The organism is Bacillus sp. m3-13, from assembly GCF_000175075.1.
Taxonomy (GTDB): domain Bacteria; phylum Bacillota; class Bacilli; order Bacillales; family Bacillaceae_I; genus Sutcliffiella_A; species Sutcliffiella_A horikoshii_C.
Window position 1 is genome coordinate 230,686 of record NZ_ACPC01000009.1, and the last position, 57,671, is coordinate 288,356.

52 protein-coding genes (2 of these 52 only partly in view) are annotated in these 57,671 nt (G+C 38.7%); 42 read left to right on the forward strand and 10 right to left on the reverse strand.

The genetic code is table 11. The annotated features are described in order from the left end of the window. Nucleotides 1-95 carry the final stretch of an acyltransferase family protein gene (locus tag M313_RS0103370; protein WP_010192456.1) on the forward strand. 895 nt of this gene lie to the left of the window's left edge, so only the last 95 of its 990 coding nucleotides appear in the window; the start codon falls outside the window, past its left edge; the stop codon is at nt 93-95. Nucleotides 96-912: 817 nt separating this feature from the next. Here the strand turns inward: M313_RS0103370 and M313_RS0103385 are convergent. Together M313_RS0103385 and M313_RS0103390 are read right to left on the reverse strand one after the other, a co-directional pair. Next, entirely contained in the window at nt 913-1,368 is a 456-nt protein-coding gene (locus M313_RS0103385) for a VOC family protein (protein WP_010192461.1), read from the reverse strand. A gap of 143 nt (nt 1,369-1,511) precedes the next feature. Beyond that, on the reverse strand, nt 1,512-1,793 hold the full coding sequence (locus M313_RS0103390; protein ID WP_010192462.1) for a hypothetical protein: 282 nt from the start codon (nt 1,791-1,793) through the stop codon (nt 1,512-1,514). Between the two features lie 96 nt (nt 1,794-1,889). Between M313_RS0103390 and M313_RS0103395 the strand changes: the two genes are divergently transcribed. Further along, nucleotides 1,890-2,339, forward strand: a complete 450-nt coding sequence (locus M313_RS0103395) for an NUDIX hydrolase (protein WP_010192465.1) — start codon at nt 1,890-1,892, stop codon at nt 2,337-2,339. A gap of 367 nt (nt 2,340-2,706) precedes the next feature. Beyond that, nucleotides 2,707-4,431: a ribosomal protection-like ABC-F family protein gene (gene abc-f / locus M313_RS0103400; RefSeq protein WP_010192467.1), complete on the forward strand. Its 1,725-nt coding sequence runs from the start codon at nt 2,707-2,709 to the stop codon at nt 4,429-4,431. A gap of 61 nt (nt 4,432-4,492) precedes the next feature. Here the strand turns inward: abc-f and M313_RS0103405 are convergent, their stop codons facing one another. The 4 genes from M313_RS0103405 to M313_RS0103420 form a co-directional block, all read right to left on the reverse strand. Beyond that, nucleotides 4,493-5,008, reverse strand: coding sequence for an LURP-one-related family protein (locus tag M313_RS0103405; RefSeq protein ID WP_010192469.1), 516 nt, complete (start codon nt 5,006-5,008; stop codon nt 4,493-4,495). 55 nt (nt 5,009-5,063) lie between these two features. Next, on the reverse strand, nt 5,064-5,738 hold the full coding sequence (locus M313_RS24465) for a LysM peptidoglycan-binding domain-containing protein (protein WP_010192472.1): 675 nt from the start codon (nt 5,736-5,738) through the stop codon (nt 5,064-5,066). A 162-nt stretch (nt 5,739-5,900) separates the two neighbouring features. Beyond that, nucleotides 5,901-6,932 (reverse strand): SDR family oxidoreductase, encoded by a 1,032-nt coding sequence (locus M313_RS0103415; protein ID WP_010192474.1) that lies wholly within the window; start codon nt 6,930-6,932, stop codon nt 5,901-5,903. Nucleotides 6,933-7,004: 72 nt separating this feature from the next. After that, a complete protein-coding gene (locus M313_RS0103420) occupies nt 7,005-8,069 on the reverse strand; it encodes an AbrB family transcriptional regulator (RefSeq protein ID WP_029326314.1) in 1,065 nt (354 codons plus the stop codon). Nucleotides 8,070-8,274: 205 nt separating this feature from the next. Between M313_RS0103420 and M313_RS0103425 the strand changes: the two genes are divergently transcribed. Both M313_RS0103425 and rsgA read left to right on the forward strand, forming a co-directional pair. Continuing rightward, nucleotides 8,275-9,471, forward strand: a complete 1,197-nt coding sequence (locus M313_RS0103425; RefSeq protein ID WP_010192479.1) for an MFS transporter — start codon at nt 8,275-8,277, stop codon at nt 9,469-9,471. Nucleotides 9,472-9,793: 322 nt separating this feature from the next. Further along, complete coding sequence (gene rsgA, locus M313_RS0103430; RefSeq protein ID WP_010192482.1) at nt 9,794-10,855, forward strand: ribosome small subunit-dependent GTPase A; 1,062 nt, start codon at nt 9,794-9,796, stop codon at nt 10,853-10,855. A gap of 83 nt (nt 10,856-10,938) precedes the next feature. On the opposite strand, the gene M313_RS0103435 is transcribed toward rsgA, so the two are convergent. Then, nucleotides 10,939-11,727 carry an alpha/beta fold hydrolase gene (locus tag M313_RS0103435; protein ID WP_010192483.1) on the reverse strand — a complete coding sequence of 263 codons (789 nt, stop codon included), beginning with the start codon at nt 11,725-11,727 and terminating at the stop codon, nt 10,939-10,941. Between the two features lie 300 nt (nt 11,728-12,027). Here M313_RS0103435 and M313_RS0103440 point away from each other — a divergent pair, with 300 nt between their 5' ends. The 6 genes from M313_RS0103440 (at nt 12,028) to M313_RS0103470 (ending at nt 15,951) form a co-directional block, all read left to right on the forward strand. Continuing rightward, on the forward strand, nt 12,028-13,011 hold the full coding sequence (locus M313_RS0103440; RefSeq protein WP_029326316.1) for a S66 family peptidase: 984 nt from the start codon (nt 12,028-12,030) through the stop codon (nt 13,009-13,011). A 62-nt stretch (nt 13,012-13,073) separates the two neighbouring features. Next, nucleotides 13,074-13,364: a hypothetical protein gene (locus tag M313_RS22570; RefSeq protein WP_010192487.1), complete on the forward strand. Its 291-nt coding sequence runs from the start codon at nt 13,074-13,076 to the stop codon at nt 13,362-13,364. A 69-nt stretch (nt 13,365-13,433) separates the two neighbouring features. Beyond that, nucleotides 13,434-14,138, forward strand: a complete 705-nt coding sequence (locus tag M313_RS0103450; protein WP_029326317.1) for a YwaF family protein — start codon at nt 13,434-13,436, stop codon at nt 14,136-14,138. Nucleotides 14,139-14,471: 333 nt separating this feature from the next. Beyond that, on the forward strand, nt 14,472-14,723 hold the full coding sequence (locus M313_RS0103460; RefSeq protein WP_010192496.1) for a hypothetical protein: 252 nt from the start codon (nt 14,472-14,474) through the stop codon (nt 14,721-14,723). A 146-nt stretch (nt 14,724-14,869) separates the two neighbouring features. Further along, on the forward strand, nt 14,870-15,196 hold the full coding sequence (locus M313_RS0103465; protein ID WP_010192497.1) for a cyclic-phosphate processing receiver domain-containing protein: 327 nt from the start codon (nt 14,870-14,872) through the stop codon (nt 15,194-15,196). A 227-nt stretch (nt 15,197-15,423) separates the two neighbouring features. Continuing rightward, nucleotides 15,424-15,951, forward strand: a complete 528-nt coding sequence (locus tag M313_RS0103470; RefSeq protein ID WP_010192499.1) for a mismatch-specific DNA-glycosylase — start codon at nt 15,424-15,426, stop codon at nt 15,949-15,951. Between the two features lie 49 nt (nt 15,952-16,000). On the opposite strand, the gene M313_RS0103475 is transcribed toward M313_RS0103470, so the two are convergent. The 3 genes from M313_RS0103475 to M313_RS0103485 form a co-directional block, all read right to left on the reverse strand. Beyond that, a complete protein-coding gene (locus M313_RS0103475; RefSeq protein WP_010192503.1) occupies nt 16,001-16,261 on the reverse strand; it encodes a hypothetical protein in 261 nt (86 codons plus the stop codon). A gap of 160 nt (nt 16,262-16,421) precedes the next feature. Further along, nucleotides 16,422-17,267, reverse strand: coding sequence for an STAS domain-containing protein (locus tag M313_RS0103480; protein ID WP_010192504.1), 846 nt, complete (start codon nt 17,265-17,267; stop codon nt 16,422-16,424). A 60-nt stretch (nt 17,268-17,327) separates the two neighbouring features. After that, complete coding sequence (locus M313_RS0103485) at nt 17,328-18,290, reverse strand: D-2-hydroxyacid dehydrogenase (protein WP_010192506.1); 963 nt, start codon at nt 18,288-18,290, stop codon at nt 17,328-17,330. A 298-nt stretch (nt 18,291-18,588) separates the two neighbouring features. Here M313_RS0103485 and M313_RS22575 point away from each other — a divergent pair, with 298 nt between their 5' ends. From M313_RS22575 to M313_RS0103640, 31 genes are all read left to right on the forward strand, one after another. After that, nucleotides 18,589-19,110: a sigma-70 family RNA polymerase sigma factor gene (locus M313_RS22575; RefSeq protein ID WP_010192508.1), complete on the forward strand. Its 522-nt coding sequence runs from the start codon at nt 18,589-18,591 to the stop codon at nt 19,108-19,110. Then, entirely contained in the window at nt 19,103-20,434 is a 1,332-nt protein-coding gene (locus M313_RS0103495; protein ID WP_010192510.1) for a DUF4179 domain-containing protein, read from the forward strand. Before M313_RS22575 ends, M313_RS0103495 begins: the two co-directional genes overlap by 8 nt. A 177-nt stretch (nt 20,435-20,611) precedes the next feature. Beyond that, the gene (locus tag M313_RS0103500; protein WP_010192511.1) at nt 20,612-21,379 is read left to right on the forward strand and encodes a 3-hydroxyacyl-CoA dehydrogenase; all 768 of its coding nucleotides are present in this window, start codon (nt 20,612-20,614) and stop codon (nt 21,377-21,379) included. A 593-nt stretch (nt 21,380-21,972) separates the two neighbouring features. Then, a complete protein-coding gene (locus tag M313_RS0103505) occupies nt 21,973-22,626 on the forward strand; it encodes a YvcA-related protein (RefSeq protein WP_157182407.1) in 654 nt (217 codons plus the stop codon). Between the two features lie 5 nt (nt 22,627-22,631). Beyond that, nucleotides 22,632-24,665, forward strand: a complete 2,034-nt coding sequence (locus M313_RS24470; protein WP_010192513.1) for a DUF6792 domain-containing protein — start codon at nt 22,632-22,634, stop codon at nt 24,663-24,665. 5 nt (nt 24,666-24,670) lie between these two features. Beyond that, a complete protein-coding gene (locus M313_RS0103515) occupies nt 24,671-25,009 on the forward strand; it encodes a hypothetical protein (protein ID WP_010192514.1) in 339 nt (112 codons plus the stop codon). A gap of 192 nt (nt 25,010-25,201) precedes the next feature. Next, nucleotides 25,202-25,495: a WXG100 family type VII secretion target gene (locus tag M313_RS0103520; protein WP_010192515.1), complete on the forward strand. Its 294-nt coding sequence runs from the start codon at nt 25,202-25,204 to the stop codon at nt 25,493-25,495. Between the two features lie 108 nt (nt 25,496-25,603). After that, nucleotides 25,604-25,843, forward strand: a complete 240-nt coding sequence (yukD, locus tag M313_RS0103525) for an ESX secretion system protein YukD (RefSeq protein WP_010192519.1) — start codon at nt 25,604-25,606, stop codon at nt 25,841-25,843. A 14-nt stretch (nt 25,844-25,857) separates the two neighbouring features. Further along, nucleotides 25,858-27,042: a type VII secretion protein EssB gene (essB, locus tag M313_RS0103530; RefSeq protein WP_010192520.1), complete on the forward strand. Its 1,185-nt coding sequence runs from the start codon at nt 25,858-25,860 to the stop codon at nt 27,040-27,042. 26 nt (nt 27,043-27,068) lie between these two features. Next, entirely contained in the window at nt 27,069-31,499 is a 4,431-nt protein-coding gene (essC, locus tag M313_RS0103535) for a type VII secretion protein EssC (RefSeq protein ID WP_010192521.1), read from the forward strand. Further along, entirely contained in the window at nt 31,496-34,357 is a 2,862-nt protein-coding gene (gene esaA / locus M313_RS0103540; RefSeq protein ID WP_010192522.1) for a type VII secretion protein EsaA, read from the forward strand. The genes essC and esaA overlap by 4 nt, the downstream gene beginning before the upstream one ends. Then, on the forward strand, nt 34,347-34,862 hold the full coding sequence (essA, locus tag M313_RS0103545; RefSeq protein ID WP_010192523.1) for a type VII secretion protein EssA: 516 nt from the start codon (nt 34,347-34,349) through the stop codon (nt 34,860-34,862). The genes esaA and essA overlap by 11 nt, the downstream gene beginning before the upstream one ends. 95 nt (nt 34,863-34,957) lie before the next feature. Further along, entirely contained in the window at nt 34,958-36,706 is a 1,749-nt protein-coding gene (locus M313_RS0103550; protein WP_010192524.1) for a sigma-54-dependent Fis family transcriptional regulator, read from the forward strand. Between the two features lie 239 nt (nt 36,707-36,945). Continuing rightward, entirely contained in the window at nt 36,946-38,469 is a 1,524-nt protein-coding gene (locus M313_RS0103555) for a class I adenylate-forming enzyme family protein (protein ID WP_010192527.1), read from the forward strand. Nucleotides 38,470-38,481: 12 nt separating this feature from the next. Continuing rightward, the gene (locus M313_RS0103560) at nt 38,482-39,657 is read left to right on the forward strand and encodes an acyl-CoA dehydrogenase family protein (RefSeq protein WP_010192529.1); all 1,176 of its coding nucleotides are present in this window, start codon (nt 38,482-38,484) and stop codon (nt 39,655-39,657) included. An 18-nt stretch (nt 39,658-39,675) separates the two neighbouring features. After that, nucleotides 39,676-40,827, forward strand: coding sequence for a thiolase family protein (locus M313_RS0103565; protein WP_010192530.1), 1,152 nt, complete (start codon nt 39,676-39,678; stop codon nt 40,825-40,827). Between the two features lie 28 nt (nt 40,828-40,855). Further along, the gene (locus M313_RS0103570; protein ID WP_010192531.1) at nt 40,856-42,430 is read left to right on the forward strand and encodes a fatty acid--CoA ligase; all 1,575 of its coding nucleotides are present in this window, start codon (nt 40,856-40,858) and stop codon (nt 42,428-42,430) included. Next, on the forward strand, nt 42,427-43,524 hold the full coding sequence (locus M313_RS0103575) for a CaiB/BaiF CoA transferase family protein (protein ID WP_010192532.1): 1,098 nt from the start codon (nt 42,427-42,429) through the stop codon (nt 43,522-43,524). Before M313_RS0103570 ends, M313_RS0103575 begins: the two co-directional genes overlap by 4 nt. A 39-nt stretch (nt 43,525-43,563) precedes the next feature. Beyond that, entirely contained in the window at nt 43,564-45,186 is a 1,623-nt protein-coding gene (locus tag M313_RS0103580) for a long-chain fatty acid--CoA ligase (RefSeq protein ID WP_010192533.1), read from the forward strand. 814 nt (nt 45,187-46,000) lie between these two features. After that, entirely contained in the window at nt 46,001-46,693 is a 693-nt protein-coding gene (locus M313_RS0103590; RefSeq protein ID WP_010192535.1) for a response regulator transcription factor, read from the forward strand. A 116-nt stretch (nt 46,694-46,809) separates the two neighbouring features. Next, nucleotides 46,810-47,733 carry an ABC transporter ATP-binding protein gene (locus M313_RS0103595; RefSeq protein ID WP_010170153.1) on the forward strand — a complete coding sequence of 308 codons (924 nt, stop codon included), beginning with the start codon at nt 46,810-46,812 and terminating at the stop codon, nt 47,731-47,733. Next, the gene (locus M313_RS0103600; protein ID WP_010192537.1) at nt 47,726-48,475 is read left to right on the forward strand and encodes an ABC transporter permease; all 750 of its coding nucleotides are present in this window, start codon (nt 47,726-47,728) and stop codon (nt 48,473-48,475) included. Before M313_RS0103595 ends, M313_RS0103600 begins: the two co-directional genes overlap by 8 nt. A 21-nt stretch (nt 48,476-48,496) precedes the next feature. Next, the gene (locus tag M313_RS0103605; RefSeq protein WP_010192539.1) at nt 48,497-49,402 is read left to right on the forward strand and encodes a sensor histidine kinase; all 906 of its coding nucleotides are present in this window, start codon (nt 48,497-48,499) and stop codon (nt 49,400-49,402) included. A gap of 833 nt (nt 49,403-50,235) precedes the next feature. Further along, entirely contained in the window at nt 50,236-52,038 is a 1,803-nt protein-coding gene (gene ltrA / locus M313_RS0103610; protein WP_010192540.1) for a group II intron reverse transcriptase/maturase, read from the forward strand. Nucleotides 52,039-52,596: 558 nt separating this feature from the next. Next, nucleotides 52,597-53,304: an MBL fold metallo-hydrolase gene (locus M313_RS0103615; protein WP_010192541.1), complete on the forward strand. Its 708-nt coding sequence runs from the start codon at nt 52,597-52,599 to the stop codon at nt 53,302-53,304. Between the two features lie 299 nt (nt 53,305-53,603). Further along, nucleotides 53,604-53,825 (forward strand): RNA polymerase sigma factor, encoded by a 222-nt coding sequence (locus M313_RS26745; RefSeq protein WP_326929581.1) that lies wholly within the window; start codon nt 53,604-53,606, stop codon nt 53,823-53,825. A gap of 103 nt (nt 53,826-53,928) precedes the next feature. Beyond that, the gene (locus M313_RS26750) at nt 53,929-54,144 is read left to right on the forward strand and encodes an RNA polymerase sigma factor (RefSeq protein ID WP_326929582.1); all 216 of its coding nucleotides are present in this window, start codon (nt 53,929-53,931) and stop codon (nt 54,142-54,144) included. Continuing rightward, nucleotides 54,134-55,042 (forward strand): stage II sporulation protein P, encoded by a 909-nt coding sequence (spoIIP, locus tag M313_RS0103625; protein WP_010192542.1) that lies wholly within the window; start codon nt 54,134-54,136, stop codon nt 55,040-55,042. Before M313_RS26750 ends, spoIIP begins: the two co-directional genes overlap by 11 nt. A gap of 323 nt (nt 55,043-55,365) precedes the next feature. Next, entirely contained in the window at nt 55,366-56,043 is a 678-nt protein-coding gene (locus tag M313_RS0103630; protein WP_010192544.1) for a response regulator transcription factor, read from the forward strand. Then, a complete protein-coding gene (locus M313_RS0103635; RefSeq protein WP_010192546.1) occupies nt 56,036-57,391 on the forward strand; it encodes a sensor histidine kinase in 1,356 nt (451 codons plus the stop codon). Before M313_RS0103630 ends, M313_RS0103635 begins: the two co-directional genes overlap by 8 nt. 113 nt (nt 57,392-57,504) lie before the next feature. Beyond that, a protein-coding gene (locus tag M313_RS0103640) for an efflux RND transporter permease subunit (RefSeq protein ID WP_010192548.1) crosses the window boundary here: on the forward strand, nt 57,505-57,671 show its 5' portion. 2,902 nt of this gene lie beyond the right edge of the window; 167 of the gene's 3,069 nt are visible here — the first part of the coding sequence; it begins with the start codon at nt 57,505-57,507; its stop codon lies off the right edge, out of view.

Below are 57,671 nucleotides of genomic sequence, written 5' to 3' on the forward strand. Positions count from 1 at the left end.
TGGTAACGGTGGTAACAGGTAATAAATACGTGGTAAAAGCTATTCAGACACCTTTTGGGTATTTGAAGGAAAGCTTGTCGTTGAAAAATGGATAATTATTAATAGCCGCTCCAGTAACCTTTATGGTTGTCGGGGCGTTTTTTTGGTTTTCTGGGGGAAGTTGTAAAATAAGCGAATTGTGGAATAGTCTCATGCTTGTTGTTCATGGTCGTGATGAAGACCTCTGTGACGAGGAAAAAGGAGGAGCGAAGTGCTCATGGTGGATATGAAGACCTCGGTGACGAGGAAATAGGGGGAGAGAAGTCTTCATGGTTGTGATGAAGACATGAGTGACGAGGAAAAAGGGGGAGAGAAGTCTTCATGGTTGTGATGAAGACATGAGTGACAAGGAAAAAGGAATAGAGGAGTCCTCATGGTTGTGATGAAGACATGAGTGACGAGGAAAAAGGAGTAGGGAGGTCCTCATGGTTGTGATGAAGACATGAGTAACGAGGAAAAAGGAATAGAGGAGTCCTCATGGTTGTGATGAAGACATGAGTGATGAGTAAAAAGGAAGAGAGAGGTCCTCATCGCCGGTATGAAGAAAGAACTTAAAGAATACAGCCACTTTTTAAGTGTAGAAAAATGGTTCGGTCAAAATTCTCCTTGCTTCGGACATTTAAACCTTGAAAAACTGGAAGGTTCGGTCAATTCACTGTGATGTTCGGTCAACTTTTACCGGGGGTTCGGTCATTTCAATTTTTGGTTCGGTCAATTATCGGAAAACTTCGGTCAACTCTTCAAAAACTTCGGTCAACTCTGCAAAACTTTGGTCAACTTTCAAAAATCTTCGGACATTTGCTATGGACAGCTCCAAAATAACAAGCAAAATAACCTCAGTATCCTGCGCTGCCCAGTAGCAATAAATCCTTATTACTGAAAAGTCTTTTCCCATTCGCTCAGATGTAACACGCCTAATTCAGGTTTGGGTTCCTGATCAATTAGAGCAAGATACTCCAAGCTATTGCCGTCAGGATCTGAGAAATAATAGCATGCAGCGGGCATCCATGCGTGGACAACAGGTTCGCATGCGTCCAATCCAAAGCTTGGGGAGAGCGCAATACCTTTTGCATGTAAAAATTCTGGAACGCTTCTCAACTGTTCGAGCGAAACCTTAAATGCAAAATGGGAGCGAACAAACTCATGCTCATTTACTTCCCAAACTCCCAGCATCTGTTGTTTCTTTTCTGAATCCCCTAAAAAGAAAAATGCTACTCTCCGCTCCTCTAAAAAGTAAGCAAGCTCCAATCCCAGGCTTTTGTAGAATGATACCGCTGCATCTAAATTAACCGTTTTCACATGGGTTTCATATAATTCTGCATTTTTCATGGAAGTTACCTCCTGTTATTTACTAACTACATTTATTGTAGAAGGAGTCACTCAACTATACCTCAGGAATAAGTGCGAAAAACTAATACAACTTTAGACGTAAAAACACACAACCCTAAGGTTATGTGCTTTATCAAATTATTTTATGGAGTTTGCTTATTTAAATCTTTCGGAGCCATTTTGATACTACGATAGTTGTTCACAACCCAAATCCCTAACAGCGAGAGAACGGTTGACATTGTAATGATGGCAGGTAACCAATCGGTGATTCTTGCAATCAGACTATATAAAATTCCAAAACTGACCATGGTGAGAATCACACTGACAAAATGAACTTTTTCGTTGAGGAAGGCCATTAAACCTCCACCTGAAAAAACAAGCATACCTAACAAGAATAGCGCAATCATTGGAAAAAGATATTCCATGTCTTGCATAACCTCCGTTATGATGGTTTCTGTTTCTTTATGTATAGTATATCATAAAAATGAGAAAAGATTCAGATAACGGAGAGGAGGACGCTTATGAACATAAGACAAGCGGTAGGAGCGATTGTAACAATAGGCAATGAATACATATTAATACTAAAAACAAAAATAAATACGGCAGAAGGCAAAAAAGAAATCCAGGGTGAATGGGATTTTATCAAGGGAGGGGTAGAGAAAACGGATTCCTCTCTTTATGAAGCTGTTCTTAGAGAACTAAAGGAAGAAACCGGAAAGAACACCTTTTCTGTTATAAAAGAATTTGAAGAAAAAATAAGCTTTAAATTTCCTCAAGAAGTAGCGGACAGGATAGGATATCATTCCCAAGAAACAACCATGTTTCTTGTTGAGTATACAGGTGAGAACAAAGACTGGCTGCCACAAGATGACGAGATCAGTGAGATTAGTTTTTTCAAAAAAGAAGAAGTGCTAAAAAAGCTAGCTCACGACCAAACCAGGGAATTTTTCAAAACCCATTGTTTGAATTAGGATTGACAATAGGTAAAAGGGAAAATATACTAAAAGTGTAAGACTATACGAGAAAAGGAAGGTACAAGGTGCGATGTGGAATTAATCTATTTCTTAGGAGTGAACTCATGTGATTAGTAAAATGAGAAACCTGGAGAATTGGATTAGTCTGCCCATTTTTACCTGCCATAAGTATCGGAGTCTAGTTGCTTCACTATCCATAAATGGATTAGTGTTATTTTGTGATACTTACTTGTAGAATAGGCGTTGTTTGCATAGGCAATCGACTTTTCATTTAAACCTCTCCAGGATTATGGGGAGGTTTTTTGTGATGATTGATACTGTGGCTGCTCATTTATAAACAAAAACAATAATGAGGTGCATATGTATGACAGTGATACTACAAGTGAAACAAGTGAATAAAAGTTTTGGGGAAAGGGATATTTTGAAGGATATCTCTTTTGATATAAGAAATGGTGAAAAGATAGGTTTGGTCGGTTGGAATGGTGCGGGGAAGACCACGTTGATGAAGTTATTGATGGGTTCGATCCAACCGGATTCTGGAAGTATTACTAAATTTCAAGATTCATTAAAAATCGGATATCTGCCGCAAAGCACCGATTATACCGTCCATACTGATCAAGAAATGATGGAGGAGGCAAAAGACTTCTTACGTACAACAAGTGAGTTGGGTTTGGTTAAATCCATTACAAAAGAGGGAGCATCCTCGGATACCTTGAGCGGTGGGGAGAAACTTAAACTAGCTTTGGCAAAAATATGGTCGCAAACACCACAGCTTCTTTGTCTGGATGAGCCGACAAACCATATGGATATGAAAGGTGTAACCTGGTTAGTATCAGAACTAAGTAAGTTTGCTGGTGCAGCAATCATCATCTCTCATGACAGATACTTCTTAGATATGACTGTTTCTAAAATATACGAAATAGAAGACTGTAATCTATTGGAGTATGAAGGGAATTACACAGCCTATCGCCAAGAGAAACAGCGTCGTCTCGACCAGCAAACTCGTGACTATGGGAAGCAACAACGAAAAATAAAAATGATTGAAGATCAAGTTGCAAATTTGAAACAGTGGTCGGAAAAGGCGCATAGAGAAGCGGGGAAGAGGGATAACCCTGGAGAACGGAAGCAGATGGGGTTAAAAGAATTTGAACGTGTAAAAGCGAAGAAAAAAGATAATCAAATTAAATCAAAGACAAAAAGGCTGGAGCTTGAACTGTCCAAACATAAAGTGGAAAAGCCAAAGGAAGAAGTACAGGTCAAATTTGAATTTGAAGCGGATGGTAAAAGAGGCAAAAGAATTCTGGAGGCGAAAGGGCTAACCAAGCAATTTGATGATCGACTCCTATTTGAAAAAAGTCATTTTTATGTGAAGCACGGGGAGAGAATTGGGTTAGTTGGTGAAAATGGGGCAGGGAAAACCACTTTTATCAAAATGCTGTTGGATCAGGAAGCTATCTCAAGAGGTTCCTTATGGAAAAGTTCTTCTTTGAAAATTGCCTATTTGAGCCAGGAAGTCAGTGATTTACCTTCCAATAAAACCGCAATGGAATATTTAGACCTAATTGGGTGGGAAAGTGTTTCCAAGGCACGCACCATATTTGCAAATATGGGAATGCAAGAAGAAAAGCTTACCAAACCACTTAATACCTTGAGCCTTGGTGAAAAGACGAGGGTCAAGTTGGTTCACATGATTATGCAGAAATATGATGTCTTAATCCTGGACGAACCGACCAATCATCTGGACTTACCAAGCAGAGAACAGATGGAGGCTACTTTGTCTACGTTCATTGGCACGCTCATCGTTATCTCTCATGACCGCTATTTTATTGAGAAGCTATGTGACAAACTGCTAGTAATTGAAAATAATAGAATCAAACGGGTGGAAACAGGCATAAAAGAGTATGAAGAGAGTAAAGGGGTGCAGGCGTCATCTTCTGAAAAAGAAACCAGAGAAAAGCTTGCGATTCTGGAGGCCAGGATTACCGAATTATTGGGGAAAATCAGCATGGTAAGTAAGGATAGCGAAGAATATTGCCATATTGATACTGAGTTACTCCAGTTAATGCAATTAAAAAAAGAATTGGCGTAATAAGTGAGGAGGCTGACATTAGGAACAATAATAGCTTAATGTCAGCCTTTATCATTTATCATCATGTAGCTGGGGGAGCAGAGCTGTGTTGTGAACTTCTTCTTTTCTGAATGGCGTTCATTCCCATTACAACTGCTACTAATTCTTCTGTCTCTAAGTCGGTTGTGTAGTCGGATAATTCAAATGCCGCTGCTTCAAATAAGCTATCTGTTCTCTTGAATTCTGCAGCCAACTCATCGTTTTCATCAAAAAGTGTATATTCCCTTGAAAATGCAGGGCTTTCCAAGCGATAAATTCCACGACCGTGGGCTTTGTATTCATAAATGGATTTGAAGAATGCAAAACGTTCGCGAAGTTCTCCTAACTCTTTTTCTTCATAATCCTTTATATACCACTTGTTCGAGAAAAAACCGAAACTTCCGCTTAAAATAATTTTCCCGTCAGGAGCTTTGATATCTACAGCAGCAGAAAAAGCACTCCTTAAATCTAACTTTCCAATAATTTTTTGACCCTCATTAAATATCTCCGTTTCTCCAGAAGAGAAGAAGTTATCTGAAAAATAGACTGTCTTTTTCATTCGCTGTTCCTCCTTTATTTTATATCTATTTATACGAATAAGAATTCCGAAAGTTTCAGTTTAGTCTCAATTTCTGTCCAGAATATATGGTGTTGGAGGAAAGCTCATTAAGTTCTTTTAAGGCAGCAACGGTTGTTCCGTATTTTTTAGATAACGAATACAAAGTGTCCCCTTTTTTTACTGTGATGGTGAAGCTTTCAGGAGAAGGGGAAAGGTAGAGTTGTTGGCCGATCTTTATGGTGTCAGAAGTTAAGTTGTTCCAGGCTTTCAATTGTTCTACCGAATTATTGGACTTTTTGGCTAAAGAGTAAAGGGTATCCCCTTTTTTGACTTCCATGATGACAGGAGCTTTCACCAAAAGTTTTTGCCCGATATAAATATTGTTATAGGTTAACAGGTTCCATTCTTTTAACTTCTTTACGGTAGTTCCGTGAGTTTTTGCAAGAGAGTAGAGGGTGTCCCCCTTTTTCACCATGATGTCTGTTGCTTCTTTTATAATGAGTTTCTCACCAGCAATAATCTTGGAACTTGTGAGATCATTCATCTTTTTGAGTTCATCGATCGTGACATCGTATTTCTTTGAAAGACTGTACAGTGTATCCCCTTTTTTAATGGTGATTATTTCATCAGTACTTGAAGCAAAAGCAGGTTCATAAGATGAGAACCCAAGTGCACCCGATAGACCAAGGGTAATGGCTAATGCAAGAATGACTTTTTGATGTTTTTTCATGTTGAACACTCCATTTTAAAATTTTGATTACACTTACTTTGACGTAGTTGGTTGAAATTTGTCGCTTGTACATGAAAAATAGTTAAGCCCATTTTTAAGAGGTGGGTAAAAAACAAGAAGAAGCCTGCGATGACAAACATCGCAGGCTTTCTAATGCATGGGTTAAGTTCTTGTTTTCCAAGCATTCAACACATTTTGTTCTTTTTCTTTATGAATTCCAGCTTTTCGCTCTTCGTCTTCTTTGGATGTCATCCAATCTCGGACATCTTTTACTGTTTCTTCTACGGAACGCACTTCCAATCTGTGTTGCAGAGCTTTTTCAATACTTATGGAGCTAGCGCCACGCCAAGGTTCACTGCCTTCTACTAGTGGATGCTCTTCTGGTATCCAAAGTGGCATTTCTGTCCACGGTGCAACTTGTTGTTCCAATAAGAAGCTTTCATCTGCCCAGACAAATTCAGCATCTGAACCTGATACCCGTTTACATGTGGTAAGGAAATGCTCCATTGTGAGTGGTGTTGTCGGTCCAGTTACGTTAAAAGTACCTGTTATTTTTTCATCTGCCATTTTAAGGATCCACAGTGCCATATCTCTAGCATCAATATATTGGATTTCTCTTTCCTTTCTGCCTGGTGCCAACACTTCGCCACCTTCAGCTACGCGGTTAACCCAATAGGAGAAGCGATCAGAATAGTCATGTGGACCAACCAGCAGTCCAGATCGGACATGTAAAACCTTATTGGGCATATTCTCCTCTGCGGCGCGTTCACTCTCTGCTTTCAAAGCACCATAATGGGCATTGATTTCCTCTTGTGTTCCGTAACCGATCTCTTCTATTTGTTTTTCTGTGAGAGATTGAACGGGATAATCCTCTTCAATGTTAGATGGAATCCAATCTTTGTAAACCGAAATGCTCGAAATGAAAGTATAATGGTCGACTTTATCCGCGAGCACCCTCGTTGATTCTGCTAAAGCTTTTGGGGTAAAGCCGCATGTATCTATTGCAACATCCCATTTTCCAGTTTCAAGAAGTGATAGGTCTTTATTGCGATCTCCTACAATACATTCAACCTGCGGAAACAAATCTACATGATTACCACGATTGAACATCGTCACTTCATGACCTTGCTTTAACGCTTCTTCTACGATAAATCTACCTAAAAACCGCGTACCGCCAATCACTAAAATTTTCATATGTAGGCCTCCAAGAATAGGTTATAGTAAGCTAATTCTCTATAACAGACAAAAAATCCTTTTTTTGTACTTTTACGCAATCTTTTCTTTAGGAATTCTCCTGAAATACCACTTAAGAAGAGGCGGGACAACAATAATAATGAATAACAGACGTATTAATTGCAAAGAGCTGACAACAGCAGGATCTCCCCCTACAGATGTTGCCGTTAACACCATTTCAATGAGCCCACCTGGTGCTACACTCAAGATGGCGGTTGGCAAATTTAAGCTCGTCATCGCTGCGAGAAGCGTTCCAAGTCCAAAAGAGACCAAGATTAACGTTACTGTCAAACCAAAATAAACAACGCAATATTTGCCCCCAAGTTTTAAATCTGCAAATGCTATTCCTTTTCCCATTCCAATCCCTACAGTAACCTGCGCAAGTATTAATAACACAGGAGGAAGAGTGGCCATTTCTATCAGGGTTATGTTAAAAAGGGCAGTCAAGGCAAGTGGAATGATAACAATGCCTGCTGGAACTTTATTTTTGAGAAGTACCCCACCCATTATTGCTGGAAGGAACCAAAGATAGTGCCATCCCCCAAATTCATACGTGCTTCCTATAGTGGCCGTAACATCCTGACCGATCCCATTAGACGAAAAAGTATGAACGACAATAAAAGGAACCAAGAACAACACTGTAAGCAACCGTACTGTCTGGAAAATGACGACCAAGGAACTTTTCGCATTCAATGATTCACTTGCAACCACCATTTCGGAAAGACCCCCAGGAATCGAACCGAATACACTCGTAATTTTATCTACAGATATCCATCTTGTAACTAGAATACTGTTCATTATACTCACAGCAACCAAAGCAATGGTGGATAACACATAAGGAAGTATGTAAGGTGCCACCGTCAATAGAGTGTCTTTTGTAAAATAAAGGCCGAAAAACAATCCAAGAACAAGAAACCCACTCTGTTTTAAAGGATCCGGACAGTATACCTTCCGCCTTGAAAAACCTTGATAAAGCATGATGAAAGACAATGCCCCGAGAACCCACGGCAGAGGCAAGTTAGCAAGGTAAAATAGATATCCTCCAAGGCCGCCTATTATATATGCTTCTATTAATCTTAGTATAGGTATATTTCGCATAGCTAAAGACCCCTTTATTTGAATAAAGCAATTGTAACATATTTTAGGTGTCTGATGATGAAGTGGACATCCTTCAATCGCCAGATCCATAATTTTTGGTGAATCCGGGAAAACTTCTTCCATTGACACCGGCCTCCAAAAGTCATAAAATACTAAAGTTGATTTAGTAAGAGGCACGAAATAAATAATAGGAAGAAGTGACATTATGGCACCTGAACAACGTAAAAAAATGATTATTTTGATGATAAATATGTTTATTGCAGTGGGAAGTTTTGGAATAATTATTCCTATTCTCCCAGCATACCTGGATTCCATCGGGGAAGGGGGATTGGCTGCGGGGTTAATGATTGCCATCTTTGCAGGTGCTCAGTTTCTCATGTCACCATTGGCTGGAAAATGGGCGGATCAATACGGCCGACGAATTATGATTATACTCGGTTTAGCCGGTTTGACCTTGTCCATGTTTGTATTTTATGGATTTGATTCTGTATGGATGCTTTACTTCTCACGTGTTATTGGTGGAATAGGAGCAGCGTTGTTAATACCTGCCCTATTTGCTTATGTAGCTGATATCACTACAATGGATCAGCGTGCAAAAGGAAACAGTTACATTTCCGCTGCCATGTCGCTTGGTATCGTGATTGGACCTGGAATTGGCGGGTTCTTGGCTGATTTCGGATTAAAAACTCCATTGTTGGTATCTGCTTTGATCTCACTAGTGGCAACTGTTTTCTCTATTCTTGTGTTAAAAGAAAGCAGAGAGAAAGAGACGGTTATGGCACAGGAGGAAAATCCAGAGCCAATGATCAAAAAGCTGGCACTTTCTGTTAACAAACCGTATTTTATACCGCTAATTATAACGCTTGTGATGAGTTTTGGATTGATGGCATATGAGTCTGTTCTTGGGTTATTCATAGATAATCAGTTTGGCGCAACACCGCAGGAAATTGCCGTAATGATTACAGCTACGGGTATAATCAGTGTAATTGTGCAACTCTTTGTAGTAGATCGAATTGTACGTGCGATAGGAGAAGGCAATGTATTAAATATCTTCTTATGCGTTGCCGCAATCGGTTTCTTGGTATCGTTATTTGCTTCAAGCTACGGTGTATTCTTTGGAATCACCTTGATTATTTTCTTGGCAACTTCTATTTTAAGACCTGTCATCAATACCTTGATTTCGAAATTGGCGGGAAATGAGCAGGGATTTGCGATGGGGATGAATAACGCGTACATGAGTATTGGAAATGTATTAGGACCCACACTTGCAGGGTTATTATATGATGTAAATATCATTTACCCATTTGTACTCGGACTATTAGTTTTAAGTGTAACAATACTTGTATCTTTTACATGGCAATCAAAACAAAAGAAAAGATTGGCTCAAGTGGAAGCGAATTAATTTCAATTAAGGAAATTCAGACTGCCTATTTACTTTTAGATAAAAATACCATATTATAAATATTGTAATAAAAAACGAATGGAAGCGAGGGATGTTTTATGAAGAAGTTAATTGTATTAAATGTTATTCAATTAAATAATGAAGCACAGCCCTTGCATAGAAATCGTTAAACTAATCTGTTCTTTTTCTGATGAGATAGTAGATTTCCATGGGGCTGTGACGTAACGTCTCATGGTTTATAAATGTTTTTGCAAAAGACCGTGCGAGCGGTCTTTTTATTTTGCCAAAAAAATTATCTACTTTCCATTAGGAGGAAAACACATTGAAAAGAAATCAATTAGGTTGGAATGAATTTTTAAATAATGCTTTTATTGAATATGAAGAGCAAGGATACACAGTGGGCAGAGTGATGCTCGAACATAAAAGATTGTACAGAGTGGAAACGGACCACGGTGAGTCCCTGGCGGAAGTGTCGGGAAAATACCGGTTTGAAGCGGTAACTCGAGAGGATTACCCGGCTGTAGGGGATTGGGTTGTATTAAGTGAACGTCAGGAAGAAGGCAAAGCTACGATCCATGCTTTGTTACCAAGGTTCAGTAAATTCTCAAGAAAAGCAGCTGGATTAACGACGGAAGAACAGATTGTAGCAGCAAATGTGGATACTGTATTTCTAGTGCAATCCTTAAACTATGATTTTAATCCAAGACGATTGGAAAGATATCTAGTAATGGCATGGGAAAGTGGCTCTAATCCTGTGGTGGTCTTAACGAAGTCAGATTTGTGTGAAGATATTCCCGATAAAATTGCCGAGATGGAAGCTGTTGCCTTTGGTGTTCCAATTCATGCGGTAAGTGTGAAGGAAGAAACGGGATTAGAGGAACTGGCAACATATTTTGGTGAGGGGAAAACAGTTGCCTTACTTGGTTCATCAGGAGCAGGGAAGTCCACATTGACGAATTATCTACTTGGGGAAGAGAAGCAACTTATTCAAGAAGTTCGAAGTGATGATGATAAAGGAAAACATACGACAACATACCGAGAATTGTACATGTTGCCCACTGGTGGCCTTGTGTTGGATACTCCTGGTATGAGGGAGCTTCAATTATGGGAAGCAGATGGCGCAATCAGTCATAGTTTCCAAGATATCGAAGAACTGGCAGAGCAGTGCTATTTCCGGGATTGTAAGCATGCTAATGAGCCAAAGTGTGCGGTTCAAGGTGCTATAGAAGAAGGTACTTTGGCTGCTGGTAGATACCAGAGCTATGTAAAGTTGCAGCGTGAACTTGCATTCTTGGAAAGAAAAAATGATAAACGTGCTCAACTTGCAGAAAAAGAGAAGTGGAAGAAAATCACCTCTGGAGTACGCGGCGGGAAAAAGAAATAGGGAGGAAGCCACAAGGTGGGAGTTTGGTGCCTTGTGGTTTTTTAACATACAAAAAAACCAGAGAGTAGTCACCCTCCAGCTTTTTAAGCAGTAATTCTAATCTTATCGACACGTTTCATAAAAGAAACGGCAAGATCATTAAACTTATCACTTTCCTCAATGTTACATACATGGCCACATTTCTCAATGAATTCTAATGTGGAGTTTTCTTCCTGTTTGACATATTCCTTCGTATTGCTTAAAAACATATGATCTTCAGAACCGGAAATATATAGCTTCGGAATTTTGTTCTTTATTGCTTTCAACCGATCGTAAGTGGTATAACCGTTCAGACCAGAGAGGACCCATCCTAAATAGGTTTCTTTGGAAAGTTTATAGGCCTCTTTAATGAAAGCTTTTCTTGAATCTGAGTGATTCTTCTTAGGTAGCAGTACCCGTGCAAAGATACGATAAGGTACCATGTGGGGCAATATTTTTCTCAGAGGGTAGAATACGGACATTCGGCAAAGAAACTCGCCCCATTTTTTCAGTTTTGGAGTTGCGCCGCCAAGTACCATCGATTTAATGACAGAAGGCTTACGGAGCGCAATTTCCTGCATGATAATGGTTCCAAGTGAAATACCAACAAAGTGAGCGGATTCAATTTTTAATTTGTTCATAATCCCAATCGTCTGTTCAGAGGAATACTCAAATAGATCTACGCCACTTGGATATGGAGACTTTCCGTGACCAGGCAGATCTAATAAAAGAATATTATATTCAGCGCGGAAAGCTTTAAGCTGCTTATAAAAAATGGAAGAATTCCCCCCAAACCCATGAAACAGCACAATCCACTCTTTCGATGAAGAATGAGTAAGCGTTTTATAATACATAATAGTCCTCACTTATTTTGCATATTTCAAATCAACAATCAATACCCAAAAAACCAAATAAAAAAACTTGTAATACCAAGTATACACATACCACACCAAGATTCTCAACCTGCAAATTCTTACTATTTTGTGAAGAATGAAAAAAGGGGTCTGACCCCTTTTATTCATTTTTTGCATAAATATTCTTATTCTAGTAAAGTTTTTGTTTTTGTGGTGGTTTTCTGGAAAGTTATAGAAGTTTTGTGGGTTTGTTTGGTAGAATAGTAGGTAAATTGGTTTTAGATGGAGGTTGGGATAATGATAATACCAGCAAAACTAAAAATTGGAGATGAAGTTAGGGTTATTGCACCGTCCACTTCTCATTCTATTCTTTCAAAGGAAAATATTGAGTTGTCGACACATAGACTAGAACAATTGGGACTAAAAGTGACGTTTGGTAAGCATATCAATGAATGTAACAGTTTGATGACATCATCCATAGAATCTCGAATTGAGGATCTTCACGACGCGTTTAAAGATAATAATGTAAAAGCCATATTAACTTCAATCGGAGGGTACCAGGCAAATCAACTATTATCCTATATTGATTTTGATTTGATTAGAGATAATCCAAAGATCTTTTGTGGGTACTCTGATATTACCGCGTTGGGCAATGCCATTTATGCCAAAGCAGGACTAGTCACATACTCCGGAGTTCACTTTTCTTCATTTGGCATGATGAACGGCTTTGAATATTCTCTTGAATACTTTAAGAAGATGTTACTTGAAGATGCTGGTTCTTCGTTTGAGGTAGAAAAGTCTTCTGAATGGAGTAATGATGCGTGGTATATGGATCAGGAGAATAGAAAGTTTTACTCTAATGAAGGATATCTTGTTATTAATGAAGGAGAATGCGAAGGCACAATAATTGGCGGTAATCTATGTACGTTGAATCTTCTTCAAGGAACCGAATTTATGCCAAACCTTAAAGGTTCTGTACTCTTTCTTGAGGATGATAAATTAACGTGCCCGAAAACGTTTGACCGTGATTTGCAATCCCTCATCCACCAAACTGGCTTTAATGATGTAAAAGGAATTGTGATAGGCCGTTTTGAGAAAGTGTCCAATGTTACAAATGAATTGATTAAAACAATCATTCAAACAAAAGAGGAGCTTTCACATATTCCAGTTGTTGCAAATGCAGATTTCGGCCACACCAGTCCGATGTTCACTTTTCCGATAGGAGGGAATGTAAAACTACAAGTGAAGAAAAACGACGTGAAAATTACATTGCATACGATATAAATGAAACACTTTACTAAGAACATACGTAAACAAAACATCTACATAAAAAGGAGATGATATTTTTGGACTTATGGTTAGCGGTTACCATTATTGCCTGTGCATATTTTTTATTTGAGGCAATCAAAGGATTTTCACCACAATCCAACAGCAGAAATCCGATAGATAAAATATTTGATGAGGAAGAAAATCTTTTAGTGAAAGAGCAGGATTTGCATTCACATATTGGTTTAACGAAAGAAGAAACGAGGGCGCTCCTTTACCAATACCCAGAAATCCCTAAACTTGATATTAGCGGAAGATACTATTATTCTCCTGAACAAGTAAAAGGCTGGATTAAGAAGCAAATTTCATAAGCTGATAATGTAGATTATAAAGGAGGGCCTGTGCAGATGTTTAGTACTTATACCGATCCGGAAGCTTATATGGATGGATCACTCCTTTTTTCAGCTTCCCACATAATCAGTTTATGCGTAACTTTAGCACTCCTTCTTTTTCTGTTTTTATTTAGAAATAAACCATGGATGAAGCGGGTAGGCAGGTGGTTGATCATCTTGGGCCTGGCTGGCTCTGAGATATGGCTGAACTATTGGTATTTTTCCACTAACATGTGGGATATCCGATACACATTACCCTTCCAGTTATGTTCTATAAGTTCATACCTTTGTGTATGGATGCTTCTGATGAAGCAGAAATGGGTATTTGAAGTGGTATATTTTCTCGGTGTCGGCGGAGCGCTACAAGCTTTGCTTACTCCAGAGTTGTTTTATGACTTTCCTCATTTTCGATTCTTACATTTTTTTATAGCACATATATCTATCATTCTAGCTGTATTTTATATGCTATGGGTTGAAAAATTCCAAGTGAAGTTCAAGTCCGTTTGGAAAGCTTTTGGTGCTTTGAATGTTATTGCATTAGTGGTGTTTTTGGTGAACAGGTTTACGGGTGGGAATTACATGTTCCTCGCAATGAAGCCTACTAATGCTAGCCTCATCGACTTCTTGGGTCCTTACCCTTGGTATATTCTTACACTCGAACTGGTCGTACTGATAATCTTTTTACTTTTATATGCTCCATTTTTGATTAAAGAAAAAACGAAATCAAAGAGGCGTGTAAATGCCAAACTTTAATACAAAAACCGCCCCCAATCAAACTATGGGAGCGGTTCTTTTAATATTTCCTAATCGTTTTCATCACATATTTATATACGCCAAAAAAGATAAGAGAAAATGCAGCAACAATTATTATATCAATTAAAATTCCCACTTAAGCAATAACCTCCGACAAAAGCACTTTTACCACCATTCTATCCACAACTCCTTCAAGTTGCAAACCATAATGTTACAGGATGATTATTTGTAATTTGTTATTTGTAATAGTCCTGTCACATTGCCGTTTTTCGTCATACTATGTAGAAAAACGAAGGGAAGATACAGATGGGAAGTATAAAGAGATTTTTATTAATGTACGTCGTAATCTTGGGTTTATTTTATGGAATGTTTTCAATTTTAACCTATAACAGCATTCAAATTAAAATAGAGAAACTTGAAGTATTGGAAGAGCAATATCTTGAAAAAGATGCGCAAGGGGAGGTTCCGTATTCATTTAAGCAACAGTTTGCAAAGGAATATCATGAATATGATCGCCTACAAAATAGACTTCAATCCTTTTGGATGAAGTGGGTATTTGACTTTCCTGAATTTAAAAAACCTTAAGAGTTAAAAATGGTACATTATTCCTATCTTTCCACTGTGAGACCTGCTATGAAAGAGTTTAGGGGTAAGCTTGTAACCATCTAGGAAAAAATTAGTAACAGATGTGTGTTACAATGTAGCTAAGTCGAATATTTGGAGGTGTCATCTTGAAAATCAACGTATTTCTAGATGATAGTCGATCATGTCCTAATGGGTATATACTCGCAGAAGACATAGACCAATGCCTCACCTTGTTAGAGAGCCATGCAATTGGGCATCTCTCTTTGGACCATGACTTGTTGAACAGACATCGAAATGGTCTGCTTCTCGTTCATAAGATGGTGGAGAACGAGCTGTATGCGGATAGAATTACTATTCATTCTGCAAACTCGGTTGGCAGTAAGGCAATGTATCGATATCTCAAACAAGCGCAAGAAGATATGAAAATGCCGCCAAACATAAAAGTATTATTAAGACCTCTTCCGCTTTTTTAAGCGTTGCCCCTACATCTACGTGACACTCAATTTCATCAAACCGCAAAAGGGTTCGTACTTCTTCACATAAATCGGATCTCTCAACTAGAGTAATAAAACGGATAATCAAAAGCAAACAGTAACATTATCCGCTTATTAATAGATTAAGGAATAGACTAGGCGGAAAGCTTCCGTTTGGTCTTTTTCGTTATTGTTGATAGAATAAAAAGAAAAAAGAGGTGAGGAGAATGGAGGAGATATATGACCATATCGACCATGATTTACATATTCTTTTTGTCGGCTACAATCCTAGTATCCGCTCTGGTGAAACGGGCCATCATTATGCAAACCCAACCAACAGGTTTTGGAGCATTCTTTTTGAATCAGGCATCACTCCCAGAAAATATGCACCAACAGAGGATTTTAAGTTAGTGGAACTTCAATATGGTTTGACCAACATTGTATCAAGGCCTACCATTGGAGCGGCAGATATAACCAAAGAGGAATACCAAAAAGGTAGAGAAGAGTTGAAAGAGAAAATAGAATTCTTTCAACCAAAAATCGTCTGTTTTGTTGGTAAAGGAGTGTATCAGGAATATAGCGGAATCCGTCAAGTTGAGTGGGGAAAACAGGATAAGAACCTAGTAGAAGGGACCGTAGATTTTGTAGCTCCATCGTCTAGTGGGCTTGTCAGAATGAAAAAAGAGGAGATCTTAGCCATCTACCGGAATCTAAATACATTAAAGAATAGTATTGTAGCCCAAAAAGTAAATTAAAAAACACTTCCTCCATCACCGAGCGAAGTGTTTTTTGTGTTCAGAATAATTACTTTGGAATAACAGACGTCTTTTGTTCTTGTTCTATTGACCTTAACGCATTTCTTATTTCTAACATATTTTCAATTTGGAGAGTGAGTGTGTGTTTAATTAATGTATTTTTCTCTTGCTGCCCATCCTTCAAATTGGTAACATCTTTTTTCAAAACAGCACTATTATGCTTTAGCGCTTCTTGTTCTTTTAAAAGGGATAATTGGGCTGCTTTTATTTCTTTTAATTCAACTAGTATTTCATTTAGTACCTTCTCCATCTTTTTCACTCCTTTTATAAGAAGGAATATCTTCTTATTTTTTCATATACCCTACATACTTAGATATATATAGTTTAAATACTCTTTCTGGAAAGACTTTAAACACAATGAGGCAAACTTGAACAATTAAAAAATGAGGGGAAAGAAAAAACCCGACAAATTAACGTCGGGTATCTGATGAATGAGGTAAAGTCAGTGCGCCAGCCAAAGTAGGCTTTATAGAGATATTATTAAAAGATATTCCAAGTTGTACGGTTGTTTGCGCAATTTCAGGTCTTATTCCAGATAGTGTTGTTTTTACCCCAATCAGGTTCAACGCTTTAATTAAATTGAAAATTTGGTCGGCAACAAGGGTATCAATAATCACCACGCCTGAGAGGTCAATATATAAATGATTGATTCCCTTTTGCCCGCATTGCTCCAAGGTATTCTCAAGTATGAATTTTGCCCTGCTTGTATCAATATCTCCAACCAATGGCAAGAGGGCCCGATTATTATCAAGGGCAATGACTGGTGAACTTAATTCTTTGATCATGTCCTGCTGGGCTTGCAGTCGTTCTTCTGAATACATTTGGTTTTCTTCGACGAATTTAAGCACCACATTATCAAAAGCTTTCGTTATCATATGATTCCACAATAACTGATTCTCTTTTTCTTCTTGGTGCAGAGTGACAAATTCGTCAATGAAATTTAAATACTGGCCACGCACTCTGAAGAATTCTTGCAAAATATGATGGATTGGTGTTTGTAGATGTTGCTCATCCTGTGCAATAGACAAGATCCAACTTTCAAAGTCTTTGAAAAATTTATCTTCTTCTTCAATAAAAATTTTGCATAATTGAAGGTGGAAATCGAAATTCTGCTTTTTTAAAGTAGCGACCACCTCAGGATTTGTCGAAGCATACACTCCTTTGGAATTTGTTTTATCCAAGGATTGGTACCATTCTTCTGTTAAAACTTTAGCTTTTTCTAATAAAAATGTATGTAATTCACTATTTCGGTGCATGTTCAGTTCCCCCCTAACCCTCTCCGTATTTACCCTTTTTACTAGCTGGTTAAACCGTTTTTAATAGCCTTTTTTGTAATCAACCAAATTTTTTAAAGGCTTCTCATTCTTTAGATAGTGTTTCAGGTTAGGAATAAAAATATCTTCTATTACACGTTTCGTATAATGCTCTGTGGAACCTGAAGTGTGAGGGGTAACAATGACATTGTCCATATCCCATAAAGGGCTACTTTTTTCTAAGGGCTCTTTTGCAAAGACATCAAGACCGGCACCGGCTATGACGTTTTCCTGTAAAGCGTTTATCAGCTCATCCTCTACAAGAACTTCCCCGCGCCCTATATTAATGAGGAAAGCGGTCTTTTTCATACGTTTGAATTCTTCTAAGCCGAACATTCCATCCGTTTCATCTGTCAAAGGAAGTGTAATCACCACATAGTCACATTTTGGTAGTACTTCATGCAGCCTGTCAGGAGTGAACATTTCATCTACATTATCAGCAGCAATACCTGAATGCCGAACGCCTATAACATTCATACGAAAAGCTTTAGCAATCCTAGCGGTTTCTTTTCCGATCTCTCCTACTCCAATAATACCTATAGTCTTTTCGTGAATTTCAAGATTCATCTGTGCATGATGCCACGCTTTCTGCTGTTGTTGCTTCACATAGGTATGTACCTTTCTGGTCAAACCGAGCATGAGGGCGAAAATTGTCTCGGAAATCGGATAGGCATGAACACCGTTCGCACTTGTTAAAAGAATTCCATTCTCAGTAAATGTTTGTAGAGGCATATTGTTGACACCTGCACTCCATGATTGTATCCAACGAAGATTAGAACCTTCGATTAATGACAGTTTCTCCAGATCCTTTTTCCATCCAACAACTATTTCGGCCTCTTTTGCAAAAGGCGCCCATATTTCTTTATCTTTTCCTACAATAATTTCAAAGTCTGGGGCAAGTTCTTTAATTTGTTGCGTATAAGCTTCTCCGATATTTTGTGTGATAAGCATAAGTCGTTTAGACATTTGTATGGACTCCTTCAATTGTGGTCTTTATTTTATTTTAACAGATAATAGATAATTATTAGAAATTTAAAGGGTTTTTTCAGAGGTTTTGGGGTGAAATGTCGAATAATAGTAGTAGAGTGCTGAAAAAGTATATAATGAATGAAGGAAAAATTCTAGAACGGTTTGGGCACAAATGATTGGCAACACACCTGTTACGAATACGGCAGGTGCTTTTTTTAATTTGTTAAAACTTTTCGCAGGATCAATGTGTCTAATAAGTATAAAACAGCAAAAGAGCTTTTAGGAGCGTGAGATTTTGGAGAAGAAATGGTTGGTGCAGAAAGCGAAAAAGGGAGATGAAGAGGCGTTCTTTGCCCTAATTTCGTCACATAAGGATCAACTCTATAGAATTGCCTATTCCTACTTGAAAAATGAAGCGGATACTCTCGAGGCCATTCAAGAGGTGACATATCGAGCATTTAAGGGGATAAAAAAACTGAAACAGGCGGACTATTTTTCGACCTGGCTTGTAAGGATCATGATCAATTACTGCAGGGATGAATGGAAGAAGAAAAAACGGGAGCCTAACATGCAAATAAATATGGAAGAACCATATACAGAAGATAATGATCTTCAGTTGGAAGTTCAAGAGGCTATTTCTTTGTTAGGTGATCCATACCAGACTGTCATTCAACTCCGTTACATGGAGGACTTTATGATTAAAGATATCGCAAAGGTAATGGATTCTTCAGAGAATACCGTGAAAACATGGCTGAGAAAAGGCTTGGAGAAATTGCGTCAGTATTGGGATGAGAAGGGAGGAAGCAAGCATGTTTGAGAAAGAAGAAAAGAAGCTGCATGAGTTAAAAAAGGAGTACGCTAATGTAGAAATCCCTAAGGAAATTGATGATTACATTAGAAGTGGAATTAGAAAAGGTAAAAAGTCTACACCGCAGCCTTTCTGGAGAATCGGCATGGTTGCTGCAAGCATCCTCCTAATCATTTTCCTTACCACCATTAGGATATCCCCTGGCTTCGCAAATTACGTCAGCACTATTCCTGGGATGGAGAGGATAGTGGAGCTAATTCGTCATAATAAAGGAATTATGTCGGCTGTAGAAAACGACTACCTTCAGGAAGTGGGAATCACAAAAGAGGAAGACGGGGTGTCACTGACGATAGATGCCATCATAATGGATGAAGCGCAGATGTTAATTTTTTATACCATTGAAAGTGATCATAACTATCCCACTATTAATCTTAGTAATATTAAATTGAAGTCACAGACAGGTGAAGAGCTTGATGTGGATGGATTGTCTTATGGAAGCCATGGGGAAGTAATGAAAGGCGAAAAGGTTTCTGGCCAAATAAAAATCATTTATTCAGACAAAGAGGTCATTCCTGAAAAATTCAATTTTGAAACTGGCGTTAATATTAATGAAGTAGAAATTATTAAGGGGTTGAATTTTCCTATCGAAGTGGATACACAGAAATTCTCAGCAATTACAAATGAGATAGCAATTGATAAGTCCGTAGAAGCTGGTGAACAGTCTATCTACTTTGAAAAGATGGAAATCCATCCGACTCGAATTGCGTTATTCTTAGAGTATGACGAGTCTAATACACACGAAATATTCCGTTTTGATGATATAGCGCTTGAAGATGAGAAAGGGAATAGATGGATTTCAGACGGTAGCTCTTCAATGGAGGATAATAAAATAGTAATATACTTTGAGAGCAATTACTTTTCTGAACCTCAGCAGCTTGATCTTGTCTTCTCTTCGTTTACGGCTCTCCCTAAAGATGAACTGGAAGTTGTTGTTGATCTTGAAAAAGAGAGTATTATCAAAGCTCCAAGTGATAAGCGTTTAAAAAAAGTTTGGTTGGATGATGGAGAAAAAGATAGGAAAGGAATATATTTTCAGATTGAGGTCGATCCAAAAGACCATAATTACTTCTTTAGTCTTTTCAATAACAACATTATCGACGCTAATGGAACTGTTCACGAATATACTACAAGAACCTATTCAAATATTGATGGAACAAATTTGTATGAACAAGGATTGATAGTAGATACAGATAAAATAGTAAGCCCTATTACATTGAAAATTGCAGAATACCCTGCAAGAATTAAAGAAAAAGTCAAAGTGAAAATAAAATGACTCTAGTAAAAGGACACAGCTTAGAAAGTGATGTGTCCTTTTGCTTTTATAGTAGTTCTTCCAGTTATCATACAGTTTGTATGGATTCTGTACACTTTTAATTAATAATACTATCCGCTCTATTGGCATGCTTTTTGCATTAAATAATAGTGATACATAAAAAGGAGGTAGTCCACTTTGAATATTCAAAACTGTGTAGCCCTAGTGACAGGAGGAGCATCTGGACTTGGTGAGGCAACCGTTAGAAATATAGTTTCTAAAGGGGGGAAGGCAGTAGTTGCAGATCTATCAGAAGAAAGAGGTGGAAATCTGAAAAAAGAGCTAGGGGATTCTATTCTATTTGTAAAAACAGATGTTACAAAGGAAGAAGATGTTCGCAAAGCCTTGGATAATGGCATGGAAACTTTCGGGTACATAAATACAGTGGTGAATTGTGCGGGAATTGGAGTGGCACAAAAAGTATTAAACCGAAAAGGGCCTCATTCGCTTGAAGACTTTTCCAAAGTTATCTCTATTAACCTTATAGGTTCATTTAATGTAATCCGTTTGGCTGCTGAGCGTATGAAGGAAAATGAACCGAACGCAGAAGGGGAACGAGGTGTTGTGGTAAACACAGCATCGGTTGCAGCCTTTGATGGTCAAATTGGCCAGGCAGCCTATTCTGCTTCAAAAGGCGGAATAGTCGGGATGACCTTGCCGATTGCCCGGGAATTCGCATCGTTTGGAATCAGGGTTATGACCATTGCACCCGGGCTCTTCCACACCCCAATGTTTGATTCGTTACCAGCAGAAGCAAGAGACTCCCTTGGCAAGATGGTACCATTTCCATCCAGGTTAGGGTATCCTGAGGAATATGCCCAACTCGTTCAAAGCATCATCGAAAATCCCATGTTAAATGGGGATACCATAAGGCTGGATGGAGCAATTAGGATGCAGCCGAAATAAAATGTATTTGATAGAGCTTAAAACGGATTTCATTTCATTGATGAGATCCGTTTTTTTTGCATGTAAATGCACTTTAAGAAATCTCAAGTCCTTAATTTGTTAAAGAATATGTTAAACGGTAACAGAGATACCATCTCAAAGCCCGAACCAAGAAGATTAATTTTACAACTAAATAAAATTTGTAGTTGGTTTTATATATACAATGGTTAGTTGTATAAAGATAGTGAAAATGATTCAAAAGACCCGACTATTTGTTTTTTGAAGTAAATTCAATAAATTTTAATTTGAAAAAGTACATTAATAAACAATTAATCCTTCTAATGAACTATTAAATACTTAAGAGAAAAATTCCTAGTTAGGGCCTAACTAACAGACAGGATTCGACAATCGTTTCAGTCAAATTGACTACTTTGAAATCACATGGTAATTATTATATAGCAATAAAAAAGGCCTCATTAAAATTTTGTAAAATTATAAATCAATTTCTATAATTTTTTATATAAAAAGGGATTATTTGTATAACGCATAGGGAATAAGTCTTTTAGAAAATACATATTATGCCACGTTGATGGCTTTGCCTAGGGGGAAGGGCTATGAAGAAATCAATGCTTCTAGGATTAATAAGTTCGGTACTTTTGATAGGAGGTTGCGGAATGAAACTGGATACTAATGGGAGTCGAGATGTAGAAGGTGAGCCAAAATCAGTTGCATTCAATGATGAGTTTACTAAAGACTTTCTGGAATCATCTGATGAAGTTGAAAAAGGACACTACCTCTTTAAATCTCAAACGGAAGGGTATACAGTTCACTTTCCTAAAAATGCTACCATTGACAAAGCAGTTTATGAAAGAGCTGGAAATGAGTTTGAAGCGGTAGGTTTTGTAGAAAATGACGAAAAAGAAAACCTATCTTTCTATTACAACATAACCTATGATGATCAACCGAGAGCAAACGATATAGAATTTAAATTAGATATGTTTGATACTTATGTAAACTATACAGGGGATTTTGAAAAGTATACTAAAGGCTCAACTACTTACTATTATGCTGAGAATATTTTTGAATATGAGGGAAAGAAAAGTTATAGATATTTTGCCTACATAAAACCCGAAATAGAAGATACGGGCATAAATTTTATTGGAAGAGTTACATGTATTGACTATGATAAACCTTGTTCACAAGATAGTAACGAAGCTAAAGAAAAAGTTTTAAATATCTTGCATTCAATTGAATTTAAATCAAGGTGACCTGCATGGATAATACAGGGGTTTTAAATTCAAAGATACTAAAAGCAAGAATTGCCGAATTGGAATACAAGGATTTAACAATTGAGAATATTAGAAGAATTTATATCGAGGAAACAGGAGAAGAACCACCAGGGGAAATTACATTGTATCATTCAGATGAACTACCAAAGTCAGTTAAAGAGTACGATTCTGGTTTTGATGGAACGGTTATTCACTTTATGGATTTAGAGACAGGTCTAAATGAATCCTACACTATTACTAGAGGTAGCGAAATGGGTGAAGATAGTGGAAAAGGACCCCATAGTGATTGGTTTTATAATCTCTTTGGGATATTTGGAGGAAAAGTACAAAATCAATATCAAGATGCTAAACATTTTGATAAGTATGTAAATAAAGAGATAAATAACGTTATTGCAACTGAAGTCGACTATTTGAAAAAACAAGGTAAAGAAATAGATACTCAACTAACTAAATACGGAATAGGGCACTCTCTTGGCGGTAATCTAATTCAAATGCTACAAATTACGGATCAGCCCTTTGAAAGTATATTAGCTATAAATGATGCTCCTCCTAGTATGTATCAACTTGCAATGCTCGACTTTGACTTTCAAGAATCTATTTTCCTTAAATTCAATATAAACAGTAAAAACTTTGATGATATATATAAGATAGATCCAGAAAAACTAAAAGAATTCGCAGAAGAATACTACCAAGCTCAAGGGCAGAGTATCCATCACTTAACAATAAAAGAAGAAATTTTATACTCGGTCATAGGGTTCAGAGGGTTTTTAGATCTTGGTTCTCGTGAAGTTCTAACTACCTACCCCCACACAGACGGTATCGCCAAATACATGAATAGAGTTTCAGATGAGAACCTTTACATCATTCAACAATTCGTCGCAAAACACGCCCCAGCCTACGAAAAATCAGGAGTCGACGGGCTAAACAGAAGCATGTTCGGTATCGACCAGGAACTCTTCACTCTAATTGATGATATCAAACAGGATTGGAAAAAAATCTTCGAACCTCCGAAGTGGAAGCGTGGTGCGGTTCCTATGACGATTGGTGTTATTGGATTTGGAAGCTTTACAGTGGATATGCCGTTTGCGTATCCAGTTAAAGAATTTCCAAGTGATTTTTTTTCTAATCAACAAGAGTTTATTTCAAGAGCGTTGGAGATTAAAGCTAAGTTGCAAGATTTGACAGAAGTTCTGCCTTCCTTACTTGCCTTGGTTGGAGAGATCAGTGAGGATCTGTTGAAGATAATCCAGGTTCATGTAGAGGAAATGCTGGGTAGCATACAGCGTATGATTGAGGCGATTGGCAGTGCTGCTTTAGATGTTGGGAAGAACCTGGTTAAAGGGTCCTTTACTAATAACTTGTCCCAACATGAGAATATCTTGACGGTAATAGAACTTGCAGTAACGATCGAACAGGAAAGCAGTAATATCCAAAACAGTTACCAAGCAATTATAGACGACACGAATGATTTTGTTGGCGAGTTTGGGGATGCCGCTCATGCACATGGGATGGAGCATGTAGTTAACTCATTAAATCAGGTAGAAGGAAGACGTTACGAAGGATCTGATTTAATTCGTTATAAAAATGCCACAGATGGCAGGACAATTGAGGTCAATCTATCTTCTGCAGTGAGGATTTATCAACTTGGTCTAGATAAATGCATGGAAAAGGAAGAAGCACTCACTTCCTGGAGGAGACTGTATTACACAGAATACGTTGATGATCTGGAATTCAGGAAACAGCGGGTGATGAATGCCATTCACCAAATGGAAGCAAATCCGAGGAATTACAGCCATCTTCTTCCAGTTTCAAGTAGTGATGTGAAAGTAACCAAGATTAATGTTCACGAGTTTATCAGACCGTTAGATCCCATGTTTCAGGATTCTTTTGAGGGAATGTATCATTACCTTCGGGAGGAAATTGAAAAAGCAAAAGCCATGATCAGTCGAGTTAGAAAGTCTATTGAAGAATTGTTTGAAGAAGATCAAAGTATTTCGAAATTGTTTGAATTACGGTAAAGGGGGTGGTAGGAATAGGACAGTATAAAACTTCGTATGCCTTTGCACCATATGAAGATTTACGGTTTAAGTATCTTATTTTCAATGCGGAGCTTGGGAGAGTCCGTGAGATCAGTGATGAGTTGGCAAGTATCATCAACGCGGAACTCGAACTGAGTAAAGGTAAAGTTATTGAACAATCATTACTGGAATTTAATAAGAATCATCGACTGTTTACGATTATCACCAACGATCAGTCAAGACTGATGACAACCCTTTCCAACAAATACCACGAACATGTTGATGAAATGAATAGGCAAGAGTTGACAATCTTCTATGAGGAGGTCAATGAAACATTTAGTTGATTTAGTCGAAATACCTAGAAATATATCAATCTGTGAAAAAAATACTATATTTTGAGGTTTCAGAAATTGGGAATGTGGGTATTTGTGGGTATATATTACTCATTTTCCTAAAATTCCTACTTTAGAATTGACCTCTTAGTTGTGTATTTTTTACAATAAAAGTAACTTATTAAAGAAATGGAGAGATGTGAAATGTCAGGAATTATTCGCGTTACCCCTGCAGAGTTAGTAGGAATGTCCACTCGTTACAGAAGTGAAAGCAGCCAGGTTGGAGATCAAATCAACCGTTTAGACAACATGATTCGTGAGCTTGAAAGTGTTTGGGAAGGTGAATCAAGCCGTGCATTCAGTGATCAATACCAATCTTTGAAGCCTTCTATCATTCAAATGCAACAATTGCTAGAGGATATCTCCGTTCAGCTTAGCAACACTGCTAGAGCACTTGAAGATGCCGATACTCAAATTGCAAGCCAGATTCGCGGGTAATTTGTTCTTACAGAAATAGCTCCCTTCTATAGGGCAGCCAAAAAAAAAAAGAAGGAGCGCCATTCTTTAACAGTTGAATGCGTTCCTTCTTTTATGAGGTGAAAAACAGTGTACATAGAAATAACAATCGATCTAAAGAACTACCAAAGGGAATCTTTTGACCTTCGACTATCTAACTATCATACAGTAAAAAAAGTTGTTGATATCGTTTGGCAGGCCGCCTCCCCTGCAACACCTCCAAGGGACGGGGAATGGGTAAAGGTTGTGAACAAACACTTGATACTATCAGGTTCAGACAAGCTTGTAGACCATGGCATTACGTCTGGTGACCGTCTGGAAATTTTATAAAGGAGCAATCTATCATGGCAGATCAAAGTCGAACATATCTGGAAGAAGAAATAGGGGCAACACTTTCCAAAGAAGGTGAAACGATTAAGCTTGTCTTTCAAAAAGAAAAAATCAAATTGGAAGATGCTGCTGAAATTCGGATGCTTAAAGAAATTAACCCAGCCATACATAAAAAAATTAAAGAAACAGAAGACGAGTTAACACTCATCTATCATCCCCCTCCTGCATTTTCATCTTTCGCTAAAATGAAAAGAAAAGATGAGAAAAGCAGATGGATCTTTGCCTCTCAATTAATAAAGAGTGTCAAGAATCACTCTCTTTCAAGACTACATCTTCTTATATGTCCCGAAAATATGGTGGTGGATGAAAGTTTGACCCCCTATTTTCTTCATTATGGCGTGATGGAAAGTCTACCACCCTATGAAAAAGAATCAGAAAAGCTATGGCGGGAAACAAAAGCAGTCATTGCAGCTGCCATTGACGGGAAATACACCTTCAAAGAGTATCTCAAACTTTATCAAACTTTAGACCTATCACCAGCTGCCAAAACCATAATGAATGCCAAGGATGAAGAGGAACTATTAACGTTCATTCGTAACGGGATAAAGGGGCTTGAAGAAAAAGAAAAACACTTTATCCGACTTCCAGAAAAACGATGGAAAATCACCAAATATGTCACCATAGGTCTCACCGTTCTTTTGTTACCAGCACTCGTATTAGCGATTTATTCCTTTCTTTTCGTTCAACCAAAACAGGCAGCATATGTACAAAGTTCCGAACACTTTCTTAAAAGTGAATACAGTCAGGTGGTTACTACATTAAATGGATATGAAGCAAAAGAGATGCCAAGAGTGGTGCAATATAAATTGGCAACTTCCTATATCATCAATGAATCTTTGAATGAAGACCAAAAAGATGCCTTGCAGAACCGCATAACCTTGCAATCCGATCCACAGTACTATCAATATTGGATACACATTGGCCGCGGAGAAGCACAAGAGGCGCTTGATATTGCTAGATCATTGGAGGATTCAGAGATAATTCTGTACGCCTTATTGAAATACAAGGAACAAATTAGAGCACAGGACGACCTCTCTGGTGAAGAGAAACAAAACCAACTAGAAGAAGTTCAAGATGAAATTGACGAATATGCAGAAGCAATTGAAGCGTTAGATGAAGAGCAAGATGATGCAAACTAACTGCAAGGTTGAAATGAGGTGAGTGTATGAATAATTTCTGGTTGTTCTATCAAAACAACTACCAAAAGATATCTATAGAAAAAGGTACTGTTACTGTAAGTTCTGAAGTAGAGGATCAGCTTACTGTCCGTAATTTTCCATTTACGGATGGGTCTTTGCTTGTCGATATCCAAAATGACCAATTCACAGTTAAACAACAGTCCGGTGTAATAGGAAGCGGTACATACAGCCAACCCTTTGAGTGGAAAGACGATAAGAAAGAGTTAAAAATGGTGCTTACGCCAAGTCCCTCGCAATCCCAGACCTATTATATAGGTAGCAGAGAGCAAGTAGTTTTTTCTAAAAAAGCTGGCGATCAAGGGAAAACGATTACGTTCATCAGAAACTTTTCAAGAAAATGGGTTGTAAATATTTCTGATGAAAATGGTTATTTGAATGGGCACAAAATAGATGATGGTACCGTCCTAGAAGTTGGAGATTTGCTACTTTGGTCCTTTATGGAGATCCGGTTGATTGAAGAGGATGTCTTCGAGGTTGCAAGCCATACAGAATATGAGACAGACCTTTCTGACATACAGCGACCTCAGTCAGAAATGAAGAAGAAATATCCAAGCTATCGTAGGACACCAAGGATGGTTTATGAGCTTCCTGATGAAAAGGTGTCTCTACAATTTCCTACGCAGGAATCAGATGACAATAATAAAGGTCTGTGGCTCATTATCATGCCTCCACTTATTATGTTGATAGTCATGGGAGTGGTAGCGCTCGTTGCACCGAGGGGAATATTCATCATTATTTCAATGGTTATGTTTATGACCACACTTATTACGTCAACCGTTCAATTCTTTAAAGAAAAAGCAAACCGAAAAAGAAGCGAAGAACGGAGAAGAAGAGTTTATTCGCTTTATCTTGAAAATAAGCGAAAAGAGCTGCAAGAATTAGCAGAAAAGCAGAGTAATGTACTCACGTTTCACTTCCCTTCTTTTGAGCGGATGAAATATCTGACAGGAGAGATTTCCGATCGAATATGGGAAAGGTCATTGGAGAGTCATGATTTCTTGCAATTCCGTTTAGGACGAGGAAAAGTCCCTTCCAGTTATGAAATATCCATTAACTCTGGGGATATGGCCAATAGGGAGATTGATGATCTTCTTGAAAAGTCGCAGCATTTGGAAAAAGTATATAGAGAAATCGATAATGTTCCGGTTGTAGCGGATTTATCTAAAGGCGCCATCGGTTTAATCGGGAAAGAATCAGTTATGAAAAATGAAATTCATCAGATAATAGGTCAGCTATCCTTTTTCCACAGCTATCACGATCTTCGATTTGTGTTTATTTTTAATGAGAAAGAATATGAACAATGGGAATGGGTGAAGTGGCTACCACATTTCCAGATACCGCAATCATTTGCTAAGGGTCTCATCTATAATGACCAAACAAGAGATCAATTGCTTTCTTCCATTTATGAAATGCTCAGAGAAAGAGACTTAATGGAAGATAAAGAGAAGGTTTCGTTCTCACCTCATATCGTCTTTATTATTACAGAGCAGCAGTTGATAGCAGATCATGTCATTCTTGAATATCTCGAGGGAGACCATAAAGACCTTGGCATTTCGGTCATTTTCGCTGCGGATTCTAAAGAGAGTTTGTCCGATAACATTGAAACTCTTGTGAGGTATATCAATACCCAAGAGGGAGACATTCTAATCCAAGACAAAAAAGCAGTTTCCATTCCCTTTACATTGGATTCCCATAAAAGAGATGGAAACGAAGTCTTCTCGAGAATGCTTAGAACCCTCGATCATCAGGTGGGTATGACAAACTCCATCCCTAATAGCATATCTTTTTTAGAAATGATGAAAGTAAAAGAAGTTGGGATGCTACCGATACAAGAAAACTGGCTTACAAGAGAGTCTTCTAAATCCTTGGCAGTACCTATCGGGTTAAAAGGTAAAGAAGACATATCTGTACTGAACTTACACGAAAAAGCCCATGGTCCACATGGTCTATTGGCAGGTACAACGGGATCTGGGAAAAGTGAATTCTTGCAGACTTATATTCTATCCCTTGCTATTCACTATCATCCGCATGAAGTAGCTTTCCTGCTCATTGACTACAAAGGTGGAGGAATGGCTCAACCGTTTGAAAAAATGCCCCATTTATTAGGAGTCATTACTAACATTGAAGGAAGTAAGAACTTCAGTGCAAGGGCACTTGCTTCGATTAAAAGTGAGCTGAAAAGGCGTCAGCGATTGTTTGATCAGTACAAGGTCAATCATATTAATGCTTATACAGATCTTTATAAGCAAAATAAAGCGGAAGAACCTTTGCCGCACTTATTCCTTATTTCCGATGAGTTTGCAGAATTGAAAGCGGAAGAACCAGAGTTTATCCGGGAGTTGGTTAGTGCTGCGCGGATAGGAAGAAGTTTAGGTGTTCATCTAATTCTAGCGACCCAGAAACCAGGCGGAGTCATTGATGAACAGATCTGGAGTAACGCTCGTTTTAAAGTGGCGTTAAAAGTGCAAGATGCAGATGACAGCAGAGAGATTCTGAAAAATGGAGATGCTGCTTCCATTACCGTTACAGGCCGGGGGTATCTTCAGGTAGGCAACAATGAAGTATATGAACTATTTCAATCTGCTTGGAGTGGAGCACCTTATCTTGAGGATACAACTGAGACAGAAGATGAGGTAGCATTTGTCACGGACCTTGGACTTGTCCCATTGTCCGATGTATCGACATCTAAAAAGAAAAAGAAAAGTGCTCAAACAGAGATAGGAGCAGTGGTGGAGGAAATCCATTCTGTTCAGCAATATATGGGCATCAGACAACTTAACAGCCCATGGCTCCCTCCTTTAGAGGCAAGACTTTCCCGCAAGAAGTATATTTCCGAGGAGCAAGGTTTCATTCCACTTGCATTAAAGGATGAGCCTGAAAAACAATCGCAAACGGTTTATGAATATGAACTAGTGGAAGATGGGAATATCGGGATATTCGGTTCATCAGGTTATGGTAAGTCACATACCATTCTGATGCTGTTGTTAAGTATGGCAGAGAAATATACACCAGAAGAGTTGCACTATTATATCTTTGATTTCGGTAATGGAACTTTGCTGCCATTGCGTCAGCTTCCACATACAGCAGATTTCTTCTTGATGGATGAAGAACGGAAAATCGAGAAGTTCATGCGTATCTTAAAGGATGAAATGGCTAGACGTAAAAATCTGTTCCAACAGCAAGAGGTAAGTTCCATTAAAATGTTCAATTCTCTGAGTAAAGAAAAATTACCTATCATTTTCATGACGATCGATAATTTTGATCTTATCAAAGAGGAAATGCAAGATCTAGAAATGCAAATTAACCAGTTTGTCCGAGATGGCCAGTCATTGGGAATCTATATGATATTTACAGCCACAAGGGTCAACTCAATCAGACAATCATTGATGAACAACCTGAAAACAAAAATAGTTCACTATCTGATGGATAATAGTGAAGCTTTCACTATATTAGGGAGGGTCCCTTATAATCCTGAACCAATTCCAGGAAGAGCCATCATAAAGAAGGATGAAGCATTCTTCTCGCAAGTCTTCTTGCCTGGTGAAGGGAAAGATGATTTTGAAATACTAGATTCCATTCGAAGTGATATTGCATCTATTAAAGAAAAGTATCGTGAGTACAAGGAACCGCAAGCTGTTCCGATGCTCCCTACTGACCTAAATGTCATCAATTTTGCAAAATATACAGAAGGCAAGCTGAAAAAAGGGCTTGTTCCGATTGGACTGGACGAAGAATTTGTCCAACCTGTATTTATCAACTATGAAAAATATAAACATTGTATGGTGGTAGGACAAGCTCAAAAAGGCAAAACAAATGTCATGAAAGTGATATTAAATACGACGATAGATCAAGGTGCTGAATCTATTGGACTCTTTGATTCATTTGACAGAAGCCTTTCCAATTATACAGAAGAAGACAATGTCACCTACTTAGAAACTAAAGAGCAAATAGCAAAATGGGTGGAAGAAGTGGAGCAGAAGTTGCTTGCTAGAGAAAGTGACTACCTTAAGAAAGTTCAATTTGGAGACACTTCCATGGATTACCCACCATTGTTCCTTGTTATAGATGGGTATGCGAGATTTATTCAGACGGTCGACCCGATGCTGCAAGACAAGTTTGCGAGACTAATGAAAAATTATAGTCACCTAGGATTTAATATGGTTGCCTCAGGCAGTAACAATGATCTGTCAAAAGGCTACGATACACTTACAATGGAAGTAAAGCAGATACGACAAGCACTCGTTCTTATGAAAAAGTCAGAGCAGAATATTTTCACTCTGCCATATGAGAGAAACGAAGAAGAAATTCATCCTGGATACGGTTATTACGTTATCAACGGCAAAGAAATGAAAATTCAGATTCCGCTATGCACTACGGAAAGGAAGGTATTTACATGACGGGAAAAACCACCTATATAATAAAGATGGTGTTGGTTATTCTCCTAATCCTAGTGACACCTGCAGTTTTCTTTGGATCTGTCGGGGAAAACCCGATGGAAGTGAAAAGAACCGCTTCGAGAGTAATTGCAGTAGTAAATGAAGACACTGGAATGGAAAAGGATGATAAAGCCCTTGAGTTTGGAAAGGAAATCTCCTCTATATTTGAGGAGGATTCTAGATATGAATGGACAGTAATCGGTAGGAGTGCGGCAGTAAACGGCCTGGAAGATTCCAAATATGATGCAGTTGTTTATATCCCTTCCAATTTTTCTACCAACATCATGACCTATGAGAGTAATCAGCCGCTTAAAGCTAACTTTGAATACAATGTTCAAGATCAATTAAATACCATTGATCGAGAAAAAGTTTTACGTGAAATTGAAAAAGCAACAAGTAAGGTAAACAGTAGAATTTCTACTCTTTACTGGACATATGTTTCCCAGGACTTAGAAAACGTCCGAGCTCATTTTGATACCATTTTGCAAAAGGAAATAGATTTCCAAAATGCCATGTTAGCATTCTATAAACCTACTTCCTTAAATCTTGCATCCGAAATTGAAAGACAGCGTTCAATGCTTGAAAGCCTTCAATCAACTGTTACAACTGTAAGCCAAGACGCTCCTGGGAGAGAAAGCACGGTACAACAGTTCGAAGACAACCTAACATCCTTTGTACAATTTGTAGACCAATTTAAAGAATATCAAGACAGCCAACAATTGGTCTTACAAGAACTTCAGGATGAAAGCATGGGAAGCATTCAGCTCTTAGCAACGGCTCAACCATCCCGTTTTGCGCAAGTGCAAGAATATTTTTCTCAAGGAGGAACAGAGATAAATAACGGGTTGGAGTCTGTTAATAGCAGCATGGAGAGTAACAATACGGCCCTTAATGAGCTTTCCGAATTAAGAAAATCCGAAGTAGACAGGCAAACGGGAGATATGGAAGCATTCTTTGAACAACAAGAACAGATTGCCATGTCACAAAAAAATGCCGATCTAAGTGAATTAGAAACAACGCTAGAGAACTTGAAAGACGAACTTGAAAAAGAAGGCGAAAAAGAGCCAGGAAAACCCGAAGATCCTAAGCCTGTAACGACATCGTCTGTAAGTGAAGTCAAGGATGACGATTCGGAGGAGGTTGAGGTTCCAGAAAACAGAAGTTTTGAGAATGAAATAAAGGAATTAAATGCGATTGCTAAAGATATCAATGATATTCAAACAACCATTAATGGTTTGGGAGAACTGGTTCCCGAAGAAATACTCACTGTCCTAAATCCTCTAGGTGAATTATCTTCTAGGATTACGGAGGTAGAAGAAAGCCTTAAAGGCGTTGAAGAAGAAAATCCATTACTTAAAATAATTGAGCAGCTGGAAGCAGAAAAGCAAGCTCTAGAAGAAGAAATAGTAGGATATTTGGAACAGATTACTGAACTAGAAGAAGTTATTGAATCATTAGAAGGGGACAAAGAATCCTTATCCAATAACCTTCAAACTGTTATTAATGAGATCGAGGAAACAGAAAAAGAAATACTTGATCAAATTCAAGATGAGGATAGGTTAAGACTAATAGAACCAGTTTTTGATAAAGAAATAAATAATAATAACACCAAAGATCTATTAAATTATCATGCTTCTCTTGTTCAATACGAACAAACATTAAATCGGAATGTTAATGAAGATGTGGAAGCGCTACTTGAAGATATCCAAATCATTTTAAACGTGTCGGACCCTGAACAGGAAGGGTGGAACAGTATAACAGCTGCTCTCCCATCTACCATGGAACAGATGCAGGGACTGCAAGACAATTTCTCAGTGTTCATGGAAGAATACAGAGCAAACATTGAAGAGCAGCAGATGGCTATCATGAATGACATCTCTTCCCTTGAGGAAAGTGCAAACAATGTAATGGAGCAAGTTCAATTATTTGAAAGTAACGAACCAATTCCAACTAACGGCAATGATGGAAATACCGTGGTAACAAGACAGCAGACCATTAGTCAAGAATTATTGACATTGAATGAACTAGTCACTTCCGTAGGGGAAAGTCAGTCCAGCATTGTCTCTTATACGACAGAATTGCAAACAAATGTGGAAAATGTACAAAATGATGCCGACACACTCAATGCTAAATGGGCAGAAAATGTAGATGCAACTAGAATGTACCGAGATGATATCTTTAATGTCCTAGGAAATGCTTATGTGGACGGACAGAAGAACGGTCCGGTATATGAGCACCTTTCCAACCCATTGCAAATAAGTGGCGATGCAGCAAGCGGCACTGAGGACAATAGAATTCCTCCAGTTGTAGTACTAGCGATTATCTTGATTAGCAGTCTTTTAATCGGATATTTCAGCCACTATTTCAACAATGCCCCAATGCTTGTGCAAGGTTCCATGTTTATTTTATTAAATATCATAGTAGGTTTGATTATCAGTCTTTATGGGTTAAACATCTATCCATTAGCGGAAGATCGTGCAATTCAGTGGTCCATATTCACTGTTCTTTTGCTTACAGCTGCGTCAGCGGTTGTACTTGCAGGATTTAGCATGGGCAAATTAGTCGGCTGGATTGCAAGTGTTGGACTGGTTATTTTCTTTATCAGCCCATTCCTTACTCTGACGGCACCAAATATCAATTACGAAGACCCGATGTCTCGCGTGTACATGTCCATTCAGTATGGCTCTAGCTCCCTCTTTTTGACAGCGGTAATCACGTTGATTGTCATTCTATTGTTGCTTCTTGTTTTGCCACAATTGGTCAAACTATTTAAGAGTAGTAACGATAAAAAGAATGAAGATGAAGCGTATGAAGGCTAAAATTGCTTTACTTTTAATAGCAGTAAGTGCACTGATGTCTTTACAGTCGTTGAACGGGACAGTAACTATGGCAGATTCTGATATTGAATCCCTCGAGCCAAACAGTTATGAGAAAAAGGATTTTAAAGAGAATACAAATTTCCTGCGTGAAAATAATCTTAATGAGCGCAGGGAATCTGTTCCTGAAGAACAAAAGCTCCTTACTTTCAAGGAACGGGAAAAGAAAGCGGAACAAGACTTTATTGGAACTTTATTTATGACCGGTGAAAAAAAATCCACCACTATCCAAGCTACTACTAAAGAGTTGAAACTGTTCACCGAACAAGATAACTCAAGGTATCAAGCGGTAGTTGCCACCGATAGCTCATCCAAAAACAAACAGCATCACCATTCTTCTATATGGATTTCTTGCCATAGCATTGATCCTATTACTAGCAATCATCCTACCCAAGAATGGCAAAAGGAAAAGCATAACAATCCCCCCCTCTCTCAAAAATGGAGATGAGGGGGGTATTTTACGTTTAATAGATAAAATATTCTAAAAAATAGAAAACTAAGCTACAATAGAGATACATATTGTGACAAGAAGGTGGAAAGTCCGTGATCACATTAAAAGAAATGATAACGCCAATTCCATATCAAATAAAAGAAGACACAACTCTTGAAGAAGCATTAAATATTATGAAAGAAGAAAAATATGGTCTCTTGCCTGTAGTGAATGAAGATGGAAAATTAATGGGTGTATTTACGAGAAGCAAACTTTTCCAAATGGTCAAACAGGAAAAGCCACTTATTACTTCCATTAAAGATTTTGTCAAAAAGGATGTTTATTCTTTAAAGGAAAATACCCCATATAAAGAATTAGAGGAAATTGTTCGAAATAGTTCAGTAGGAACTGGAGTCGTGGTGGATGCGGAAAACAGAGTCCTTGGCTTGTTTACTAAAGCGGACATGGTGATGGGTCTATTGAATGTAACCAGAACATTAAATTTGAAGCAATCGCTGCAGACAGCCTTGGATCATGCTTATGATGGAATATTGTTGGCAGACGAAACCCAAACAATTCAGATGGTCAGTCCTTCATTGTTGGAATTGTTTAATATGGGGTTTGAAGATGTTTTACATAAAAAAACGGATGCAGTATTTCCGCATTTTCAACTATCTAAGATATATGAAACCGAGGAAGCAGAAGTTAGTGATTTTCACGAGATAAATGGTATTAAATATATCATACACCGCATCCCGGTTTTACAAGAAGGCCGAATGGTCGGAGCAATAGTGAAAATTATGTACAGGCAGCTGAATGAAGTGAATGACCTTTTCAAAAGACTTCAAAAAGCAGAAAGTAAAGCAAGTTTTTATCATACAGAACTGAAAAAATCCGAAAATGCCAGGTTTACTTGGGATCATATCATAAGCGAACACCCAGTTATGGAAAAAATAAAAAAGAGTGCGGCAAAAGCGGCGAAAGGTCGTTCAACCATATTAATTAGAGGAGAGAGTGGGACAGGTAAGGAGCTATTTGCGCATGCGGCTCATAACAGCTCTGCTAGGAAAGATGGAAAGTTCGTTGTCGTGAATTGTGCGGCTATACCAGAAGACTTATTAGAATCGGAGTTTTTTGGATATGAGGATGGTGCTTTTACAGGGGCCAGGTCACGAGGGAAAATCGGTAAGTTCGACTTAGCAAATGGAGGATCTCTATTTTTAGATGAAATAGGGGACATGTCTTTGAACCTTCAAGCCAAGCTTTTAAGGGTGTTGCAAGAGAGAGAATTTTATCGGGTGGGAGGCACGAAAAGAATTCAAGTGGATGTAAGGATAATCGCAGCTACGAATCGCCACTTGGAAGAAATGGTGAAAGAAGGAACATTCCGGGAAGATTTATACTACCGATTAAATGTCATTTCGTTATTTATACCACCTTTGCGCGAAAGAATGATGGACATACAAATTCTTTCCGATAGAATAATGAGCGAGCTAAATCGCGTTATTGGTACAAGCATTACCGGCTTCGAGCCGCGGGCAAAACAAATACTTATGTCCTATCATTGGCCAGGAAATGTCCGCGAACTACGAAATGTGATGGAGCGTGCCATGACATTTGCAGAACACGGGAAAATTAAAGTAGAGGATCTGCCGGACTATATGCTTGGAAGTAATCACGTGTTAGTGGATGAAACAGCGGTCACGCAAGAAGAGTCGATGGTCGAGAGTGCAGAGCGTGTTGCGATTGAAACAGCTCTAACGAAGACGAAAGGAAATAAAGCAAAAGCGGCGAAGATGTTGGGAATCAGCAGGTCGAGCCTTTATGATAAATTGAGAAAGTATCAATTGAATGAAAAGTGAATGGAAAAAGGCGGTTTCTTTGAGGAATCCGCCTTTTTTTCATTATGAAAAATCCATGAACTTAGTTTGTACAGTTCTTTTGAGCATATACAGTGTAGCTTAAGAAGTGTACAGATTTTGGACGCTTTTTTTTTATAGTCAGATTAGGGGTAACCTAGGAGCCCTTTACAAGCTGATTACCAATCTTGGCATAATTCTTGCATAAATATGGATGAATCAAATTAAAGGGAGGAAAGTGTATGAACATTGGAATGTATTTGTCGCAAAATGCCAGAAAGGTGCCGGACAAGCTTGCGATCGACTGTGAAGGGAGACAGTATAATTACGACCAGTTTAACAGGGAAGTAAATAAACTTGCCCACGGCTTAATAGACCTTGGTGTCTTAAAAGGTGACAAAGTGGCTTTCATGATGAAAAACTCGGACACCTTTGTTTTCTCTTATTTTGCAGGTGCAAAGATTGGTGCTGTGATCGTACCGATGAATTTTCGTTTAACTGCCTCTGAAATTAAGTATATTTTAGAGCAGTCCGAAGCGAAAGTAGTCATCTGTGACGAAGAATTTGAAGAAACCATTGCAACGGCGAAGGCAAGCAGTAATGTTGAAAAAGTAATTGTGGTGGGGTCACCGACCATTGCTGAAAACAGATCATACGCGGAGGTCCTATCAACAAACGTAGAGAATCCAAAAGTAGAAGTCTTTGAAACCGACGAATTAGAGATCTTATACACCTCCGGAACGACCGGTCGTCCGAAAGGTGCTTTGTTCGATCACAGACGAATATTCAATGTTGGCCTTTCCATGATGATCAGTATGGGGATCAATCAGCAAGAGCGCTTTCTACATATTGCACCATTGTTCCATTCCGCGCAGCTGAATTTATTCCTTGTATCGGGAACGGTGCTCGGAGCGACCCATTTCATTCATCGTGATTTTCATCCAGTTCATACACTCCAAGCGATACAGGAACATAAGATCACTCACTTCTTTGGAGTGCCGGCCATGTTCAATTTCCTGTTACAGGTACCAAATGCGGACAGCTATGACCTCTCTTCCATCAAGCGTTGCGGTTATGGAGCGGCTCCAATGGCACCTGAGCTTGTGAAAAAGAGCATGAACTTATTCAAAAACGATCAATTCTTCAATCTCTGCGGTTTAACGGAGGCAGGACCAAACGGGATTTTATTAGATCCGATCGGTCACAAAAAACATCTCGGAAAAAATGGGAAACCTTCGTTTTTGACAGAAGCAAGAGTGGTTGATGAAACGGGCCGTGATATTGAAGTCGGCGCAGTGGGGGAATTCATCCTTAAAGGTGAATCCATCATGAAAGAATATTACAAAAAACCGGAAGAAACGAAGGCTGCTTTAAAAGATGGATGGTTATATACAGGAGATTTAGCTACCGTTGACGAAGAAGGTAATATCACCTTAGTAGACCGCAAAAAAGACATGATTATTTCGGGAGGAGAAAACGTTTATTCCATTGAGGTGGAAGAAGTGTTGTACGAACATCCTCAAGTTCTCGAGGCAGCTATTATCGGACTGCCAGATGAGGTATGGGGAGAAGCGGTATGTGCAGTGGTCGTTCCTCATAAAGATCAAGTGGTCAATGAAGAGGAACTAAAACAGTTCTGCCGTCAGAAGCTTGCTGGCTATAAGGTTCCGCGGAGAATTTTTTTGGAAGAGACGCTACCAAGAAATGCATCAGGAAAAATACTAAAGTATCAGCTGAGACAACAATTAAATCAAGTAAACGCATAGGGGTGAAGTAATTTGAAATCGCTTTCAACAAAAAGAGAACCAAGAAAACATCCATACTTATCAGAAGACCATCAACAATTCAGAAAGTCTCTGCGCAAGTTTTTAGAAAGAGAAGCAGTTCCTTTTTATGATGAGTGGGAAAGTGATCGCATCATTCCTCGTTCGTTCTGGACAAAGATGGGGGAACAGGGCTATCTTTGCCCTGATATTGATGAAAAATACGGTGGAAGTGAGACGGACTGGGGTTATTCAGTTGTAATTAACGAAGAGCTCGAGCGTGTGGGGACAGGATTAATTGGTGTAGCGCTACACAATGATATTGTAGTCCCTTATATCACAAGCTTCGGAACAGAGGAGCAGAAGCAGAGATGGCTGCCTTCATGTGTGTCTGGTCGAACGATTACCGCCATTGCGATGACAGAGCCTGGGACAGGATCGGATCTTGCGAATATCAAAACAACGGCAAGACTTGAAGGGGACCATTATATCGTTAATGGAGCAAAAACATTCATTACAAATGGAATCCATGCAGATCTAGTGATCGTGGCAGTAAAGACAGATACAGAAATTCAGCCACAGCACAGAGGAGTCAGCCTACTTGTTATTGAACGAGGGCACCAAGGCTTTTCTAGAGGAAGAAAGCTGGACAAAGTGGGATTACATTCGCAAGACACAGCCGAATTATTTTTTGAGGATTGTAAGGTCCCGAAAGAAAACCTACTCGGGGAGGAAGGTCGCGGTTTCTTATACTTAATGGATAAGCTGCAGCAAGAAAGGCTGTTGGTTGGCATTGGAGCGCAAATTGCCTCTGAGGAAATGCTGCAATCCACGATTGACTATGTGAAGAGCAGGGAAGCATTCGGCAGACCTGTCAGCCAATTTCAGAATACTCAGTTTAAAATAGCCGAAATGGCGACAGAAGTGGAAATGGGAAGAGCTTTTCTTGACCAGCTCATCGCCGATCATATTGCCGGAGAAGATGTCGTGACAAAGGTATCGATGGCAAAATGGAAGCTCACCGAGATAGCAAGAAATATTGCGACTCAGTGTATGCAGCTTCATGGGGGATACGGTTATATGGAAGAATACAAGATTGCAAGAAGATATCGGGATATTCCTGTAGCCAGTATTTATGCAGGAACCAATGACATTATGAAAACGATCATTGCCAAAAACTTAGGATTGTAGGAAGGGAGATTATTCATCATGAGAGAAGTCGTCATTGTAGAAGGAGTACGAACACCAGTTGGGAGAAGAAAAGGTTTATTGAAGGATTACCGCCCAGATGATATGGCTGGGGAAGTATTAAAGGAGCTTGTAAATCGCGCCGGAATAGACGCTGGGCTTGTGGAAGACGTCATTCTTGGGTGTGTGACACAGTCAGGAGAACAGGCCGGGGACATTGCGAGGGTAGCCGCTTTGATTGCAGGTTTTCCGATTGAAGTCCCTGGTACTACGCTTGACCGACAATGCGGCTCAAGTCAACAGGCTGTTCACTTTGCGGCACAGGCCATTATTTCAGGTGACATGGATGTGGTCATTGCCGGGGGAGTAGAGAACATGACAAGAGTGCCGATGGGATCCAACTATCAAAAGGCTCCGTTCAGTGACAGGCTACAGGAGAAATATGAAATCATTAACCAAGGACTTTCAGCGGAAAGAATTGCTGAAAAGTATGGATTCACACGTGAGGAGTTAGATACCTTTTCATATGAAAGCCATCAAAAAGCGTTAAAAGCGCAAGCAGAGGGTTATTTTACAAAAGAAATCATGCCGATTGAAGTAACATTGGAAGACGGCTCGACATTTTTGATGAAGGAAGATTCCGGTCCTCGCAAGGAAACGTCGGTGGAGGCGCTTGGTGAGTTAAAAACCGTGTTCAAAGAAGATGGCGTCATCCATGCAGGGAATGCAAGCCAGATCAGTGACGGCGCAGCAGCTCTTCTATTGATGACAAAGGAAAAGGCATTGGAGCTTGGATTAAAGCCGCGTTTCAAAGTTCATACAAGAGTGGTGGTCGGTTCTGATCCAACCTTGATGCTGACAGGTCCTATTCCGGCAACAGAGAAAGTGTTGCTAAAATCAGGCCTATCCATTGATGAAATTGATGTGTTTGAAGTCAATGAAGCTTTTGCTCCGGTTCCGATGGCATGGTTGAAGGAAACAGGGGCTGATCCGGCTAAACTTAATCCAAATGGCGGAGCAATTGCGTTAGGTCATCCTCTAGGGGCAAGTGGAGCGAGATTAATGATAAGCATGATGCATGAACTTGAACGTACAGGTGGCAGGTACGGCCTCCAGACAATGTGTGAGGGGCATGGAATGGCGAACGCGACCATCATCGAAAGGCTTGACTGATACTTAATGAAAAGTAGGAGGATGAAAGATGTCGATAACGATTGGGAAAATCTTTGATCTTACAGTACAAAAGTTTCCGGATAAAGAAGCGCTTTATGATGTGAAGAAAAATGTACGTTATACCTACAAGGAATGGAATGTGGAAGTAAACCGGTTAGCCAATGCCCTTTTGAAAGAAGGAGTAAAGAAAGGGGACAGGGTCTCCACGCTACTTTTTAACACAGAGGAACTGGCAACCACGATGCTTGCTTGTGCAAAAATCGGAGCCGTCTTCAATCCAATTAATTTCCGTTTGCAGCCGGAGGAAGTGGCGTTCATTCTAACCGACGCAAAGCCAAAAGTCGTGATGTATGAAAAAGCATTGGAGCCTGTCATTGCTTCCATTGCGGCGCGCTTTGAAGAAACAGGATTCTGGATAATTGATGGGGAACAAACCAGTTATTCTTTTTCCTACCATGAAAGATTAAAGTCTGCTTCCACTGAGGAAGTAACAATCAATGTCTTAGAAAACGACACATATGCCATCATGTATACGAGCGGAACGACTGGAAGGCCAAAAGGTGTCGTTCATCGACATAGGGATATGGCGGAGCAGAGTTTAATTGTCATTTCCGCCACGAAGCTTGAAACGGAGGATATAGGCCTTGTGACCGCACCAATGTTCCATTGCGCGGAACTGCACTGTGCTGTTATCCCAAGAATTCATGTAGGCGGGAAGAATGTCATCCTCCATCATTTTGAGCCGAAGAAGGTTCTTCAACTGATTCAAGAGGAAAAGGTGACAAAGTTTTTTGCCGCCCCAACCATGTGGAATATGCTCTTACAAGAAAATTTCAATGAATATAATCTAAGCAGCTTGAATCTTGGACTTTACGGAGCTGCCCCAATGGCACCGGCACTTGTCAGGGCGTGTCACGATCTGTTAGGAATTTCCCTCGTCCAAGCATATGGTATGACCGAAATGGGACCGGCGATCACCTTCCTATCTGAAAAAGATCAGCTCAGGAAAGCAGGTTCCGCCGGCCAGGCCTGCCTAAATCATGAGATTCGGATTGTCCGTCCGAACGAAGATGGACCAAGTGATCCCGATGATATGTTGCCTGCAGGTGAAGCGGGAGAAATTCTTGTCAAAGGCCCATGCATCATGAGCGCTTATTTTAACAGAGAGGAAGCGACGGCTGCTGCCATGTATAAAGGCTGGTACCATTCAGGGGACATTGGCTATCTTGATGAAGAAGGCTTTTTATATGTAAAAGACCGGGTGGATGATATGATCATCAGCGGTGGGGAGAACATCTATCCACGGGAGGTAGAAGATGTTCTTTATGAACACCCTGCTGTGTTGGATGTAGCCATTGTCGGCTTGCCTGATGACCGTTGGGGAGAGACGGTGACTGCGTTTGTGGTGAAAAAGAACGAAAATGTGACAGAAGAAGAACTTGATGCTTTCTGTTTGAATAGTTCTGAGCTTGCTCGCTATAAACGCCCTAGAAAGTACATGTTTGTGGATGCTCTGCCTCGAAATGCGAGCGGGAAAATTCAGAAGTTTGTCTTAAGAAAGCAGATGGAAGAGCTTGTGACAGGGGAACCCCCATCCCGATGATGGAAAAATTGCTAGAAGGCATCAGAATACTAGATTTCACCAACTATCTACCAGGTCCATATGCAACGCAACGTCTTACGGACCTTGGAGCAGAGGTCATCAAAGTGGAGCCTTCAGCAGGAGATCCAGCCCGTCATACAGGGGTAAAACTTGATGGGACTGGTGTGGTATATCTTGCAAATAATCATGGGAAAATGAGTGTTTCCGTCGATTTGAAAGATGAGGCTGACAGGGATAAAGTTATGAGTTTGGTTGAGGGTTGCGATGTTATTATAGAAAGTTTCAGGCCAGGTGTCATGTCAAAGTTCGGCCTTGACTATGAAACTGTAAAAGTCCAAAAGCCCGACATTATCTATTGTTCCATTACTGGCTACGGGAACCATGGTAGATGGAGCAAGCTTGGAAGCCATGATATCAACTATATGGCACTAAGCGGGATGCTGGCACAATTAAAAGATTCATCTGGCCGCCCCATTCACCCATCCATCACCATAGCCGACTATTTTGGTAGTATGGCAGCTTGTGAGATGGTGCTTGCACTTCTATTAAAAAAAGAGCGGTCAGGTCTAGGTGGCTACCACTCTATCAGTCTGACGGATGTGGCGGCTTCCTTCATGGGCACACACCTCATGATTCAACAAGAGGTGGGGGAAGAGCAGGGCATCACATTACTAAATGGGGAACTTATCAGCTATGGAATCTATGAAACAAAGGACGGGCGGTTTATGGCCCTTGGCGCATTGGAATATAAGTTCTGGCAGAATTTCTGTGAAGCGGTGGATCGGGAAGAATGGCTTGGCGCGCATTTTTCGGTCAGAAGAGACAGTAATCCTGTTTCGGGCGGGATGGAAGAGTTGTTTGCTAGTCGCACTTTTGAAGAGTGGACAACCTTTAGCCAAGAGGTCGATTGCTGCTTAACCCCTGTGTTGGAAGTAGGGGAACTTTCAAGTTATCCATATTTTAAAGAGAATAATAGTATTTTTCATGATGATAAAGGAAATGTAAATGTTGCCATGCATAGCGGAAGTTACAAGGGGGGTAATCCTGCACCATCTGTTGGGGAACATACTGTGAGATTGCTGGACAAGCTTTAATGTAAGCTAAATTCATTTAATTGAGAGGGGTAATGTTAGATGATGAATGTACCAATGACCGTCAGTTCCATGCTGGAAAGAGCGGAAAGATTTTTCCCGAATAAAGAGGTTGTGTCAAGAACGCTATCAGGTGTGCAGCGTTTGTCCTATCGGAAAATTGGGGAGCGGACACGCCGATTATCCAGTGCGCTAGAAAAGCTAGGGGTGCAAAAAGGCGATAGAGTTGGAACCTTTGCTTGGAATCATCACCGCCATTTAGAAACCTACTTTGGAATTCCAGGAATGGGAGCAGTGCTTCATACGATTAATATCAGACTGGCTCCCGAGCATGTGTCTTATATTGTCAATCATGCAGAAGACGTAGTGCTTTTTGTGGATGAAGATTTGCTGCCGTTAGTGGAGCGGGTAAAGGACCAATTGGGAACAGTGAAAGCATTCATCATCATGACAGATAAAGAAGAGCTCCCATCGACTTCCTTACATCCTGTTTTCTCTTATGAAGATTTACTAGAAGAAGGGGACCCGAACTTCTCCTTTGTAAAAGATATCGATGAAAACGACGCGGCCGGAATTTGTTACACTTCCGCCACCACCGGTAATCCGAAAGGTGTCGTCTACTCCCATCGCTCATTGGTGCTTCATAGTTATGCACTTGGATTGGCGGATACCGCAGGGTTATCGGAATATGATACATGTATGCCGGTAGTACCAATGTTCCATGCAAATGCTTGGGGATTGCCTTTTGCCGCAACTTGGTTTGGAACGACTCAGGTGCTTCCTGGACCACAGTTCACACCGCAACTTTTGGCAGAGTTTATTGAAAGTGAGAACATTACATTGACTGCTGGTGTTCCGACCATCTGGCTTGGTTTATTGAATGAGTTGGAAAAAGGATCGTATGACACATCTAGTCTGCGGGCAATATTGTGTGGCGGGTCGGCTGCACCTCGCGGGATGATCAAAGCCTTTGAAACCAAATACGGCATACCCTTCTTACATGCTTATGGCATGACAGAAACGACGCCACTTGCTACAGTTTCCAGGCTGAAAAGTCATCAAACAGATTTAGATGAAGAAAAAATGCTGGATATCCGCTCGATGCAAGGTTTGTTGGTTCCTGGACTTGAGATGAAAATTGTCGGTGCAGAAGGGGAAGTAGAATGGAATGGTGCGGAAATGGGTGAACTTTGCCTCCGCGGTCCATGGATTGCAGACGAGTACTATAAAGACGAGCGTTCTGCTGATGCCTTCATCGATGGCTGGCTGCACACAGGTGATGTTGTTACAGTGGATGAAGAAGGAGTCGTCAAAATCGTTGACCGTACAAAAGATTTAATAAAAAGCGGAGGCGAATGGATCTCCTCTGTTGATTTGGAAAATGCCATCATGGCGCATGAAGCAGTTTTTGAAGCAAGCGTCGTCGCCATTCCACATGACGAATGGCAGGAAAGACCAGTCGCATGCGTCGTACTGAAAGAAGCCTATGCCGGCAAAGTTGCTAAGCAAGAAATCATTGATTTCATCTCCCCTCAGTTCGCCAAATGGTGGCTGCCAGATGAAGTAATCTTCATGGAAGAAATACCGAAGACTTCGGTAGGGAAATTCCTGAAACGTACTTTAAGGGATATTGTGGAGAAAGAGATGAAGAGTACGGTGGAATAGGAGTTTTTTAAGGAGAGAATGGGCCTTTCTATTATGGAGAGGCCTGTTTTTTGTTCTTTAGGAAATTATAATTGTGGACAGTCTTCAGTGTAATTCTTAATCGTCGGGAAGATGAAGACCTCGGTGACGAGAAATCAGGAGGAGAGAAGTCGTCATCGGCGTTATGAAGACATCAGTGACGAGAAATTGGTAAGAGAGAAGTCCTCATCGCCCGTATGAAGACATCAGTGACGAGAAATCAGGAGGAGAGAAGTCCTCATCGGCCGTATGAAGACTTCAGTGACGGGAAATCAGGAGGAGAGAAGTCGTCATCGGCGTTATGAAGACATCAGTGACAAGAAATCAGGAGGAGAGAAGTCGTCATCGCCAATATGAAGCCCTTGGTGAAAGGGATTTTATTGAAATATTCAAAGGTGAGCGCAAAGGAAAGATTCGGCCAAGGTCACTATTTCAAAATTTGCGAAAAGTGAGAAAACGTCCCAAGAAATTATAATCTTGAGACGTGGTTTTAACTCGCGTTAGCAATTTTGTTCTTAGAGAGAGGAAGGCAACAGTTTTCCACAAACGGGCCAGATTACGGAGGAACTATTTTATTACGTAGTAGACTCTTACTGTGCAGCAAATAACTTGAAAGAGTCAACTAAAAGTAAAGAAGGATCTTTTTATTTATTAGATGATTGGTTTCAACAAATGAGCAAGGTTGTCGAATAACTCTACTTGGAGGAGGACCCTTTCCCCCATCCAATATATTCAACCGCTTGACATTGATTTTATTTATATAAATGATTATGTTAATAATAGTGAGGGTGATTGGATGAACGATTCATTAAGAATATTGATAATTGAAGATGATGAAGATATTAATCGCTTATTATGTAATATTGTTAGTAAGAGTGGTTATACCCCCAAGTCAGCTTATTCAGGGACGGAAGCAATGATTTACCTAGATAGCGAGAGATGGGATATGGTCCTCATCGATCTAATGCTTCCTGGTTTGTCTGGTGAAGATATTTTAAAAATAGTAACCAAAGAGAGCGATGTTCCTATCATTATTATTTCGGCTAAACTCGAAACACAATCAAAAATTGCTGCCTTAAGGGCTGGTGCCGATGACTACATTACAAAACCTTTCGATATTGAAGAGGTTTCTGCCAGAATTGATTCTTGCCTTAGAAGGTATCGTGATATACCGAGTGTGTCGATAACCAATCTGATGAGCAATAAAGATATTGTTTTGGATCCGGATGCAAAAATAGTGACTGTGAATGGAAATGTACTCAAATTAACAGCGCGAGAATATGAGATTTTACTTCTATTAATGTCTTCCCCAAATAAGGTCTTTACCAAAGCTAATTTATTCGAGAGCGTTTGGAATGAACCGTTTTATGGGGACGACAATACGATTAATGTCCATTTGAGTAATATTAGAAATAAGCTCTCTAAAGCAAATCCTAATGAAGTGTACATTGAAACGGTTTGGGGAATGGGGTACAAGCTCAAAACTTAAGGTTTTCTTAAGAATTGACTTAAGACTTTCTTATGTTTTCCTTCTTATAGTATAAGAGTGTTCAAACAGGTATCATTTTGGACAAGTTAGATAATGAAATAAGGAGGAAAACCTTGATGAATGACTATGTTTTAAAAACGAATCAATTGTCTAAAAAATATCAAAATAAAATGGCGCTTAATAAGGTAAATGTAACAATAAAAAAGGGCTCTATTTATGGTTTTATTGGACAAAATGGTGCTGGGAAATCCACGTTAATTCGATTAATCACAGGTCTTTCTTATCCAACAACAGGTACATTCGAATTGTTTGGAGAAAATAGAAAACGAGAGTTAATTGAAGCCAGGAAACGAATTGGAACAATAATTGAAGGCCCTGCTTTATACCCACAAATGACAGCCGCTGAAAATTTAGAAGCACATCGGCTTCTAAAAGGAATTCCGGGGAAAGAATGTATTGACAAAACTCTTAAGACAGTAGGATTACAAGGTGCAGGAAAAAAGAAAGCAAAGAATTTTTCTTTAGGAATGAAACAGCGTCTAGGGCTTGCTATAGCTTTATTAGGAGATCCAGAGTTTTTGATTCTTGATGAACCTATTAATGGTTTAGACCCAATGGGAGTAGTTGAAATCAGAGAATTATTAAATAAGCTTAACCAAGAGTATGATATTACGATTTTAATCTCAAGTCATATTTTAAGTGAACTGCATTTATTAGCTACACATTATGGAATTATTCATAATGGAGAATTGCTTGAGCAGTTATCCGCAAAAGAACTGAATGAAAAGTGCCAGCAATATTTGCATATAAAAGTAGATAATCCAAACAAAGCTGCAACAGTTATTGAAAGTCTCCTTGCAACGCAAGAGTTTGAAGTAATGCCAGATGGAACCATGAAGTTGTATGCCTATGTAGATGTGCCAGGTAAAGTCTCCAAAATCCTAACCAATGAAGGATTGGTCATCGAAGAATTTATGCCAATGGGAGAAGATTTGGAAACGTACTTTAGTAATCGTATTGGAGGGGTGCAGCATGGGTAATTTACTGAAAACTGAATGGTATAAATTGAAGAGGGACCGCTCATTTCGGTTTCTAACATGGATGTTACTCGCTGCTGCTGTTTTGTTTCCTTTAATTGAATTTGATAACGGTTCTCCTGGTCTGCCTGCAGTAAAGGACTATTATTTGGAAAATGTCCTAGGTACCCATGGGAATATCGTCAAGCTTATTCCTAGTATTTTTGCTGGATTCTTTATTACAAACGAATACTCGATGGGCACAATGAAAAGCATTGTTTCTTCTGGGAATAGCAGGGTACGAATCTACTTCGCTAAGCTTATCGTATTCTCCGTTGGAACTACTATCATCTCATTAATACTGCCGATTTTTATGACAGGTGCTAGTGCGATTTATTTTGGCTTTCAAGAGATGCCTGAATGGACATATTACTTCCAAACAGTAGGACTTATCATATTATATGGGGCAGCCTTTGCGTCGATTATGGCGGTCTTTTCTATCCTTTTCACCGACAGTGGGAAAACGATTGGATTTCTGCTTATGTTTTTTATATTTGTCGACTGGCCACTGCAAGTTTTAGCTGCAAAAGTGCCATTTTTTGAACCTATTCTATATCATTCTGTTTTTAAGTTAATTTACGATATTATCATTGTTAACTCCTTGGAAAGTGCTGAAGTGTTAACCCTTGTTGTTGTTCCGATTGTCACATTTTTTGCATTTGGGGCTTTAGGAAGCTTTATTTTTCAAAGAAAAGAAATTAAGTAAACAGAAAGTAGGTGAGGTCATATGCTCTATTTGCTCCTAACTGTTATGATCGCTTTCGTATATGTCCTCACTCGTTTGTATCAACTCAAAAAGGAAATTAAGAGTACAACTCGGCAACTCATTCAATTAAACCAACATAAAACAGCTAAGAAGATTGATGTTGGTTTTCTTAATCGTGATTTTGAGGAATTAGCACAGGAAATAAATCGCCAAATTGACCAAACGAAAAAGGCGGAGGCAGAAAAACGAACGACCGAAAACGAGTTAAAGCAGGCAATATCTCATATTGCACATGACATTCGTACACCTATGACTTCAATAGTTGGGTATATTCAATTTCTAGAATCAGATGAAATAAGTAGCGAGATGAAAAAGGAATACATAGAAACAATAAAAAGTAGTGCAGGAAGATTAAAGGTTTTACTTGAGGATTTTTTCGAGCTATCGATCATCGAACAAGCAGATTATCCATTGAAAATGGAGAGGGTTAAGTTTAATGATCTAGTTTTAGAAGTGCTTTTTGGCTTTTATGAGGAGTTTAATAAGAGAAACATAGAGCCTGCAATACGCATTCCAGAAGATGATATGATCATGTTGCTTGACCCATCCGCTGTCAAAAGAGTAATTGAAAACTTATTAGTAAATGCAATTAGATACTCTAGTGGAGAGGTTACTATTCTCCTTCAAAATTGTATATCTTCCATTCAACTTAAGGTTAGCAACTCTGTTGATTCTCTAAATGAACAAGATGTAAAGCAAATGTTTGACCGTTTTTATAAGGCTGACCAGACAAGGACGGGAAAAGGTACTGGTCTGGGTTTACCAATCGCTAAAAGCTTGATGGAAAAAATGAACGGGAATATTTATGCTGAGTTAAGGGATAATCAATTAACTATGATTTGTGAATGGGAATTTAAATTTGCTTAAATCAATAAATACCTGCTTGAACAAATGAGGGTTTTTTTGAAGAAGAACAAATAGCAAAATAAAGTCATCTACTGCATAGTTCAACGATACTATTCATTTTAAAAAGGGGATATTCAACAATCGGGCGCGCGCGACAAGTTCTGTTATAAACGCTTTCGAGCGTGAAAATACAGGAGGTTTACTAGATTAACTTCAACTTTACAACGGAGGATGGGAATGATGAAACCATGTATTCTGAAACCATCCCGTCAATACTCCTGCATGCGTTATGGATGACAGACCATAGGGTGTGAAGCACAGGTAGATTCGGCAGAACGAAGGCTGAAGCCATTCTAATAGAAAAGGTATGCCAACGGATATGCCGCACGGCTGAAAAACTAGATAAGGTGAGAATCGTTCTTTGAGATAGGAACTGACGAACTTCCGAAGGTAAGGGTCTAAAGATTGAACATAAGGAAACTTATGTCCCATCTTACGATGGGGTGAGTGGTGTGGAGTAAAATTGCGCCCTCTGAAATACGCTATACCGAACAATGGTGGTATCAAGCTCACAGGCTTAAAGGAAGCACATAACTCTAGAATAGATAGCTACGTTGTAAGGTACTTGGAAAGCAAGGAACGTTGATACAAGGGCTGTCACCTAAAACGGTTGCTATAAGTTTTTTATGAAAAGCATTCATCCTTGTGAGGGTAGGGGTACGACTAATGAAGCTTCTGTAATGGGAGTGGAGGAACAGCCCCAAGTCTACTGATAGAAAAGATTATTTTCCTAACGTGAATGGCACCGATCAGGTAAGAATGTGGGAACATCACTTCATTGGGGGGATGCCACAGTGCCAACGCTACGACACTGGGACTATTACAATATGACCGAGACGTACACAGATTTGTATGAAAAAGCTAAGGATGGAAAATCATTTTCCTTCCTATATAATATCGTCACTTCACGAGAAAATATTTTGCTAGCTTTTCGTACGATTAAATCAAATAGAGGTTCTATGACACCAGGTACCGATGGAAAAACCATCGCAGATTTAAAAGAACTAACAGAAAATGACCTCGTCACTGAAGTGAAGATGAAACTACAAAACTACCAACCCAAGAAAGTCAGAAGAGAATGGATTGAAAAGGATAATGGGAAATGGAGACCTCTAGGTATTCCGTGTATTCTCGATAGAATTATTCAACAAAGCTTCAAACAGGTTCTCGAACCTATCGCGGAAGCAAAGTTCTATAAACATAGTTACGGCTTTAGACCCCTTCGGTCTGCTCACCATGCGATGGCAAGGATACAATACTTGATTAACCAAGCACAACTGCACTTTGTAGTAGATATTGATATTAAAAGTTTCTTTGATAATGTCAATCATACAAGATTAATTAAACAACTATGGAACTTAGGTATTGAGGATAGAAAAGTGCTTGCCTGTATATCCAAAATGATTAAAGCAGAAATAGATGGAGAAGGAGTTCCTAAGAAAGGGACACCGCAAGGTGGAATACTATCACCTCTCCTATCTAATATCGTGTTGAATGACTTGGACCAATGGGTCGCCGGTCAATGGGAGTTCTTTCCACTCACGAAACCATATCAATCAAAAGTTGGGGAACGTTATGCAAAGAAACGTTCCAATTTAAAGGAAGGGTACCTCGTCCGCTACGCGGACGACTTCAAGGTACTATGTCGAGACGGAAAAGCTGCACTCCGATGGTACCATGCAATACGCCGTTACTTAAAAGAACGACTGTGCCTGGATATCTCTTCCGAGAAATCTCAGATTGTGAATCTGCGCAAAAGGGATTCTGAATTTCTAGGGTTTACTATTCGTGCGAACAAAAAGGGAAAGAAAAGGGTAGCGCATACTAGCATTATCCATAAGAAAAGAAGGAAAATTAAACAAGAGGCAAAAAAGCTTATCCGTAGGATAAAGGCTTCGCCCACTTCCCAAAACGTTCAACGGTATAATAGTTTTGTTTTAGGTATCCATCATTACTTCAAGCGAGCGACTCATGTAAACCTAGTGTTCACACGTCTTGCATATGATTTAAAGTCATTCCTGTACAACCGACTGCGTCCGATTGGGAGGTACGATCATCCTAATAACCCACCTCCGACCTATAAAAAGTTCTTTAGCCTAAAGTCAAAAACATTCAAAGTGGCGAAAACATACTTGTATCCATTAGGGAATGTATCCACTGTAAACGCGATGAACTTTAGTCCGGAATTATCCCCATACACATTAGAGGGGAGAAAAAGGTTATATAAAAGACTGCGTCCTGATATTCAATATGAAGTAGGACAATTGATGAAATCCAATCTCCCTAATCGAACCATAGAATATTTAGACAATAGAATTAGCCGTTATAGTATGAAGATGGGAAAATGCGAAATCACTGGATGGTACTTAACGGCCTCCGATGTGCATTGTCACCACTTCAAACCTGTATGTCTTGGAGGAAACAACACGTTTCAGAACTTACGTATCCTTCATCAAGATATTCACCGATTAATTCATTTATCTGATATAAGTAAAATCAGAATACTGATGAGTAAATTGAACATAAATCAGGCTATATTGGTCAAAATCAACCAGTACCGAAAGGTATGTGGACAAGAAACTATTGTACAGAACTAATGTGTCGGAAGTAACAAGGAACTTATAATTTAGTACATATCAGTAGATGGAACGCGGAATGATGGGAAACTATCACGTTCCGTGTGGAGCAGGGGACAAGCTGGAGATGACTTCAAATGCTTACCTATTGCTAACAATCCTGTAACAAGGATTAGCGCTCATTTTTTTTGCGAGGATGAAAAATAACTTATTGTAGGAATTTTTAGAATATGAAATAATTGGTATTAAAACAATATGGCAGCAATCAAGTTGAAGAATGCACTAAATTAAAAGGGGGGATAAACAAAATGATAGTACTTTTGGGGTACATAGTACCAACAATAGTAGCAGCATTTTTTTATTGGATTTTTCGCACCTTTAGTTGGAATTGTAGTGGGTTTTTTAATTCATATAATCGTATTACAAATAAGAATTTCAAATAAAATAGACCGACTTATAGGTAGGTTAGATGCTAGTGAAAAGATTAATCCTTAGATTCATCTTTAGGTAACTGGAGCGATAAATGTATTCTTTGGTGAAAGAGGAGTTTTCCGGAGTGTAAACAGGGAGGGGATTTTTTTGAAATACTACTTTGAAAAAATAACGAATCATGTGTATGGCTTTCTCTTATGGGATGAATCGTGGAATTCCTATAATAACTGTTATTTGGTTATGGGAGATAATGGCTACACACTTATTGATTCTGGTAAAGAGGAGCACTTTGATTACCTAGAAGCCTCCATGAAAGAAATCAATCTAAATAAAGAGGAGATTTTCGCATTCATAGCTACGCACGGTCATAAAGACCACATCGGCGGACTTTCCTATTTAGAAAACATAAAAAGTTATATTCATAGTGAAGATCTCAGCCTAGTGCCGGAAAAACTGAAAACCAATCTTACAGGAACGCTCCCTGATAATGGTGCAGCTTTCAACGGGTTGGAGTGTATCCTCTTAGGTCATCATACTCCAGGCTCTGTTGCTCTTTTTCATCAAGAAAGTGGTGCACTGTTTTGTGGCGACCACCTTTGTTTCTTTGGTGAGCATTTGCCAAATGAAAAAGTTGCGGGCAATGGGAAAGAAATGAAGGATAAATATGTAAAGTTCATCTCGGACTGGGCAAAAAACGAGGAGATGAGAAGTAAGCACCATTTTGAGTTGTTTATGGAAGGGCTTAAGAAACTTAGGGAGATTAGGCCAAGTATCCTCTGTACAGGGCATGGGGTTGTGATTAGGGATGATGTGGATTCTTTCTTATCAGACCTCATCCAGAGCCAGTTTGTATAGTTGAAGAAATGTATAATTATCTTGAAATCGAGTCTTCAATAATCGGGCGCAATCCTTGAAAAAAGGTTTAGCGCTTATTTTTATTTGCTCCAATTAACATTGCTTACTAAAGAGGGTTACGATTTTATTTGTGGAAGTTATTTACTTATCGTAAAAATTTTTCTATCAAATCTCCCATTAATGAATTAAGACGATACAACATCGTCTGGTGAAAAAGCGGCACTTTATATTAATTAACTGTAACTTTTTACATAACTCAAACGAATTATAAATGAATTGAAAACAAGGGGGGGAAAAGATTGATTAATGTAAAGGATATTGAATCCAGTATTGTTGTCATTTACAATAAACACCATTTAGATGTCTATCGATTTCTTATTTGCTTTTCTGGAAATCAAAATGATGCAGAGGACTTAACGCAGGAAGTATTTATTCGGGTATTAAAAAATCTACCCAATTTTAATTGTACTAATAACCTCAAGACGTGGATTTTTTTCCATCGCGAAACACGTTGCAATTGATCATTAAAGAAAAAGGAAGTTTGCCACAATATTTAGGGAGGGGTTTTTTAAACAATTAGAATCAAATAACAAAAAACCTGATGAAGAATATGAAATTAATGAAATGAAAGAATTAGTGCATGATGCAATTTCAAAATTAAAGCCCAGTTATAGGGCTGTAGTAATTCTCCGTGGAATAAATGAATTTTCCATAAAAGAAACTTCAGACATTCTTAAATGTAGTGAATCAAAAGTGAAAGTGGATTATCATAGAGCCTTAAAAATACTGAAAAACAAATTGCATTTTGCTACTGAGGAGGTTTTGACAAATGTTAAATGAGAAAAATTTAATGAATACTATCAGAAGAACTTATCAGCAGCAGCCAAGAGAAGAGTTCGTTGTCTCTACTGAAAAAATATTAAGACAAAAGGCTAGAAGTATGGATAAAAGAATACAAGTAAAAAGATTATCTGCAGTCTGGAGTGGCGTCTTTCTTTTTGCAGTTGCTTTTTCTTGGATATTTTTGTTCAGTGGAAAGGATGTATTGATTAATGCTTTAAACAACTTAGATGAAGGGGCATCTTCATTGGTAATCAATAGTACTAAAAAAGAACCATTAGTATTTATTTACCACACACATAACCAAGAGTCCTTCACTCCAGAACTAAATGGAAATAGTAGTGAAAATGCATTTAGTGATTCTAAAAATATTACATTAGTAGGTAAGAAATTAAGTGAAGCTCTAAACGAGAAGAATATAAACGCTATTTATGATGATACCGACATAGCTAGTGTTTTAAACGAAAGGGATTTAATGTTTGCAGATTCCTATCTAATTTCAAGAGAGATTTTACAAAATACATTAAATGAGCACGAGAGTATCAAAATGGTTATTGATCTACACAGAGATTCACAAAAAAGAGAAGCCACAACAGTTAAAATTAATGGAAAAGACTATGCAAGGATTCTTTTTGCTGTATCTTCTATCAGTGAACATTATGATATTAACAACGAATTTGCTATAGAACTGAATTCAAAACTAGAAGAACTATATCCAGGTATCACTAGAGGAATATATTTACCTGGTGAAAGTGCACGTAACAATTATAACCAAGACCTTCATCCTAATTCTGTATTAGTAGAAATAGGTGGTATAGAAAATTCCTTGGAAGAGACATATAGAACAGCAGAAATCTTTGCAGAAGTAGTTAAACAAGTAATGGATGATTTAGAATAAATTTGTCTTACTAACTAAGGGGCCAATTGCTAGTGATATACACAATAATGTCACTTTAACTTGATAGAAGAACGACCTCTAAAATTGATGTAATTTATGGCTGGATAAACTTAATGTTTTTTCGTTATAGAAGGCAATAATTGAGATTCTATACAAGTTATCTCGAATTAAAGTCTTCGGCAATCGGGCGCATTCCTATAAAAAAGGATTAGCGCTCATTCTTTTCATCACTTATAATGGTGAAAAATAATAGAAGTATTCTTCATTAAAAACAGTACTCCTTGATCAACCTAACAAAATTTTCTTGAAACGAGGTGTTTTTTTTGGCAGCTATTTTAGTAGCAGACGATGACCTTTTCATAAGGGAACTGATTGCGATCTATTTAAAAAAAGAGGGATATACAGTTTTTGAAGCAAATGATGGTGTAGAAGCTACGAATATTTTATCTCAACGTACCGTTCATTTATGCATCATTGATGTTATGATGCCAAATAAAAACGGCTGGGAACTTTGTAAGGAAATAAGAGAGTTATATGACTTGCCTATACTAATGGTTACGGCTAAAGGAGAGAGCGAAGATAAAGTAAAAGGCTTTCAGCAAGGGACAGACGATTATATTGTTAAGCCATTTGATACACATGAATTAATCATGCGAGTTAAAGCGCTCTTAAGGAGATACAAAATCAATACAACAAATAAAGTGACAATTGGAAATGTTGTAATTGACGCGAATAGTATGGAAGTTACCATTAATCATGAGCCTATCATATTTCCTTTAAAAGAGTTCCAACTTCTGTTTAAACTTGCTAGTCATCCTGGACAAGTGTTTTCAAGAGACCAGTTGATAGAAGAAATTTGGGGAAGTGATTTTGAAGGTTTCGATAGAACCGTTGACTCACATATTAAGAAAATAAGGAAAAAGTTAAACCAACAAATGGCTTTTGATATCCTGACCATTAGGGGGTTGGGCTATCGATTAGAGGTAATAAAGGATGTTTAATACGTTATATGTTCGCGTCGTAGTTACATTTATTTTAGTTGTAGTAATAAGTTTAACAGCCGCTTTCTATATCACATTTAGCTTTTATCAGGAGCGTGTGTTAAGTGAGTTGGAGGGAGAAATGATTCAAGCTGGAAAGGGTATCATTCAGTTACAAAAAACGATGGGACAAGAGAACCTTGAAGGCTATTTGGCGGGAATATCAACCATTACCTTTAATATCGCTCTTTATTCTGAAGATGGAGAAGTGAAGGTGTTTGGAAGAAATACGGATGAACCAATGGCTGCCCCTTCAGATGTTCAGAAAGTGTTAAATGGAGGCGTTTATCGAGTAGAATCCACGGAAAAAAGATTGTTAAAGAACGTAACAATCGGTTTGCCGTTTCAAGTGGAGGAAGAGAGATATGCGCTATTTCTTAAGCCAAGGATTATGGATCGCATTGATATTATTAAAGAAGCACTTATTACTGTTTTAACGTATGTGTTGATTATTGGTAGCTTACTTTATTTAGTAGCTGCATTTCTATTAGTAAATCCTATAAAAAAATTAACAGCTTTGACAACCAACATCGCAAAAGGCGACTTCCAGCAAATTAAATCAATTAAGCGAAAAGATGAAATCGGCGAATTAGGAAGAAGTTTTAATAGAATGACTAGCGAACTTATGAAGCTTGAAACGATGAGAAAAGAATTTATATCAAATGTTTCACATGATTTACAATCCCCCTTAACATCGATTAGAGGATTTGCTGTTGCATTAAAGGAAAATGAATTTTCTAAAGAACAGCAGGATCATTATTTAACCATTATTCAAAAAGAAAGTGAACGACTTGCAAAGCTTAGTGAGAACTTACTAAAACTTTCTGTGCTAGAAAATAAAGAATCATTGTTAGAGAAGGAAAATTTCCGCCTTGATCAACAAATTAGGCAAGTCTTTTTAAGCCATCAGCCACAATGGCTTGAAAAAAAACTGGAGTTAAATTTAGAAGATGTTAATAAAGTAGAGATAACAGCTGACCAGTTGCAATTAGAGCAAGTATGGCATAATCTACTTACAAACAGTATTAAATATTCCAATACCGGTGGCAAAATTAAAGTAGAAGTAAAGGAGATTCAAAAAAAAGTACAAGTGATTTTCTCTGACACTGGGATAGGGATTCCTGAAAAGGACCTTCCGTATATCTTTGATCGGTTTTTCAAGGTCGATAAAGCAAGGGTTCGCTCAGGTCAGGGGAGTGGTTTGGGGCTAGCGATTGTCAAAAAAATTATCGACCTTCATAAAGGTGAAATTTCCATTAAAAGTGAACATGGAGTAGGCACTTCTATTCAAATAGTACTTCCGAAATAACGTCAAACTCTTTTTAGAGTTTGGCTTTTTTAATTTTTAAGTTCTTAGTTGGTCATATTTAGGTCACATTTCTCTTATATAGTGAACTCATACACAAAAGGAGACATGCTGATATGAAAAAAATGATTGATTTTAGCTTAAAAAACAGTGTTGCAATGATTATGTTAACGATACTAGTTCTTATAACAGGTTATATATCAACAAATACAATTAAGTTGGAAAACTATCCAAATGTGGAGATTCCAACACTAATGATTCAGGTAGCATACCCAAACCATTC

Bases quoted from the DNA above. Each gene is read 5' to 3' on its own strand.
- M313_RS0103475 (WP_010192503.1), bottom strand. From the start codon at position 16,261: ATGGAGAAGGTACTAAATGAAATACTAGTTGAATTAAAAGAAATAAAA.
- M313_RS0103485 (WP_010192506.1), bottom strand. From the start codon at position 18,290: ATGTCTAAACGACTTATGCTTATCACACAAAATATCGGAGAAGCTTAT.
- M313_RS0103385 (WP_010192461.1), bottom strand. From the start codon at position 1,368: ATGAAAAATGCAGAATTATATGAAACCCATGTGAAAACGGTTAATTTA.
- M313_RS0103505 (WP_157182407.1), top strand. From the start codon at position 21,973: ATGAAGAAATCAATGCTTCTAGGATTAATAAGTTCGGTACTTTTGATA.
- M313_RS0103450 (WP_029326317.1), top strand. From the start codon at position 13,434: ATGGATGGATCACTCCTTTTTTCAGCTTCCCACATAATCAGTTTATGC.
- M313_RS0103415 (WP_010192474.1), bottom strand. From the start codon at position 6,932: ATGAAAATTTTAGTGATTGGCGGTACGCGGTTTTTAGGTAGATTTATC.
- M313_RS0103420 (WP_029326314.1), bottom strand. From the start codon at position 8,069: ATGCGAAATATACCTATACTAAGATTAATAGAAGCATATATAATAGGC.
- M313_RS0103495 (WP_010192510.1), top strand. From the start codon at position 19,103: ATGTTTGAGAAAGAAGAAAAGAAGCTGCATGAGTTAAAAAAGGAGTAC.
- essC (WP_010192521.1), top strand. From the start codon at position 27,069: ATGAATAATTTCTGGTTGTTCTATCAAAACAACTACCAAAAGATATCT.
- M313_RS26750 (WP_326929582.1), top strand. From the start codon at position 53,929: ATGAAAGAATTAGTGCATGATGCAATTTCAAAATTAAAGCCCAGTTAT.
- M313_RS0103390 (WP_010192462.1), bottom strand. From the start codon at position 1,793: ATGGAATATCTTTTTCCAATGATTGCGCTATTCTTGTTAGGTATGCTT.
- M313_RS0103565 (WP_010192530.1), top strand. From the start codon at position 39,676: ATGAGAGAAGTCGTCATTGTAGAAGGAGTACGAACACCAGTTGGGAGA.
- M313_RS0103575 (WP_010192532.1), top strand. From the start codon at position 42,427: ATGATGGAAAAATTGCTAGAAGGCATCAGAATACTAGATTTCACCAAC.
- M313_RS0103395 (WP_010192465.1), top strand. From the start codon at position 1,890: ATGAACATAAGACAAGCGGTAGGAGCGATTGTAACAATAGGCAATGAA.
- M313_RS0103405 (WP_010192469.1), bottom strand. From the start codon at position 5,008: ATGAAAAAGACAGTCTATTTTTCAGATAACTTCTTCTCTTCTGGAGAA.
- M313_RS0103555 (WP_010192527.1), top strand. From the start codon at position 36,946: ATGAACATTGGAATGTATTTGTCGCAAAATGCCAGAAAGGTGCCGGAC.
- M313_RS0103605 (WP_010192539.1), top strand. From the start codon at position 48,497: ATGCTCTATTTGCTCCTAACTGTTATGATCGCTTTCGTATATGTCCTC.
- M313_RS0103595 (WP_010170153.1), top strand. From the start codon at position 46,810: ATGAATGACTATGTTTTAAAAACGAATCAATTGTCTAAAAAATATCAA.
- spoIIP (WP_010192542.1), top strand. From the start codon at position 54,134: ATGTTAAATGAGAAAAATTTAATGAATACTATCAGAAGAACTTATCAG.
- abc-f (WP_010192467.1), top strand. From the start codon at position 2,707: ATGACAGTGATACTACAAGTGAAACAAGTGAATAAAAGTTTTGGGGAA.
- M313_RS0103425 (WP_010192479.1), top strand. From the start codon at position 8,275: ATGGCACCTGAACAACGTAAAAAAATGATTATTTTGATGATAAATATG.
- M313_RS0103635 (WP_010192546.1), top strand. From the start codon at position 56,036: ATGTTTAATACGTTATATGTTCGCGTCGTAGTTACATTTATTTTAGTT.
- M313_RS0103520 (WP_010192515.1), top strand. From the start codon at position 25,202: ATGTCAGGAATTATTCGCGTTACCCCTGCAGAGTTAGTAGGAATGTCC.
- M313_RS24470 (WP_010192513.1), top strand. From the start codon at position 22,632: ATGGATAATACAGGGGTTTTAAATTCAAAGATACTAAAAGCAAGAATT.
- M313_RS0103580 (WP_010192533.1), top strand. From the start codon at position 43,564: ATGATGAATGTACCAATGACCGTCAGTTCCATGCTGGAAAGAGCGGAA.
- M313_RS0103435 (WP_010192483.1), bottom strand. From the start codon at position 11,727: ATGTATTATAAAACGCTTACTCATTCTTCATCGAAAGAGTGGATTGTG.
- M313_RS24465 (WP_010192472.1), bottom strand. From the start codon at position 5,738: ATGAAAAAACATCAAAAAGTCATTCTTGCATTAGCCATTACCCTTGGT.
- M313_RS0103600 (WP_010192537.1), top strand. From the start codon at position 47,726: ATGGGTAATTTACTGAAAACTGAATGGTATAAATTGAAGAGGGACCGC.
- esaA (WP_010192522.1), top strand. From the start codon at position 31,496: ATGACGGGAAAAACCACCTATATAATAAAGATGGTGTTGGTTATTCTC.
- essA (WP_010192523.1), top strand. From the start codon at position 34,347: ATGAAGGCTAAAATTGCTTTACTTTTAATAGCAGTAAGTGCACTGATG.
- M313_RS0103480 (WP_010192504.1), bottom strand. From the start codon at position 17,267: ATGCACCGAAATAGTGAATTACATACATTTTTATTAGAAAAAGCTAAA.
- M313_RS0103460 (WP_010192496.1), top strand. From the start codon at position 14,472: ATGTACGTCGTAATCTTGGGTTTATTTTATGGAATGTTTTCAATTTTA.
- M313_RS0103590 (WP_010192535.1), top strand. From the start codon at position 46,001: ATGAACGATTCATTAAGAATATTGATAATTGAAGATGATGAAGATATT.
- M313_RS0103570 (WP_010192531.1), top strand. From the start codon at position 40,856: ATGTCGATAACGATTGGGAAAATCTTTGATCTTACAGTACAAAAGTTT.
- essB (WP_010192520.1), top strand. From the start codon at position 25,858: ATGGCAGATCAAAGTCGAACATATCTGGAAGAAGAAATAGGGGCAACA.
- M313_RS0103470 (WP_010192499.1), top strand. From the start codon at position 15,424: ATGGAGGAGATATATGACCATATCGACCATGATTTACATATTCTTTTT.